The following is a 57,671-nucleotide window of genomic DNA, read 5'->3' as shown; positions in this document are numbered from 1 at the left end:
TCAATCATATGCTCCCCTAATACGCATAACCCCGCTCCACCTTCGCCCCATTGAGCACCACCCCAACGATATTGGCCTTGACCTGTTCGAGCAGGCGGCGCGCCTCACGGGCACGGTCGCGGCGGGTCTGCCCAGCATGGAGCACGAGCAACACCCCATCAACCCGGGGGGCCAGCGTCGCGGCATCGGTAACCGCCACGACCGGGGGCGTATCAAAGAGCACAATTTCGGCCTCAGAGCGCATCCGCTCGATCAGGGCACCCATACGGCGTGAGCCAAGCAGATCGGCGGGGCGCGGGGGCAACGGCCCACTGGTCAGCACATGGAGACCGGGGACACTCGTCGGCTGAATGGGCAAGGGGCCATCGTCCTGCGCAAGCACGGCACTGGTCAGACCACGCTCATTGGGCACCCCAAAGATCGTATGCAAACTGGGGCGGCGCAGGTCACAATCAACCATCAGCACCCGCTGTTCGGCCTGCGCCATCGTCACAGCCAGATTCGCCAGGGTCGTACTCTTGCCCTCATCAGGGGCCGTACTGGTGACCAGCAGCGTATGGAGCGGCCGGTCAAGGCTCGAAAAAAGCAGATTGGTACGCAGGGTACGAAACGCCTCAGCCGCAGGCGAGCCAGGGTCGCGCAGCGTAATCAACGTCGTCTCGGGCGAAGAACCATTGGCACCCACAGCTATCTCCTCGTTTTATGGCTCAACGGTAGGAATCGCGCCCAAGGTCGTCAAGCCAACAAAACGCTCAACATCGCTACTACTCTTGAGCGTATCATCAAGATACTCAAGCACATAGGCCAGCAACACCCCGAGCATCAGACCAAGCAGCGCCCCGGCAAGCACATTGATACGTGTATTGGGTTGAATAGCGGTCAGGCGGGCCTGCTGAATACGTTGCACATTGATCCGGGCGGTGCCCTCGAGCGTCGCGTTAATGCGGTTCACTTCCGCAACGAGGCGATTGCCCACGGCATCGGCCATTGCCATCGACTGATCGAGCGTTGGTGCGTCCACCTCAATAATAATCTTCTGCTCATCAGGGCGAGGCTGAATATTAACATCGCGCATCCAGCGTTCACCGCTAATATCGAGGCCAATCTCCTGGCTAATCTGGTCGAGCACATCGGGCTGCATCACCAATTCGCGGTAGCTATTCATCGAATTACGGAGCACAATATTCAGGCCATTATCAGCCTGATTCGCCAGGGCCAGATAGACCGCCTGCGAGCGAAACGTCTGAGGGATCAGCTTGCTGACCCCATACGCCGCCACTGCCGCAGCAACGAGGGTCAGCACAACCACCCACCAGCGTTTCGCGAGCACAAGCCCATAATCACGTAACTGCATCGCACCCTCACTTATTCTTCAGGAATCACGCCAAGCACAGGTGCGCCCGTCCAGCGTTCGGCCTGACGTGCATGATAGATTCGATCATCAAGATATGCAAGGCCAAGCGCAATGCCCACCGCGGCGACAAGCGCCAGGGCAACCCGCAGGCCCACTTCACGCACCAGTCCGGTGAGGCTCTGCGACGAAGCAGCGGCCCCCGGGGGATCAATCACTTGCACCTGCAACCCACCGGCGGGGAAGCGGCCCCAGTAGACCAACCCACCCTCATGGAGACTCGTCACAGCCGCCTGCGCCATCGCAACAGCCAGTTCGGGAGTTGCGGCCGTTGCGCTAAGCAGCACCGAGCGATGGGTCGTCTCGACACGCAAACCGCCCTGGATCGCAGGCACCTCAAGGGCATAGCCCTGTGCCGCCATCGCGGCCTGAACATCGGTAGCAAAGAGCGCGCTGGAGATCACAGCGGGCAAATCATCAAGGATATACGCTGTTGTGAGCCAGGTTGTACCGACATCAAGGGGCGGCAGCGGCAACTCCGGATCAGGTTCAGGAGCCTGGGTCACCATCAAGCGCACCGTTGTCTGGAAAACTGGAGTACGCCCGAGCAGCGTCAGCGTACTCAGACCAGCGGTCAGCAACGGCAAAACAACCAGCACTGGCCAATAACGCAACAGCAGCGCAATGTATTCACGAAGATGCATAGGCTTACGAACGAACGTGTGGGAGGCGCTGCTGTTGATGATCTTGCAGCGTCTCATCAATCAACGTGCGCATCCGACTAAGAAAGAGATCGCGCCGATACTGCTCGGCGTGACGACGGATCGCAGCTTGATCATACCAGTCTGCGTGAGAAGCCGCAACTGCTGCCGCAACCGCTGCCGCAGTCTGCTGATGAAAAAAGCGCCCGGTCACGCCATCAATCACTGTTTCGAGCGCACCACCGGCACCATAGGCAATCACCGGGCGGCCGGCCGCCATTGCTTCGAGCGGAGTAATACCAAAATCTTCTTCACCGGGGAAGATAAACGCACGGCAGCGAGCAAAGAGATCGCAGCGGGTTGCTTCATCCACCCAGCCAAGAAACTCGATATTTGGGCCAGCAAGTTGCTGGAGACGCTGGCGGTCGCGACCGTCACCAAAAACCTTGAGGGGTAGGCGCAATTTCGTGAACGCCTCGATAATCAACTCGATCCGCTTATACGGAATAAGTCGACCACCCGCCAGATAGAAATCACCCGTCGGCCGTGGCTCGTACGGAGGCAGATCCACCGGCGGGGCGATCACCTGCGAGGAACGACCGTAATAACGTGCAATGCGTCCGGCGACCTCGTATGAATTAGCGACAAACCGATCGACACGATTCGCCGTACTGACATCCCAGAGTCTAACATAGGTCAAACCGATCGGCAACAGCACCCGTTGCAACCCAGTAATCTCTTCACGCTCGATGTACTCACGTGTTCGCCACGCAAAACGCATCGGCGTATGGCAATAGCAGATATGCAAGGCCCCAGGCCGGGGCATGACCCCTTTGGCATAGGCGCTGCTGCTCGAGATCAGCAGGTCATACTCACTAAAGTCAAAGCTCTCGAAGGCGGTGGGATAGAGCAAGAAGTAGCGGCGAAAGTGCTTGCGCCAACCGGGAAGGCGTTGCATAAACGAGGTACGAATATCCCACGTACGATAGTGGCCTGGCATCGCCTCGGCATCATAAATCGAGGTATAGACAGGCGCATCAGGGAACAACTCGCAGAGGGCCTCGAGGACCCGCTCGGCACCACCGTACTGATTCAGATAATCGTGAATGATCGCGACGCGCATAATTCAGTATCACCAAGCCTGCCTACAGGCGAACGCGGCCCGCAGCCCGGCAGTTTGCACGCCGGTTAGTCTACCATAGGATAGCATAGATTTGAGATGCCGATGTCATCCTGCCCACAAGAAATGTGGTACGATACCTCAGGAAAGGTTCCTTTTGCAAATCGGGAGGTCTGGCGTGCTCTTTCAGAATGTCGCCATCGAGGCGCTGGGTTATGAGTTGGCCCCGCACCGGATCAGTTCGGCCTGGCTTGAAGATCAGATCAGTGAGACCATGGAGCGCCTTGGGGTACCAAAGGGCCGTCTAGAGCAACTCTCGGGGATTCAGGAACGTCGCTTCTGGGAAGCCGGTACCCGCCCCAGTGCCACAGCAACGCTGGCCGGGGCCAAAGTGCTGGCGGCGGCCGAGGTTGATCCAGGCCGGATCGGGCTTTTGCTCAATACCTCGGTCTGTCAGGATTTTCTCGAACCTTCAACGGCATGCTTTGTCCATCGTAGTCTCGGCCTGGCACCAAAGGCGATCAACTACGATCTGCGCAATGCCTGCCTGGGCTTCTTAAATGGGATGCATGTCGGGGCAATGATGATCGAGATGGGGGAGATCGAGTATGCCCTGATCGTCAATGGCGAAGGCTCGCAAGAGATTGTGACGGCAACGCTCGAGCGCTTGAAGCGCCCTGAGACCACCGCTATCGAGTTCCGCGATAACTTTGCCGCGTTGACCCTTGGCTCTGGCGCAGCAGCAATGTTGCTTGCACATAGTAGCGTCGCCCGCTCGCCACACCGGCTCAATGGCCTGGTCTCACTGGCAGCCACCGAACACAATGAGCTCTGCATTGGCAGTCCTGATTATATGAAGACCGATGCGAGCGCCCTACTGGTCGCCGGGGTCAAGCTTGCCACCGAGACGTGGGCAGGCGCCCAGGAGCGGTTGCCCAACTGGTCTGACGAGCAGATCGCGCTCTATGCCCCCCACCAGGTCAGCGGCCGACACATGGCGGCCATCAGCGAAGCCCTTGGCTTGACGCCGGCGAAGCTTGCCTTGAATTTCCAGGTACTCGGCAACATCGGGCCTGCGGCACTCCCGATCAGTCTGGCGCAAGCTGCCGAGGCCGGACGGATCAAAGCTGGCGATCACGTCGGTTTGCTCGGGATCGGCTCTGGAATTAATTGTTCGATGATGAGTGTTACCTGGTAAGCTTCGTGGCCTGCGGCCCGAAGCTCCGTCCCCGCGTAGGCGGGGACGGAGGCTTAACTGAACAGGTTGGTTCAAGAACCTATGATTGATGAAGCTTACTGGGAACCACGCTTTATCGCCTTTCTTGACTCACGCGAAGCACAGCCTGATGCGGCCCATGATCGTGAGCACATCAGGCGGGTGGTCGCCAATGCACGCCGCCTTGCCGTTGCCGAAAACGCTGATCTTACGGTCGTGTTGCCCGCAGCCTGGTTGCACGATTGTGTCAGTGTACCCAAAGATTCGCTCCAACGCCCCTTTGCTTCAACGATGGCCGCAACAGCGGCGAGTTCGTTCCTGACCTGGTCAGGCTATCCGCCTTTTCGTATTCCCGCGATTGCCCATGCGATCATGGCGCACAGCTTCAGCGCCAACATTGCCCCGCTGACCATTGAAGCCCGCGTCGTTCAGGATGCTGATCGCCTCGATGCCCTTGGTGCCATTGGTCTCGCCCGCTGTCTCATGCTCAACGGACAGCTTGGACGCCCACTCTACGATCCTGCCGAACCATTCCCTACCCAACGCCCTGCGGATGATACGCTTTCAGCTATTGATCATTTCTACACCAAGCTGCTCGGTCTCGCCGCAACAATGACCACGGCGGCCGGGAAAGCTGAAGCCGAACGCCGCACACTCTTCCTTACCCAGTTCCTCCAACAACTGAGTGAAGAATTGGGGGTTGCGTTGCCGCAACCTCAGGTTGATACTCGGTAGAGCCACAGCAGGCCTCTACGCCCACTTTGTATGCCCGGCAGAGGAATTTGTTCACCCTTTCTCCTGTGAGCGAAAGCGTCTCGCCCTCGTCATATGTTCGAGAGCGAGACACCCTCGCTCCCGGGGGCGCTTACCCAACGCTGAACTCTTCCCCCCATATAGGCATGGACATACGTTCCCTGTAAAGGCAAAGGAGACAAAGAGTGCCCCAGATGCATTATCCAGAGGATCGAACCGGTCGTCGTTCGCTGTGGGTGACGTTGATCACTGTGCTTGTCTTCGTGGTTGGCTTCATTGCTCATACCTCAAGCCGAGCCCAAGCCCCTTCGCTACAACATCAAGAGCCTGTCGGCAAGCCTAGCCAGGCTACAACAGTGATCGTGGTTGATACTAGTGAAGACCTCGATAGTAGCAGTACGCGCAAGACGTGTACCTACACCTCCGGGGCTATTTTTGTGCCCGCAACCGATGGATGTACCTTGCGCCGTGCGATCCTTGAGGCTGCGGCCCGCCCTCCGGCGGATCGCCCGATCGAAATTCGCTTCAATCTAGCTGATGATGATCCGAATAAAGATCGCGAGGTAAGTGGGACATGGACGCTACCAATTAATGCGGCGTTGCCTACGCTGAGAACCCAGTCAATTCTTGATAAGACCGGCGATGTAACGATTGATGGATCAACGCAACCAGGGGGTCGCACGGATGGGCCACCGATCATTCTTGCCACGAATGACCGCAGTCTAGAGATCGAAAGTACTGGCAATACGATCCGCCATCTGGCGTTTAAGGGTGGCGGGGCGATCTTTCTGAAAGAGGATGGCAATACGGTCGAGCAGATCTGGATGGGGCTGAGCGACGATGGTACCTCCATCGTTTTTCGGACACCGGCCCAACCGAATCGTATGGCCGGGGGAGGTATTTTCATTACCTCCAATGACAACCTCGTCCAGAATAACATCATTGCTGGAGCGTTTGCCCGTGCCATCAATATTGATGGGAGCCGCACAAACAATACGATTCAGAATAATTTGATTGGTACACGGGCAGATGGTACCGTACCTGAGGTGCCTGTAGCAGCGCAGTGTCTCCGTTCACTCAGCCTTGATCCGCAAAACTGGTACGGCGGCTGGGGCATTGCTTTGAGTGGCAGCAACAATCGGCTCATTGGCAATCGCATTGCGGGGTTGCATATCATCCAGTCACTCAACGATACGCCACCTATCGCGATTGAGATCTTTGGCAGCGGCCACGAAGTGCGCGACAATGTGATTGGCATTGACAGCGCCGATAATCCCGTAGGTGTCTGTGGGCAGGGCATCAAAGTTTCGGGAAGCAATACACAGATCGTTGACAACCTGATTACAGGCAGTCGCGCCGGGTTTGAAGATGATGAATCGTCGGCTATCCTTGCCAGCGACACCTCGCCGACCTTTGGACAAATCACCGTGCGACGCAATCTGATCGAACGCGGCCCCGGGCGAGTCTATGCCTTTGGGCCTGGGATACCCGCAGTGCTGCGCACCTTCCAGCCGGCCCGCGTTACGTCCGTTGCCGGAACCACAGTCCGGGGAACCAGTGGCCTCGATAGTCCCTGTCCCGGATGCTTGATCGATCTCTACAGCGATAATGGTGACGAGATTGCCGAAACGCTGAGCTATCTTGGTGAGGCGCTTGCGGATGAGACTGGAGCCTTTACGGTCACGCTGAGCGCACCTCTGCAAGCAGGGGTGGGCCTTCGTACGAGCAGTACCACGCAATCTGCCGGGGTGATTGGCAACTATCTGAGTGGCACGACAACGCAGGTCTCAAAGCTCTATCTGCCGTTGAGCGAGCTCAGCATCACCGGGCCGGTCACAGGCACCGCAGGGATGACCTATACGTTTGTTTTTGAGCTTGAGCCGCTCGGGGCGACAGCGCCCTATACCTATACGGCCACAGTCACTGATGTAGCTGAGCCCGTTACCCTCGTCACGGCAAGTTCAACGGTTACTGTTACGTATAGCTGGCCCACCAGTGGCACAAAGACGATTGGCGTCAATGTTGCCAACGAATTGAGTGAAGTCACTGCGACGCATACGATTGATATTACAGGCACGGTGATACCAGATGATGAGTGGAGGGTTTATCTTCCTCTAGTCAGCCGTTAGGTGCGCAGTCAACGTTGCAGCGAAGCTTCGTAGAGGCCGCGTATCCGCTGATACGCGGCCTCCCAGGTCAACTCGCGCATGACCCGCGCCTGGCCGGATGCGCCGAGTTGCCGGGCATATCCGGGATCGCTGATCAAGCGCTTGAGCGCCTCGGCGAGTGCGGCGCTGTCGCTAAACGGAACAAGCAACCCGTCAAGGCCGTCACGGATGACCGCGGGTACGCCGCCGGCCAGTGCGCCAATAACGGGTACACCGTAGGCCCACGCTTCGAGGTAGCTAATGCCAAAGCTGTCGGTGCGCGATGGTTGCGCATAGACCGTTGCGGCGGCCAGTGCGTCGCGGCGTGTTGCGTCGCTAACATAACCAAGCACATGGATCCGTGCCCTGGCCTCGGCGGGCAAGCGCTTGCAATAGTGCTCGAAGTGGGCAAGCAGTGGCCCGCATTGCACCCAGGTTGCCTCGACCCCACTGGCCCAGAGGCGCTGCATTGCTTCGAGCACATGAATGGTTCCTTTATCGTAGGCCGCAGCCCCCAGACTCAAGACCATCGGCCCACTGATCTGATGCCGCGCCCGGAACACCTGCCCATCACCACCAGCCACCTCGGCAGGATCAATGCCGGCACCAACAACATGCACCTGTGCAGCGGGCACCCCAGACGCAATCAGCGCGTCGCGTTCCAGCGTCGTCATCGTTGCCACCGCCGCACACTCTTGCAGCAACGCGATCTGGTGGGGCATCGTATAGTACTGCACAATCTGGCGCTTGCCCGGCTCGCCCAAATGCACAAACGGGGTACAGAGATGGCGAATGCCCCGCTGCCTGGCCCAGCGTGCAGCGGGAATAACGGCAAAATCGAGCGTAATATTTGTCGTATGCAACACGGTCACATCCGCGAGTTCGGGGGCCGTTGCCAGGAAATGTTCAAGCGCGGGGAGGCGCGGGGTCAGGGTCGCAAGGCGCATCAAGAGCGGGGCAACGGGCTGTCCCAGACGCCCCAGGTCAACCATCAGCCGACGGAGGATCTGATAGGCAAGCGAAGGGCCGGGCATCCGCTGCACAGGGAAGCGAATGATGCGCATCCCATCCTGCTCGGTGACACCAGGCTCGACGTGGCGGCAACGGGCATCCCAGAAATACTCAAGATCCAGAGCATCCGTGCTGAGCAGCGTCACCCGATGCCCTTCACGGACGAGGCGCGCCCCTATTTCACGAAAATAGCGCGAGGCACCCGAGGCAGGATTGTAGAGTTGATTGAGATGCAGAATATGCATACTGCTACTTGCCGGTCAGCACCACCGGCTGCGCAAGCAGCGCAACCCGGCGGGGTTGCACCAGGCCCACCGGAAAACTACAGACAATCATCTCGGCGACCTCACCGCGCTTTTTGCCATCACAGTTAATCTTGCGGCTCGCCATCACGATATCGTTGGTCGTCGCAGGCGCATAAAGCTCAGCCACGAGCGGCGTGTGCGAATTCGAAAGCATCACGGCACAGCCACGGTCGGCCAGCGCAAAGAAGGTATGAGCTAGTTCACGCTGCTCCACTTCAGTGAAACCACGATGCGTATAGGCCGTAAACGAGGAGGTAGGGCTCACAGGCACATACGGAGGATCGAAATAGATCAAATCATCGGGCCGGGCACGCTGCAATACTCCATCAAAGTGCTCAACCCGTAGCTCAACCTCACGCAAAGCGCGACTCACTTCACGCATATTATCAGGATCAACAATCAAAGGCTTTTTGTAGTGTCCAAAGGGAGCATTGAACTGACGCTTATTATTGAGCCGATAGAGACCGTTATAGCACGTGCGGTTGAGAAAGATGGTACGGGCGGCTCGTTCAACTTTGGGGCGGAGATGAAAGTGAGGCTGGCGATCCCACGACCGGACTTCGTAGAAGAAGTCACGATCAGCGAAATGAACCCGCATCGCAACAAGTAGCTCAATCAAGTCTTCAACGTGCTCGCGAACAACCTCATAACAATCGATCAACTCAGGATTCGAGTCGCTCAAAACCGCCCCATGGGCCAGCAGGCCTTGGTTCCAGAGATGAAAAAAGAAGGCCCCACCGCCAACAAAAGGCTCGTGGTAGCGCTCAAACGTCATTGGCAAGCGTGCCGTCAATTCGGCCAGCAACTGACCTTTACCACCGGCCCACTTGAGGAAAGGACGAGCTGGCACTTTTTACTCCGGGAAGGGGAGGCACAACCTCCTACAGGAATGCATGGCATACTGACAAAAGATGCCAGCCAGGCTGGCACATTACGTCAATCTCGCAGCGCGTTGCAGAGCGTTCCGAAGGTTGATTATAGCATATTTGACTTGACTCGGGGCCGGAATTATCATGAAGCACACCAGCAAGGAGCCAAAGGAGCCGCTATGCCAGAGATAATGATCTTTCCAAGCTATTTTCACCAGTGGATCATTCGACGGCTCGATGCACAACTTGGCATTCCGCTAGAGCATCAGGGACTGGCGTATGCAGCCACGGCCCCGATTGGCCTGCTTATGCCTGGTTGCGATCCGGTACAGCCTGATTTTGTGCTGGTGCATCGCGCCAGAGCCGACATTATCACCAATCGGCGCATCCGTGGCGTACCTGATCTGATCGCCGAAGTGCTGTCACCCCATAATGCCGAGCAAGAAACGCTCGTCAAACGCCATGCCTATGCACGAGCTGGTGTGCCCGAGTACTGGATCATCCGCCCCGAGACACGCGACGTGCTTGTTTGTCATACGCCCGATAGCGGGCTTGGCGACTATACGGCAACCCACCTGGTCGGGGTTGGAGAAGCCCTGACGCCTCTCCTTTTTCCGATCACGGTCGAGGTTGCGCAACTGTTTGCCGGTGCTCCAGATACGACTGTTTGAGCGATCCTTTTGGGAGCGCCCAGGTTGCTCAGGTCACTCTCAAAGGTGCCTGGGCAACATTGCGATAGCCTTGATGGCTATGTGGCGTATAATGGGTATGGTATGGCCCTGTTACGGGGCAACGCCTGCGCTTTGTTGGCAGGGTTCGTCTAGGCTGGTGATGCAGGAGCAATGAGATCGCTATGAGTGTTGTTTCTGGCCCGGTACGGGTGCGTTTTGCCCCGAGTCCGACTGGTTATCTGCATATTGGTGGTGTGCGTACGGCGCTTTTCAATTGGCTCTTTGCCCGCCATTACGGGGGCCAGTTTGTGCTACGCATCGAGGATACGGACGAGAAGCGTTTTGTTGATGATGCCGCCGCTGATATTATGGCGTCGCTGCGTTGGGCTGGCCTTGATTGGGATGAAGGCCCTGACGTAGGCGGACCCTTTGGCCCCTATGTGCAGTCGGAGCGTCACGCCGAGGGCATCTATGCGACATATAGCACGCAGTTGCTCGAGGCGGGCCTGGCCTATATGTCGTTTACAACTGAAGAAGAACTGGCGCAGATGCGCGCCGCTGCCGAAGCGCAGGGCATCAAGTCGTTTCGTTTTCGTGGTCCCGAGCGCGCTTGGCCCCTCGAACAGCAGCAAGAAATGGCGGCCCGTGGGCGGCCTTTTACCATTCGCCTGAAGACACCGCTTGAGGGCGAAACGCGGTTTCAGGATCTGGTGCGCGGCGGCGATCAGATTGTGGTACAACATACCCAGTTGCAGGATATTGTCTTGATCAAAGCCACTGGGATGCCCGTCTACCATTTTGCGCACCTCGTTGATGACCATCTGATGCAGATTACCCACGTGATGCGCGCTGAAGAGTGGGTGCCCTCGACGCCCTATCATGTGCTGCTCTACCATGCCTTTGGCTGGAATTTGCCCGTCTTTGCCCACCTGCCCGTTATTTTGCGCCAGGACGGCAAAGGCAAGCTCTCGAAACGCAAAGATGATGTCTCAACGAACCGTTTCTGGGAACGTGGCTATCTGCCCGAGGCGATGTTCAATTATCTGGCGTTGCAAGGGTGGAGCTACGACGACCATACCGAGTTGATGTCTCGGGACGAGATTGTTGAGCGCTTTACGATTGAGCGGGTGCAACCCTCGCCAGCACGCTGGAATCCCGACAAGCTCAAGGATCTGAATGGACTCTATGTCCGGCGCCTGACGACCGAGCAGGTTGCCGAACGGTTGTTGCCGTATCTGACCAAGGCTGGCCTAGTTACTGATCCGCCGACCGTCGACGAGCGTGCCTATGTGGTCAGCTTGACACCGTTGATCCACGAGCGGTTGGTCGAACTGAGCGAAGCGCCGGACTTGCTCGAATTCTTCTTCCGCGAACCAAGCCCTGGCCCCGAGGGGTATGATCCGGCCCTCCTGGTACCCAAAAAGATGGAGGCCGCCCAGACGGCCGAGCTTTTGCGGGCGGCCCATGAAGCGCTGAGTCAGGTTGAGATCTGGGGTATCGAGCAGGTGGAAGCGGCGTTACGTGCGCTCGTCGCACGCCTCGAAGTGAAACCTGGGCCGCTCTTTGGCGCGATCCGTGTCGCTGCCAGTGGACGTACGGTGGCCCCTCCCCTCTTTGAGATGCTCGTGGCCCTGGGCCGTGAACGCACCCTTGCCCGCCTTGAACGAGGCTATACAGCCCTGGGCTAACGGTTCTTGGAGCTATGCCGAAAGGCTTTGTATATGATCAATTGGACTGAGTCGGTGCATCACGATGGCTCACCACTCTATGTCGAGGTGGCTGAACAGCGTCTCGGGGCAACGGCAACGCTGCGTTTGCGTGTGGCGCTTGAGGCACCGCTCACCGCCGTCTATCTGCGCAGTTGCCCCGATGGCGAGCAGACGATTGTGCCAATGGAGCCAGCCGGGGCGGATAGCGTCTGTCGCTGGTGGCGGATCGAATTGCCGTTGCGCATGCTTTCGACCGGCTATCGTTTTTTGCTCCGGACGCTGCATAGTGGCAATCTCTGGTATAACGCGGCGGGAATTGTGCCGCATTATCCGACTGACACAAATGATTTCAAGCTGCTCGCCGATTATCATGCCCCGGCATGGTTAGAAGACGCTGTCTTTTACCAAATTTTTCCTGATCGGTTTGCCGACGGTGATCCGACGAATAATGTCCGTGATGGGCAGTATGTCTACATGGGCAAGCCAGTGGTCGCACGTCAATGGGGCGACATGCCGCACCGCGAACATGGCTCGGGTGAGTTTTTTGGCGGCGATCTGCAGGGGATTACGCAGCGGCTCGACTATCTCACCGACCTCGGGGTCAATGCCGTCTATCTAAACCCGATCTTTACGGCCCCCAGTAACCACAAATATGACGTCGCTGATTATGCAACGATTGACCCTCATCTTGGCGGCGAGGATGCGTTAGTTGCCTTGCGCGAGGCGCTGACGGCCCGCGGGATGCGCCTGATCCTCGATATTGTGCCGAATCACTGCGGCGCGACCCATCCCTGGTTTGTGGCAGCGCAGGCCGACCCCGCTGCACCCACAGCTGAGTTTTTTACCTTTCGCCGTCATCCTGATGAGTATGAGAGCTGGCTAGGCGTTGATACGCTGCCCAAGCTCGATTACCGGAGTGAACGGCTGCGTGAGTTGATGTATGCCGGTGAAAACGCCATTATGCGGCACTGGCTCCGCCCGCCTTATGCGATTGATGGCTGGCGCATTGATGTCGCCAACATGCTTGGGCGGCAGGGACCGCTCAATCTTGGGCATAAGATCGGGCGCGGCATCCGTCGGGCGATCAAAGCCGAGCAACCCGAGGCCTATCTGCTCGGGGAGCATTTTTTTGACGGGACACCGCATCTGCAAGGGCAAGAACTTGATGCCTCGATGAATTATCAGGGGTTTACCTTTCCTGTCTGGCGCTGGTTGGCAGGCTTCGAGCTTGCCTCGGTGCAAGATCGCCCCTGGGCCGATGTGTTGCCCATGTCAACCGAACACATGGTTGCCCAATGGCAAGCCTTTCGCGCCGCCATTCCATGGCAGATCGTGACCCAGCAATTCAATCTTTTGGGGAGCCACGATACGGCCCGGTTGCGGAGTCTGCTTGGGGGCGACCTGCGCCTCGTCAGGATTGCCGTCGCCCTGTTGCTGACCTATCCAGGGGTTCCGTGCATCTATTACGGCGATGAACTGGGGTTGGAAGGCCTGGTTGACCCCGATTGCCGTCGCTGTATGGAGTGGGATACAACAACCTGGAACCACGAATTGCGGGCTTTTTTTCAACAGCTTATTCGGCTGCGGCGCACGAGTCTGGCGTTGCGACGGGGCGGCTTTCAGGTGCTCTATGCTGGCGGGCATACAGTGGCGTATCAACGCGAGGTAGCCGAAGAGCGCTTGATTATTGTCGCCCGCCGCGCTGATGATGGGTTACAGAGCGTGCCAGTGCGCCATGCCGGGGTGCCTGATGGTGCCAGGGCTCACGATCTGCTTGGCGAAACGGAAACAACAGTTGAAGCCGGTGCGCTCCCGCTGACGGGACTGCCGGCGGTGGGAGTGATGGTGTGGAGCATAACATAGTAGCGTGGGTACGACGAAGGCTCGCACTGGTCGGGGTCTTGCTGGTTGCCCTGGCAAGTTTCGGCATCATTGGCGCACCACAGGTAGCGTATGCCTGTTCCTGTGCGCCGGTGCCATCACCACGACAGGCGTTTGAAGAAGCAACAGCGGTCTTTAGTGGGCGGGTCGTAAGCATTGTCGGCGACGAAGAGGAACTGCTGGTCACTGTGGCGCTCGAACGACGCTGGAAGAGCGAGTTAGAAGGGCAAGTGACCCTGACAACACCGGGGAGCAGTGCGGCATGTGGCTTTCCCTTTGAAGAGGGAGAGCAGTACCTGATCTATGCGCAGACAACGGATGGCCAGTTGACGACCGACCTGTGCAGTCGCACCGCACGCTTTGATGCGACCCGCGAAGATCGGCGCGCCCTCGGATCGGGCATCCCCATCTCTTCGGGGGCCGTCCCAGTTTCAGCGATGACGCTCGAAACGCCGTGGTTGCCAATTGGACTCAGTCTGCTCGCACTGGTGATCGGGGTTGTGATCGCCATCGGCCTCTGGCGAAAAAGGTGAGTTAGCGGTGAACGTTGCTTCGACGCGCCACGGGGCGCTTCATTATCTTGAAGTTGGCAGCGGATCGCCACTGGTACTGCTGCACGGCAACACCTATAGTGCGGCAACGCAGGAGCGGCTAGCGGCGCGGTTTGCCGACGAGCATCGGGTCATTAGTGTCGATCTGCTTGGGCATGGGCAATCGGCCCGTCCCGAGGGGCTCTTTAGCACGCGCTACTTTGCGATGCAGGGCGAAGCCTTAGCCGATCTGCTTGAACAACTTTTTGCCACACCGGTGCCGCTCTTTGGCATGAGCGCCGGGGGCATTACCGCGCTCAACGCAGTCTGCCACCGGCCCGACCTGGTCGCCGCACTGATCCTAGACGGCGTCTTTCATCAGGTGACGACCGCGACGGTTGATGCGCATCACCACAGCACCGCCAACATGTCGCCATCGTGGCACCGGTATATGGCGCGCCAGCATGGCGAGGCGTGGTGGCCGGTTTTGAATGACCGGATCGAGCGTGCGATTGAATTAATGGCGGCTTCGCGGACAATTGTCGCGCCATGCCTGCCCTCAATCAAGGTGCCGACCATCGTCTTCCAGGGGGGCAAGGATGCGTTTGTGCCCGACGCGCAGGCACGGGTGATTGTCACCGGCATCCGGGGCGCACGTCTCGTCTACGAAGCCGAAGCGGGGCATCTGATCGCCTGGCGCAACCCGTCCACCTTCCGCGAGCGGGTGAGGCGTTTTTTGCAGACGCATGACCTGGTGTAGGGCTTGCGCCCTACACCAGGTCATGCGTCTGCGGCAGGCCTACACTTCAGGCGTAGGGCGTACGTGACTGGTCACGTGCAACGCAGCCTCACACATGGCCTCGGCGGTAAGCCCGAGGCGGGTGAAGATTTCAGGATAGGGGGCCGAGGCCCCAAAACGATCAACCCCAATCACGACGCCCTCGGATCCAACGTAACGCTCCCAGCCCATCGTACGTCCGGCCTCCATCGCGACCCGTGCGCGCATCTGGGGCGGCAAAACCTCGTGGCGGTAGCTCTCGGGCTGCGCCTCGAATGCCTCCCAGCACGGCATGCTTACCACCCGTGCCGGAAGACCACGTTCGGCGAGCAAGTCAGCCGCCTGCACCGCGAGCGGCAACTCCGAGCCACTCGCAAGCAGAATGACTTTGGCCTCGGGGGTATCGCGGAGCACATAGGCCCCCCGCAGCGTTCTGTCGGCAGGGGCAAGACCATTGCTGCGGTCAAGCGTTGGCACATTCTGGCGCGACAAGATGATCGCCGTCGGGCCGGTACGCCGTTCCAGCGCGGCACGCCAGGCCTGCGCTGCTTCATTGGCGTCGCCAGGCCGGTAGACATGCAGGTTGGGAATGAGCCGCAGACTCATCACATGCTCGACCGGTTGATGCGTCGGGCCATCCTCCCCCAGACCAACACTATCGTGGGTAAAGACATAGATCACCTGGAGGCCCATCAGCGCAGCGAGGCGAATGGCGGGGCGCATATAGTCGCTAAAGACGAGAAACGTGCCGCCGTAGGGAATAAACCCGCCGTGGAGCGCCATACCGTTCAACGCCGCGCCCATCGCATGCTCGCGCACCCCAAAGTAAATATTGCGCCCAGCAAAACTGGCCCCTGACAACGGTGGCGAACCGGCCAGCAAGGTATTATTCGAGCTATGGAGATCAGCCGAGCCGCCCATGATCGAGGGAATCACCTCGGCGAGCGCATTGAGCGTCTTGCCCGCAGCGACGCGGGTGCCACCGGCTTTCTCGGTTGGTGCAAAGTGCGGCAATACTTCTTCCCAGACAGCAGGCAACGCTCGGGCTTGCATCTGCTCCCAGCGGGCATAGAGCTCGGGATGGCCAGTCTTATAACGAGCCACCATCGCCTCCCACTCACGTTGACGGGTAAGGCCGACTTCAACCGCGAGTTGCATATGCTCATAGACCTGCTCAGGCACAAAGAAGGCCGGCTCGGTCGGCCACCCCAGTTGCAGCTTGGTCAGTCGCACCTCGTCGACGCCAAGTGGCTCACCGTGGGCCTTGTGGGTTCCTGCTTTATTAGGGCTCCCAAAGCCAATCTGGGTTTCGACGATGAGCAACGAAGGGCGTCCGGTCTCTTCCTTCGCCTCAGCAAGTGCTTGCGCGATCTCACCCATATGATGCCCATCAACCTCAAGCACCTGCCAGCCATACGCCTCGAAGCGAAGCCGGACATCTTCAGAGAAGGAGAGGTCGAGGTCGCCGTCAAGCGAAATCTTATTGGCATCATAGAGCACAATCAGCTTGCCAAGCCTAAGATGACCGGCCAGGCTTGCCGCCTCGTGCGAGACACCCTCCATCAGATCGCCATCCGAACAGAGCACATAGGTCGCATGGTCAACCAGCGGAAGACCGGGACGATTGAACTGCTCGGCAAGCCAGCGCTCGGCAAGGGCCAGGCCAACGGCGGTCGCCAGACCCTGCCCAAGCGGACCGGTAGTGGTCTCGACCCCAGGCGTATCGTGATACTCAGGATGGCCGGGTGTACGGGTGCCCCACTGACGGAAATTGCGCAGTTCATCGAGCGAGAGATCGTAGCCAGTGAGGTGCAAAAGCGCATAGAGCAACATCGAGCCGTGCCCTGCTGAGAGCACAAACCGGTCACGGTCAACCCAGGTTGGATCTTCAGGATTATGCTTGAGAAAGCGCGTCCAGAGAATATAGGCCGCATCGGCCATTCCGAGCGGCAGCCCAGGGTGCCCACTATTCGCCTGTTGCACACCATCAATCGCAAGCGCACGAATAGCCGTAGCACAGAGCCGGTCAAGTTCAGCATCGGCGGGCTCAGGCATAGCATTGCCTTCATTCATGTCGATAACTCCTCGTCAGACGAACAGCGCACATTATGCTTGATTATAGCACTGGCGGCTACAGACCATGCTGACGGGCCCAGAGAGCAGCTTGAGTTCGGTCACGTACAGCGAGTTTGCTAAGGATGCTACTGATATGATTTTTGACGGTACCAATGCTAATCGTGAGTTGATCGCTGATCTCCTGATTCGTCAGGCCATGGGCAAGCATGCCAAGGATGCGTCGTTCGCGTTCGGTTAAGAGGGCCAGGCGATCGGGGCCGCTGGGGTCAAGTTCACGGGCAGGGTCAGGTTGTGCAGGAACCAGTTTGCCGAGGTAGGGCAAGAGTTGGGCTGTAATCTCGGGATGCAGCAGTGCGCCACCAGCCGCGACCGTACGCACCGCTTCGGCGAGCGAACGGTGATCCATATCTTTAAGCAGGTAGCCCCTAGCCCCGGCGGCAAGCCCTTGCAAGATATGCTCATCATCGCGAAAGGTCGTCAAAATCAGCACAACGGGGCGGCGAGCAACCGCCGTCAGACGACGGGTAGCCTCGATACCGTCCATCCCGGGCATTTGCAAATCCATCAAGACCACATCAGGATCAAGCGCATCAACCTGGGCAAGTGCCTCGGCCCCATTGCCGGCCTGTCCAACAACTTCAATATCGGGTTTACGAGCAAGCAACGTCGCAATCCCGGTACGGATCAAAGCCTGGTCATCAACGATCAGGACACGAATTTTCTCGGGCATTGCCGTTCCTCGTCCCTGCTACCCACAACTACGCGGGCAGCACCACCCGTACACGCCAACCTCCCTCGGCGCTTGGCCCAGCTTCAAGGCCACCACCAAGGGCTTCGACCCGCTCACGCAAACCCACCAGGCCAAAACCGCCACCCGTAGGCCAGGGCGAGAACGACAACGGTGCCGTATCTGCCGCCGCATTGGTCAGGGTCACGGTCACATATGCGTTAAGGCTAACGATAGAAACGCTCACGGCGGCGCCGGGTGCATACTTACGGGCATTCGTCAGGCCCTCTTGGACTGTGCGATAGATCGTCGTCAGCACAGCGAGCGGCAGCTCATCAAGCTCACCCTCGCACACCAACGCGATCGCATCATGTGAACATTGTACCAGTTCCATCAGGGCCGTATAGGGCGTGCCGGTTCCAGCGGCAAAAGGCAACTCGGCGTCGGCAACCCTGCGTACACTGGACCAAGCATTACGCAGATGCTCACGGCTGATCTGCAACTGTTCAAGGGCCGCCTGGGCATCTTCAGCGGCAAATGCCTCGGCGAGTTGCAACTGGAGACTAACGAGCATCAACCGTGAACCAAGCTCATCGTGAACTTCACGGGCCATCCGGGCGCGTTCGGCGGCCACGGCCAACGCACGCACCTCGGCCATCTGTTGTTCAACCTCGGCATTGAGCAACGAAAGACGCAACTCGGTCTGCTTGCGCCGATCAAGCTGAGAGCGAGCCAACAGCAGCGGCCCACCAACAGCGACCGTTGCCACCACCCCCATCATCAAGGCTTCGCTGCTCAGTTCCACGGGATCAAGGCGGGCGACCAGTAACGCCGCAATGATCGGCAAACCGATCAAATAGAGCAGCACCTGCACCAGCGCAAGGCGCAACGAAAGTTGCCAGAGCACCAGCAGAAGCCCGATCAAAAGTGGGACGGTATGGGTCAGGGTCGTCAGCGCAAGAATGACAAGCACCTGGACAAAGAGACCGACCTGAAACAAGAGCGTATGGCGGGTGCGCTGCGTCGCCACATAGACGAACAAAAGCAGCAGCGAGCCGATCAACAAGGTCAGCACGAGCACAAGGCTAAAGCCGTGGCGCATCAAGGTCAACCCGGCGGCCATCACCACAAAGACCGAAGGGAGGATCCACGTCAGCACGGTCGCAGGGCGGCCATTGAGCACCAGTTCATCATTGGCAAAGAGCATCGAGGGCAAAACCGGGACAGGTTGTTGCACAGGATCATCGCCACGTAGCGCAGCGACGGCCCCGCGCAGGCGTTCAACCGCCTGCGACGCCGACGTACGGGTCTGACCGACCATCATCTCCAAGCGAGAAAGATTCGCCTGGGCCAGATTCAGGGCACTATTGACATGCTGCTCGGTACGACTGAGGGCCACCTGAACTTCCTGGACAATCGTCTGAGTCAGGCGGCGTCGTTCTTCAAGCATCGTATACTGCTGCACATCGCGCAGGCTGCTTGTCAACTGATCATAGTGCTGCTGAACTTGTAGCAGCATCTGCTGCACCTGCTCGCTACGACGCTGCTGGCGCAGATAGAGGATAACGGCAATCATGGCACAGGTTACAGGAAAAGCGAGGGCCAGATTCCCTTGAAGCCAGGTCACAAAACTGGCGGTCGCCATCAGAAGCAAGCCGCTCCAGACGGCATAAATGCTGAGGGCAAAGGGAATCCAGAGCCAGAGGGGAAAGAGCACCATGGCCTGAAGCACAACGGCAAGGTAGACAAAGCCAGTGAGTCCAGCAGGGGCAAGCATCTGCGCCACGCTTGCCATCCCGACCTGAGCCAAGAGGTAGAGCACCTGGGCCCAGCGGGGTAAACGACGAGCGGGCACCAGCGCAAGCGCAAGACCGTGGGCAAGACAAACCCCTGCCAGGGCCCCAAGGCGAACAGGCGGCAGATCAAGACCCAGAGCAGCGATGATGATCGCCGCCAGCGCAAGTAGCGCCACACCCTGCACTGCCAGTGGGTATGACGCCTGGGTACGTGATATTCTGTGCTGAGATACCAGGCGATTCATGGCTATAGTGTAGCATATTCCGCCCGTCACCTGGTATCGATTCCAACGGATTTATATGGCATCGAGGACGTAACAGGGTCGCTCAAGCCTTACGGTCAAGGACAAACATCGCGAGTTCGACCAGACCACGATGGGCCACCGAGGGAGGAAACTCGGCCAGTTGCGCGACCGCCTGACTGATAAACCGCCGTGCCTCGGCAATCGCCGCATCGACTCCGCCGGAGGCGAGCACCTCGCTGATCACCGTCTCGACCTGTGCATCAGAAGGTTGCGCGTGCTCAAGAAACATGCGGAGCGTCGGACTCTTGGTACGGGAGAGCGCCAGAATCAGCGGGAGGGTAATCGTACCCTGACGCAAATCATTGCCAGCCGGCTTGCCCAGCGTCTGCTCATCGCCAGTGAAATCGAGCACATCATCAATAATCTGAAAAGCGACCCCGAGGTCAAAGCCATACCGGCCAAGCGCAGCGATCTGCTGCTCACTTCCCCCACCAGCAGCCATCCCAGACTTACAGGCAGCCTCAAAGAGCGAGGCTGTCTTGGCCCCGGTCTTATAATAGTATTGCTCAAGTGCAAGCTCGGTTGGCTCAACCACGGTAACGGGGCTCAGTTCACCTTCAACAATCGTCTGCACCGCGTGGGCATAATAGCCAATAATGCGCGAGTCGGGGCTGCGCCCCATTTCGGCAGCAGCAAGCGCAAAAAAATAGTCGCCGACCATCAAAGCCACGTCATTATCCCAACGGGCATGCACCGTGATGCGCCCGCGCCGCCGTGCCGCCTGGTCAACCAGATCATCGTGGACAAGCGAAGCGGCCTGGATCAACTCAACGGCGGCAGCCGCATGGATCACATTGGGCAGCGAGTACTGGCCGAGGCGAGCGGCAAGCAGCGCCAGCGCCGCCCGCAGACGTTTCCCGCCTGAGCGAATCGTATGGGCACTAGCCGACGCGATCAACAACGAACGTGAAGCGGTATGCTCAAGCAGCAACTGCTCAACAGCAGAGAGATCAGCCGTGAGTTGCACACGCTCAAAGAGTTCAACAATAGTATTCACCGAGTTGGAACGTGACAACTGCGCATAGCCGTCACCATTGCTGGTACGTGGCCCAACTGTCACACTGACGTCCGCTCCGCTCGAAGTTGATTGATACATTGCCATCAGGCAGTTCCTCTCTCGGGCCTGCAGGCGTCCGGAACGGTCGTCTGTCAGGGCCTGTACTGCGGGGCCAGGTCGTGTGTCTGGTACAGCACATTGCCTGATTGTGTATTATATCACAATCAGAAGTATAACATGAACAAACCAACTGTCAAGTTGGTAGCTTTGTCTTTATATTATGCACTGTGTACGTATTTTGCACAAGCTTTGTCCATTATTCTACCAGAATTGAGTCTCTATGATCCAGGAAGATCGTGCCTTCGTGTATAATACGCGCACTTTGAAAAAAATCTACCGTCCTGGGATACATCCAGTGCAAGAGCATGGTACGTAAAGAGAGTAGAGATCACGGAGTGATCGTGACTGGCACGTCGGAACAAAGAACTGAACAGGCCCATATCAGCGATGAAATGTTGATTGTCAAGGTAGCAGCAGGTGACAATCAGGCCCTCGAAGTACTCTATCATCGCTACAGTCGTGTTGTCTATGGGCTGGCAGTGCGCATTGTCAATAATGCCGAACAGGCCGAAGATATTGTCCAGGAGACCTTCTGGCGTGTGTGGCGGCGCGCCAGCACATTTCGACAGGGAAGTAGCCAGTTTTTGCCCTGGCTCTTTGGCATTGCACGTAACCTGTGCATTGATGAGTTGCGCCGTCGCCAAGCACGCCCCGCAACCGGGGGCGACGACGACCAGATCCTGCTGAGTATCCCTGATCTTCAACCCGCAGTGGATGATGTGACCTGGGATGCTGAACGGCGACGTTTGATCATCCATGCGCTCGGTGAATTGCCTTCTGACCAGCGTCAGGTGATTGAAATGGCCTATTTCGGTGGTCTCTCACAACGTGAGATTGCCGATCACCTTGAACATCCGCTTGGCACGGTGAAAACCAGGATCAGGCTGGCCCTGCAGAAACTCAAAGGAGCCTTGCAAAATCAAGGCATAAGCCTCGACGACCGCTAGAATGTGTAGCCATCCATGAACAAACATGACCAGATAAACGATGCGTCCGCAGAGGGTCATGAAGCTGATAGTTTGCTCGCTGCATTTGCCCTGGGGTCACTCGACCTTGATGAGCAGGCGGAACTCGAGGCTTTACTGGCAACCTCACCAGCCCATCAGAAGGAGTTGCGGCAGTTGCGCGAGGTGACAGCGCTATTACCCTATGCAACTCTTGCCGCTGAACCGCCAGCCCACGTCAAAGCACAACTCTTTGCCCGTGTCGAGGCGGATCGCGCCACCCGGCTACAGGCCCCCGCACCATCGGCGGCGGCCCCACGGGTACGGCGGCCCCTGCGCAACTGGATCATGCCAGGCTTTGCAGTCGCCCTGGCCGTGCTCGTCTTTGCCCTGGGGAACCTGACGCTCACGTTGGGGAGCACTGTACGGCGTCTCGATGAGGCCAACCGTGAGTTGACAACCGCCATCGCCGAGTTGCAACAGAGCCTGTCCGAAACGCAGGGCCGGCAGGAAACCCTGTCGGGCCAGCTTGCCGATAGCCAGGAACAGTGGCTCGCGATCAGCAACCAGTTGCTCGCCAGTGAAGACCGGATCGGGCAACTCAATGCACGCCTGGCCCACGACGAGCAGATCGTCACCTTTGTGAGTGCGCCCGGAGTGGCAACCCGCCAACTAGCCCCTGCACGCCCCGACCAGAGCGCACGTGGTGAAATGTATATGTATCCTGGCGAACCGAATGCCGTCGTGCTCTTCAGTGGGCTCCCCATCCTTGAGACGGGCCAGGTCTATCAATTCTGGCTCGCTGATGGCTCAAGTGAAGTAGCCGCAGGAACCTTCCAGGTTGACAGCACCGGGATCACGCGCCTGGTTGTGCAGGCACCGCGTGAGGTGAATGCGTTCCAACGGGTTATGGTCACGGTCGAACCAGATGGCGGCAGTATCACGCCGGGGACAACAGTAGTGCTTACTGGTTCGTTGTAAAGCCCTCACAGCATGCGGGCTAGGGCGATTGCATCATTCGAAACCGGAGACAAACATACGCGCTCTTTGGCAGCATGTGCATGCAACCAGCGGCGCAAACGGCAGCACCCGGCAACAACGGGGCACCCGCAAGGGCACCCGCAAGGGGCACCCGCAAGGGCACCCGCAAGGGCACCCGCAAGGGCACCCGCAAGGGGTGCCCGCAAGGGCACCCGCAAGGGCACCCGCAAGGGGTGCCCCTACGGGGGCGGGGCCCGGTGTACGGGCGCCCCTTGCGGGTGCCCTGGTGGGATGCATACACGGAAAATGCAATCGCCCTGCCAGGCGGCGCGCGACCCAAAGCTAGCAAGGCTGGGTTTGCGCCTCACCGAAACCACCCTGATTAGTGTGTAACGTACGTTACAGCCTACTGAATGACAGAACAATGAGACGCGTCTGACACACTGTTGTGTTGGGCGCGTTTGTCATCATTTGATCATCGCACGATCTTCTCAGCCTTTCTGCAAGCCTCTAGAATCGGAAGCAGAACGACAATGGTGCCACTCTAGGCACCCCTTGCATAGAGCCGATGGAGCTGGCGCATAGCCCTGCGGTTACGGCCAGCCACAGCGCAAGAGTTGAGGAGATCATGATTACGCAGACGATCGAGAGGTGCGCTCACCCAAAAGCTACTAGTGCCATCCCCCGCCCCCCATCAAAGCAGCGTCACCCGCACGACACCCCATCGGTGGTTGATGCAACCTTGCTAGCCGAGATGGACTTGATGACGCTCGTTCGCTGCTGTGCAACCGAAAGCGAACGTTTCTATCGGGGTCAAACCCACAATACATGGTACAGCTACGAACTCTTCCGGCGAGCGTTGGTTGAGCGTGACGAACAAGCCTGGGCACAGTTATATCAGCACTATAGCGCGCTTGTTGAAGGATGGATTCGACGGAGTGGAGCCTTTGTCAGCAGTGGCGAGAGCAGCGAATATTTTGTCGTCGGTGCCTTTACCAAATTCTGGCGGGCAATTGGGCCCGAGCGCTTTCCCTCATTTCCCACCCTGGCCGCCCTGCTGCAATACCTGCAACTCTGTGCGACGAGCGTCGTCATTGATAGCGTGCGCGCTCAATCCTGGTCAGAGATGCTGCCCGAAGAGACCCTGATCTACCATCACGAAAACCGGACGGCACCTGATGAAGAGGCCGTCAATCGCGTTGACCGACAGGAATTCTGGCGTTTCATTGACGAGCAACTGCAGAGCAACGTCGAACGCATTGTCATCTATAGCTCCTTCGTGCTCGGTCTTACCCCACGAGCAATCTACGGACAACACGGTGAGCTCTTCAACTCGGTCAACGACGTCTACAACGTCAAGCGCAATGTGCTAGGTCGCTTGAGTCGCAACCAGCAACTACGTCAACTCATCAGCGAGTGAAAATCGGTAAAATCCAGGTTCAAGTTACGTTTCATACCATGCAGGACAGATGGCAAGACCGGCCATGAATGCCAGGAGCGCAGAGGTATGAGCATTGAGGAGTATGGGAACGAAAGCTGCATCGACTCGCCAGCGCTGAGCGGGATCGACCTGCTTGCGGTAGCTGACGGGGAAGCAGACGAAGCGACGCTCGCCCACGTACGCACATGTCCGCACTGTAGCCAGTGGGTCACACGCTTGCGCAGGATGCAAACCCTCTTACGCCAGCGGCTCTACCGACTCGAGTGCCCTTCAACCGAGATGCTTGTTGACTACTGTCAAGGGTTGCTTGAGCCAGAAGAAGCGAGTGTCATCAGACAGCATCTCGAGTACTGTCCACACTGTCGCGCCGAAGTCACCCTGTTAGAGGCATCGCTCATGCCCAATGAACTAGCGGGGCACCCATCATTTTACCGCTGGACACTGCTGCCTTAAACAACAAAAACTGCCAGCCTTGCTGGCAGTTTTCGCTATGCCGACAAAGCTCGTTTAGGCGAAGTGATCGGCAATATAGGCCGTCAGGTTGGCAATGCGCACCGAGTAGCCCCACTCGTTATCATACCAGCAGATGACCTTGAAGAAATCATCGCCCATATTATGGGTAAGGGGCAAGTCAACCACGGTACTGAAGGTCGTACCGATAAAGTCGCTACTGACAAGCTCTTGATCGCTGACGCCAAGAATGCCTTCGAGCTCTTCGCTCTCGGCGGCCTCACGGAAGGCGGCATTGATCTCTTCAACGCTCGTCGGGCGATTGAGCATCACGGCAAAGTCGACCACCGAAACGGTCGCCGTAGGCACACGGATCGCATAGCCGTGGAACTTGCCCTTGAGCTCGGGGATGACCAGCGCAACAGCCTTGGCGGCACCAGTGGTGGTGGGCACCATATTAACGGCGGCAGCACGGGCACGGCGCAGATCCTTATGGACATTATCCTGCAGGTTCTGATCCATCGTATAGGCATGGATCGTGGTCATCAAACCACGCTGAATGCCAAACCGATCATTGAGTACCTTGGCTACCGGGGCAAGACAGTTGGTCGTACAAGAAGCATTAGAAATGATATGATGGTTGTCGTGGTCGTATGATGTTTCATTGACGCCCAGACAGATCGTAATATCCTCACCCTTGGCAGGCGCGGTGATAATCACCTTTTTGGCCCCTGCGTCGAGGTGGGCTTTGGCCTTTTCGGCTTCGGTAAAGCGCCCAGTTGACTCGATGACAATATCAACACCCATCTTGGCCCAGGGGAGGGCAGCAGGGTCACGCTCGGCGAGCGTTGCAATCTCATAGCGAGTATCGTCATACTCCACGATGAGTTGATCTTCGGTCACTGTCACCTCGCCATCAAACGGGCCATAGGTCGAGTCGTAACGAAGCAGATGTGCAAGGGTCTCGTTGTCGGTCAAATCATTGATCGCGACGATCTCGAACTCGTCGGGATGATTTTCCAGCATTGCTTTGAAGCTCTGCCGACCGATCCGGCCGAAGCCATTGATCGCGATACGCACCATGGAGAGAGCCTCCTTCCCATTCGCGGTTATTCAGTGCCTTTCCTCCAACTGATGCCACTCTTTTTGTAGCTGTCTACCTTGACAATCAGTGATGGATCAGGCATAGGGGCTATTATAGCATGCTTTATGGGCTGAGATCAGGGAGTTTTGGTTTTTCCTATGTGAACCCGGCCCGGTGTGCAGGCCGGGTTCACATACGCATGAAGTGAAGCCGCTGGTGCGCGATTTGGGGGCCTACGGCCCCTGGATAGGAGCGCATCCGTGTTTATCTCTAGCGTAAAAAATATGCTATAATTGGTAGTAATTATCAGGTTAAGGAGCACCCCATGGCTCTGAGCATAACAGTTTTGGTGTTGTTGGCTCTGACCGGGATCATTGGTGGGTTGCAGGGAATCCGGCGAACGATGCCCACTCTGGTGGGGACATTGCTGGCCGCAATTGTCTTTGACCTGTGGCATGTGCAACTCGGTGAATGGTTTAGCGCAACCTTTCAAGCCACCCAGACTGAATGGCCCCTCTTTTTGCTGATTACGCTGGGGTTTCTCACCATTACGGGGGTGATTGGCTATGGAGGCAGCAACTTGCTGCGTCCCAGGCGGACACGGGTGCAATCAGTGAGCCTGTTCAGCCGTCTCTTTGGGGTCGTACTCGGCGTTGTGAATGGTGGGTTGCTGCTTGGCTACCTGCTGCGCTATGCCGAACAGATCTGGGGGGCCAGCGCGACCCAACTGATTGCTGACGCGGCTCCGGCTGATTTTCTGGTCCGCGGGTTGCCCTGGTTTGTGCTGGGCTTGGTCGCGAGCACAATCCTCTTCATTCTCGTGCAACTGATCCGCAATGGGCTTGAGCATCAGGCGGCACGCAAGACGTCGGTCGCCGAGGCACCAAGCCTCTCGGAGGCTGATCGCCGGTTGAGTGAGAAGATCGAGCGCACGATTGGCAAGCGTTAGCGTGTGCGTAGAGGCGCGGGGGTTTTAACGCAGAGGCGCAGAGGCGCAGAGACGCAGAGGGAGCAAGAAGTATTTTTACTTTATGCGCTCTGCGCCTTTGTGTTAGAACATATTTAGAATTAAAAAGAGATCGCTTTATCACCAAGGATGGTACCAGGCCAGATGCGAATGCCGCGCTCGAGGCGATTTTCGGCCCCAAACGAGCAATCGTCACCTATGATGGCCCCATCGGTGAGGTAGGTTTTGGCCCCAATAGTATTGTTGGCCCCCAGCACACTATTGCGAATCGTGACCCCCTCTTCGAGGATGTTCTTCTCCCAGAGAATCGCCCCTTCGAGCGAGACATCAGTGCCTAATTGGCAGCCAGGCCCGATAACGGTCGGGCCAATAATGCGTGCGCCGCGCCCGATCACCGTGCCATTGCCGATGACCACGGGGCCAACCATCTGCGCGGACGGATGGATCGTCGCATCACCTTCGACCCAGACACGATCGGCAATCTGCTCGCCACGAAAATCATACTTGACTTTGCCAATGAGAATATCATGGTGAACATCAATATAGGTCTGCGGTTTGCCAATATCCGTCCAGTAGGCGCGCGTTGAATAGCCATACATTGGATCGCCGATCTGCATGATGACGGGGAAGAGGCCACGCTCAAACATATAGAACTGATTGGGTGGCACATAGCGCAGCACCTCGGGATCGATCACATAGGTACCGGCATTGATCAAATTGGTGGTAATATCTTCAACCCGCGGCTTCTCGAGAAAACGCTTGACCCGATCATCGCGCTCGGTCTCCACCAGGCCAAACTGGGTCGGATCTTCAACTGGTGTCAGTGCAATTGTCACCTTGCTCTGCTTTTCTTGATGGTAGGCGAGCATCGCCCGCAGATCAAGATCGGTCATCACATCACCATTGAAGATAAAAGTTGGCCCATCGAGCAGATGTTCAACATTTTTCACGGCCCCTGCCGTACCACGGGGTTCGGGTTCCTCGACAATATGCAGTTTCATCTCAAGACGCGAGCCATCACCAAAGGCATGCCGAAAGCGTTCGGCCAGATACTGCACGGCCAGAACGACTTCAGAAATGCCCTGGTCACGCAGACGCAGGAGCATCCACTCAATAAAGGGCTGATTCACGAGCGGGATCATCGGTTTAGGCGTATTGCAGGTCAAGGGTCGCAGACGAGTGCCAAGACCACCAACGAGGATGACGGCTTTCATATGTGCTCCTTAGCGTCATTGCAGACTAATGCGGGCTGAGAGAACCGACGTACATAACAATAAAACGAAGTAAAGGTACGATTATGCCAAGGGTACACCTTGTTGAGGCATATCTGAGGGTAGCCATGGGTCATAATGACGCCACGACCTGAGCACGCCAGAAGTCAAGAATATCACCGAGGGTCTGGCGCAAAGGGATCTGAGGTTGCCAACCTGTCGCCTCGTGCAAACGGGAGGCATCACCAACGACCAGAGGAATATCGATCGGGCGCATTAGCTCGGAATTTTGACACACTTCGATCTCAATGCCACTGGCTTCGAGCAACATATCGAGCAGGTCGCGGATCATGACGGCCTGACCCGAAGCCACATTATAAACGGCCCCGGCCTCACCATTTTCAGCAGCGAGCGCATACGCACGGACAACGTCACGGACATCAGTGAAATCACGACGGGCGCTGAGATTGCCCACCTGGAGCGTCGCAGGTTGAAGGCCGTGCTCAATGCGGGCAATCTGGCGCGCAAAGGCAGCCGTGACAAAACGCTCGTTCTGGCGCGGGCCGATATGGGTAAACGGACGCAGCCTGATTGTATCGAGGCCGTGACTCAGATGATACTGATAAGCCAGCAGGCCCTGGGCTGCTTTGCTGACGCCATACGGATTGGTCGGGCGCAGAGGTGTCTGCTCGGTCAGAGGCAGATCAGCCTGAGTAATGAAGCCATATTCTTCATTGGTACCGACCACCAGTACACGGGGCGAAGCTTGGAGCGCGATCAGGGCCAGAAAGATATGCAACGCACCAAGGGTATTGGTCTGAAGGGTCGCGGCAGGATCGCGGAACGACTCAGGCACAAAAGGCTGGCCGGCGAGATGATAGATCACCGCAGGCGCGGCCTGTTCAACGGCCCGAAGGGTCGCCGCAGCATCAGTGAGGTCGGCATGGATCTCGTGGACCTGCCCAGCGAGAAAGGGCGGCAGGCGACCGGGCGCACGGGTCACCCCCCAGATCTGCACCTTGCCCTGGGCGAGCAAGTATTCAGCCAGATAGCTGCCTACAAAGCCATTGATGCCAGTAATAAGCACATTCATGACACTACTATAGCCGATTTTTGGCAGTTGACAAGCGGTGCTATACTGCGGGCTTGAGCAAGCACACATGAAGGAGTACGCAGATGCTTGGTATTCTCGGCGTCATCATTGCACTTGGGTTGTTGATTGCCCTGGCCTATCGTGGCTTTAGCATTTTGATCATTTCACCCCTTACAGCGCTGATTGCGGTCATCTTTGCGGGCGACATGCCGTTGATGGCGAGCTATACGCAGATCTTTATGCCCGCGCTTGGCTCGTTTATCATCCAGTATTTCCCCCTCTTTATGCTGGGGGCGATCTTTGGCAAACTAATGGAGGATAGCGGGGCGGCCCAGGCCCTCTCACGCAAAATCGTCGCACGGCTTGGGAGTCAACGCGCGGTACTGGCCGTCATTCTGGCGTGTGCCATTCTGACCTATGGTGGTGTTTCACTCTTTGTCGTCGCATTTGCAGTCTATCCACTGGCGGTGCAACTCTTTCGCGAGGGCAACATTCCCAAGCGGCTGATCCCGGCCACGATTGCGGTCGGGGCCTTCACCTTCACGATGACGGCCCTCCCTGGCACACCTTCGATCCAGAATGCGATCCCGATGCCCTTTTTTGGTACGACCCTCTTTGCCGCACCAGGACTGGGGATCATTACCGGAGCGATCATGCTTGGGCTGAGTCTCGTATGGCTCAACTGGCGGGTAGCCCAGGCTCATGCGGCCAACGAGGGGTATGGCGAAGCGCCTGAGGTTGCGTTGCAGCGCACCCCGGAGTTGCGCGAACAGGCGCTTGGGCGCGGATTTGACATTAATGAGCTTGGCGAGGGACGCGCTGACGAGAAGGAGGAACGATTGCCTTCCTTTGCCATCGCGCTTGCGCCACTCGTCGTGGTGATCGTGGTCAACCTCGTCCTGGTGAGTCTCGTCTTGCCGCGCCTGGATACCAGTTACCTGGAACTGCCCCTATTTGGGAGCACCAGCCTTGCTGCTGTGGGCGGGCTCTGGGCAGTCATCATCGCCCTGACGGTCGCGATCCTACTATTGATCGGGCTCAACTACCGTCGCTTTACCAACCTGAATGGAAGCCTGGATCAGGGTGCCGCCGCTTCAGTCTTGCCCATCTTCAACACCGCCTCGCAAGTTGGCTTTGGAGCAGTCATCGCCGCCTTGCCGGCCTTTCTCTTGATCCGCGATGCCGTTTTGCAACTGGGAGGCGACAATCCCCTCGTTTCACTCGCCCTCTCCGTCGGGCTACTGGCTGGCCTAACCGGCTCGGCCTCGGGCGGGATGAGCATTGTGCTGGAGACACTGGGCAGCACCTTCATTGAACAAGCGGAAGCGGCGAACATCTCGCTTGACCTGATGCACCGCGTCACCGTTGTGGCCGCGGGGAGCATCGACTCGTTACCGCACAGCGGGGCGGTGATCACGCTGCTCGCGATCAGTGGCCTGACCCACCGTGAAGCCTATTTTGATCTCTTTATGGCTGCGATTGTCATGCCGTTGATCGCGCTGCTGGTCTTATTAGTACTTGGCAGCATGTTTGGCTCATTTTAAGGCAGCCTTTGCCAACGAAAAAAAGAAAGAGGCACGAGCCAGGCGGCCTCAGACAAACACCATCGCGAGCAAAAAGACAAACAAGCCGAGCGAGCCACTGAGATAGAGGCCGCGCATAGCCTGACGGCCCTCGGCGGGGGTTTGACTGCGGAGGAGTCTGACGACAAAAAAGATGATCAGCAGATTCGTGACAAGGATCGTCAGGACTTGCTGAAGCAACAGATTACCGAGCACCACGACGAGCAAGGTCACCACCACGACAACACCGAAGAGCATCGCCGCAACGCGCAGCGCAGTGGCGCGGCCATAGACGAGGGCGATCGAGCGGGAACCGAGGGACTGATCGCCCTCGGCATCCATCGCATCACCGGCGATCTCTTCGGCGAGATCAAAGCAAAACGTAATGCCCGCGAGCACCCAGATCGCTGGATGCCACATCTGACCGACGCTGATCCCGCCGAGGAGAAACGTGCTGCCCACTGATGTACTAACCATCAGATTGCCCCACAGCCCGGTCGCCTTAAACTTTGCGTTATACGCAAAGCCAAGCAACCAGATCAAGACACTTACGCCAAACGCCACCGCGCCCAAGATCCACGCTGCGCCAAGGCCCAGCAGAGCCGTCGCAAGGCCAAGCGCCATCACCTCAAACGGGGTAAGTAGACCAGACGGCAGCGGACGCTGGGGCGCATTGATGCGATCAACTTCGAGATCAAAGTAGTCATTGGTGATCAACGCCGAAGCTGAGAGCAAGAAACCACACCCAAAGCCGAGGCCAACAAGCGACAGAGCAGGCAGACTGCCCAACGCAACGACCTGCCCAATGACCACACACAGCCCTGCCGCCAGCGGAAGCTCAGGGCGAAACAATTGCAGGGCGCCCTTCATTTTTTGCCCAAGTGTTACCGACGATCGCATAGGCCCTCCTTGACGGGTATGATACCAAATTCACACGTTCACTATATAGCGTCCGCAGATTACGCAGATTACGCAGATTATAGTTTCCGCATCTGCGTAATCTGCGGACAATCAGGATGACGTTGCAATCAGCCCTATATGTGCCGGGATGGGCGAACAGGAGCCATCTCACACGGCGGTGTGTCACCCTGAGTACGAAATGGCCCGCAGGCCAGTGATGCCGTGAGCAACAGCCGCCCATGGTAGCGCGGGCTTCCAGCCCGCAACCCCACGCGGGCTGGAAGCCCGCGCTACTATGGCGCACGGAGCGTCTGTTGCTTAGGAGCGCACGCGAAGGGTCTTTCCCGGGCGCGGGGGAGATGCTTCGCTCTGCTCAGCATGACACGGGTGGGCGCGGGGATATTCCTCCGGTACCTCTTGGATCGTGGCGGCGCACTCCTGGCAGATCGAAGGGATCGATGCCTTGCCCGTAGGCGCAGCGGCGAGGGAAGGCTGGGGGGTACTATCTGAAAAGAGGACTTTGGTACTAGAAGATAGCAGCAAATTGGCAAGAGTCAAACGATCACTTCTGGCACTTATCAAAGTAGAAATAGATAGTAGCGAGGATTCCAGGCTACTTGATCGTTCAGGGCTATGCATTGCGTTTAAGACCCACTTGACCCGCTTCACCCGCCCCTGAAACCTTGGCTTTGGCTCTTTTTTGTTTCAATATGACATTCATTAATAAAATATTAAGTAAGATTCTTCTTTTGATTCTTAAATGAGTAGTTTTTTCCTAACCCTACACAAACGTCTTTTAACGAATTTTTAGATTGACAAAAACGGAGCAGTCCTTATACTAGAAATGGCGAGCGTCGCTGAGTGCTACGTATGTCGCAATGGCGGAGCGTGCCCAGAGGTGTGAGGCTAGATGATATCGCTTCGGGATACACGTTCTGTTTCAACACAGGCTATGCAATCATGTTTGATTTGCACCATCAAAATCTGCATCGACGCGCAAGACCATGGCAGTTGAAGTTTGTCTATGGCGTTGTTATGCTGCTGGTGGTTGCCCTGGCCTGGGTGGGGTTCAAGCTCTGGCGGGTCAATGGGTTGGCTCAGGCGCTTTCGGGTGATCTTGAGGCTGTTATTGTGGCGAGTCAGCCGCAGACGGTCGATCTGCCAACCCTGCAGGTGAGTCTGACCCGTATGCAGGCAGATCTTCAGGCGCTGCGTAACGAGGTTGCACTCGTCTTGCCGCTGACAGCGTATCTGGGCTGGGTTCCGGGGGTTGGCCCCGATCTCGTTGCGGCTCCTGCGTTGCTTGCGCTGGCCGAAGATCTGGCCCTGGCGGGCAATGAGGTGACAACTGTTGTTCTTGCGCTGGTTGCGCCTGATGCCGTCCCACTGCCCGAGCGCATCGTAGCCGAGTTCAAGGATCAACAGCACCATTTGCGCGCTGCCGAGGCTGCGCTCGGGCGAGCGCGTCAGCACTATGCGTCACTAGAACCGGCGAGCCTCAGGCCAGACATTGCGGCAGCACTGGCCCGCATCGAGCCGCTGCTGGCACCGGCTGGCGATCTGATCCAGGCGGCATTGCTGCTCCCTGATCTGTTGGGGGCTGAGCAAGCGCAACATTATCTGATCTTGATCCAGAACCCTGACGAGTTGCGCCCTACCGGCGGCTTTATCACGGCAGTTGGCTCGCTTACGGTGGAATCTGGTCGCCTGCAGGCATTACATATATACGACTCGGCCATGGTTGATCATTTTGATGTGGTCGCGTATCCACCAGCACCAATGCCCTTGAGCCGTTACATGGGCCTGGCCCCCTGGGTGTTGCGGGATAGCAACTGGTCACCTGACTTTCCTGCTGCTGCCGCGCAGGCTTCCCAGCTCTGGATGCTGGCAGGCTATGAAGCGCCGGATGGGGTGCTGGCAATTACGCCCCAGATGGTGCGGGTGTTGATTGAGACAACTGGTTCATTGTCGCTAGCCGATCATGATCCGGCCCTTGATGCCGATGAGGTGTTTGAGTATCTACGCTCTACCTGGGATCCTGCTACGACGCTCAATGCGTCGTGGGCCGAGCGCAAGGCGGCAGCGCTCAATGATCTGGCGGCAAGCCTCAAGGCGGGCTTGTTTAACCTCGATCTGGCGAGCGCAGAACGCCTTGGCCCGCTTGTGCTGCAGGCGCTGCACACACGCGATCTTCAGCTAAGCCTGGTGCATCCTGTGGGGGCAGCACTGCTGGCACAGTATCACTGGAACGGGGCAGTTCAGCCAGGTCGATCCGATTTTCTTATGGTGGTTGATGCCAATGTCGGCTACAACAAGGCAAGTTTGCATATTGAGCGGACTGGTACCTATGTGGTTGATCTGCGTGACCCGGCGCAACCCGATGCCTTCCTAGAGCTCGTGCATCACCATACGCTGACCGAAACGCTCCCCTGTGTAAGCCAGGTGGTTTTTCTGACCGGCGATTATGCCGATATGACCCGGGCCTGTTATTGGAATTATCTCCGGGTGCTCGTACCAAGGGCCAGCAGGCTGCTTGATTATGCGACAACACCTACCCCTGGAGAGTGGATGTGGGCTGGACGCTTTGAGGACGGAGAGGTAACGGTTGATCACGGGCCAAACGGCAGTCGTGAATTTGCGACGATGGTGGTTGTGCCGACCAATGGGCAGCGCACCACTCAATTGCACTATGCATTGCCTGCTCAGGTTGTAACCAATGCAAACGACCACTGGCAGTATCAGTTGCACCTGCAGCGGCAGGCTGGGGCAAGCCCGTTGACCTTGCGCGTACACCTGATCTTGCCACCTGCGGCTCAGCTTGAATATCTGCCCAGCCAGGCCACCTTTGCCGATGATACCGTGTCAATCCTGATTGAATTAGAGCGCGATACAACCATCGCGGTGCATTTTCATCATTCTTCTTGAGACCAATGACACTTGCAAGCTCCGCTTCTGTCAGAACAGCAACATGATCCATCATCCCACTGCGAAAGGGGAGAGCGATGCGCCAGTTAGTACCCGTTGCGAATTACGACGAGAGGCCGAATAATTCCGAAGAGCAACCCGTCATTGCGCTCATTCCTGCCTACAACGAGGCCCGCTTCATCGGAAGCCTTGTGCTTGCGGTGCTACCTCTGGTTGACATGGTCATCGTTGTTGATGATGGCTCGACTGATCGAACAGCCGAACTCGCACGCCGTGCTGGTGCAGTCGTGGTCAAGCATGAATTCAATCAGGGCAAAACCACCGCAGTGAATACAGGCTTTACGCACGCCCTACAGTATGATCCTGCTGCGCTGGTTATGCTGGATGGCGACGGTCAACATTGTGCAACCGATATTCCGGCTGTGCTGGCACCAGTCCTGGAAGATCAGGCTGATGTGGTTGTTGGCTCGCGCTTTCTGGAAGTCAAAAACGACATTCCCATCTATCGACAGTTCGGCCAGCATGGGCTGAACGTCGTCACGAACCTGACCTCTGGTGTCTCGCTCAGTGATACCCAGAGCGGGTTTCGGGCGTTTTCGCGCACAGCCATCGAGCAACTCTCTTTCCGGCAGAGTGGGTTTGCGATTGAGTCTGAGATGCAATTCCTGTTGCGTGACCATCAACTACGGGTCGTCGAAGTACCCATCAATGTCACGTACGCCGAGCCTCCCAAGCGCAACCCTGTGAGCCACGGCATGCAGGTCATCAACTGCATCCTGCAACTCGTCGGCCAGAGTCGCCCCTTGCTCTTCTTTACCTCTGCTGGCCTGCTAGTACTGTTGGTAGGGTTCGTCCTGGGCTCTTATATCATCCACATTTATGTTGACACCAACGAGCTTGCGATTGGGTACGGGCTGATCACGGTCATCTGTTGTGTCGTTGGCGTACTGCTTATTTTTGCCGGGATCATCCTGCACTCGACGCGTGGCATGCTGCTCGATATGCAACAGTCACTGCTCAACCGCATGCTTCGCGAAGGCAAGAAACGATGAGCACCAGCGTGATCGTGGTGAGCTACAACAGCCGCCCCTATCTAGCGGCATGCCTAGAGGCGATCTGCGCCCAGCTTGGCCCCGAAGATGAGTTGATCGTTGTGGACAATGGCTCATCTGATGGCAGTGTGGCCCTGGTTGCGGCCCAATTCCCCTCGGCACGGTTGATCTGCGGCCCTAACACGGGCTATGCAGGGGGCAATAATCGAGGAGCCAACGCCGCCAACGGCACCTATCTGGTCTTTCTTAATCCTGATACAGTGGTGCGATCAGGCGCGCTTGCCGCACTGCTTGCACCGCTAAAGCATGAACCAGACGTGGGGCTAACCACCGCATGCCTGTTGCTCGGCGACCAACCCGAGACAATCAATGCCTGTGGCAATACGATGCATTACACCGGATTAACCTATTGCCGTGGGGCGGGGCAAGCGAGAACCGCATACACCAGGCCTGCCGATGTTGACGCCATCTCGGGCGCAGCTTTTGCCATACGGCGCGAACTCTTTTGCGCGTTGGGCGGCCTGGATGAGCGCTTCTTTATGTATGTTGAAGACAGCGACCTCTCATTGAGGGCACGGATCGCAGGGTACCGCATTCGTTATGTGCCCGAAGCCTTGGTCGAACATCACTACACCATGAAGTACAGCCCATCCAAGGCTTTTTACCTAGAGCGCAACCGGCACCTGATGCTGCTGAAGAATCTCCACTGGCCGACCTACATCCGGCTCCTCCCTGGGCTTCTGCTGAGTGAACTGGTCACAGGTGGCTACCTGCTCATGCGCGGGCCAGCGTACTGGACGGTCAAACCACGGGTTTATGCCTGGCTCTGGCGCAACCGCTGGGCAATCACGCGATCGCGCAAACACGTAGCGACCCTACGCCGACAGTCGGACGAGACTGTCCTTGCTTCGATGAGCGATCACCTGGAGTTTGAGCAAGTCGCATCGCACTGGCTCGCCAGCCTATCGAGCCGCATCTTCAATCCGATCTATCGTCTGATGCGCCCCATCCCGAGAAACAGGAGCACAGCGTAACAACATGGCTCTACGCATCGCCCACGTCACCGCCACCTTTCCACCCTACCGGGGCGGCACAGGCAACGTCTGCCTGCACAACGCCCGCGAGCTTGCGCGACGCGGCCACCAGGTTACGGTGCTCACCGCTGCGGCAGCAAATGCGGCTGCCTATGAAGAACGCGACGGGTTTGTAGTGCGGCGCTTACGGCCCCTGGTGCGCATTGGCAATGCCCCATTGCTGCCAGGGCTGTTTGCGGCGCTGCGCGGGTTTGACATCGTGCATTTGCACTATCCGTTCTTTGGCGGCGAGATGGCTGCGCTGTCCGCTCTGGCTACACGTACGCCACTGGTAGTAACCTATCAGCACGACGTCCTGTTGAATGGTTCGTTAGGCGTTCTAGCCTATGTGTTGAACCATAGCTTTGGGCGCCTGACTCTGCGCTCAGCAGCACGGGTACTCTTTTCCTCAGACGATTACGGCCGCGCTTCACATATACGCCCACTGCTGCACGGGCGCGAGGCATACATCGGCGCGTTGCCGAACGGTGTCGATGTAAAGATGTTCCAACCCGGTGATGGCGGTGAGCTACGTGAGCACCTGGGGCTGACGCCTGACGAGAAGATGATCCTGCTCGTAGCTGGACTTGACCGTGCGCACTACTTCAAGGGAGTGGAAGTTTTGCTGACAGCCCTTGCGTCGCTGCCACCCAATGTACGGGCTGTGATTGTCGGCGACGGCGACCTGAGGCCCGTGTATGAGACATCGGCAGCAGATCTGGGCCTTGCAGAGCGCGTACATTTTGCAGGACGAGTAAGCGACGCCGAGTTGCCAGGCTATTATCGGGCAGCCGATCTGGCTGTGCTGCCTTCAACCACCATGGGCGAAGCCTTTGGTCTCGTCCTCGTTGAAGCGTTAGCCTGTGGCACCCCGGTGATCGCCAGCGATCTGCCAGGTGTGCGCACCGTCGTCACCCACGGCGACGATGGGTTGCTGGTTCCCCCAGGTGATGCCACCACCCTGGCAAAAGCGCTTGACGCACTGTTGTGTGACACAAAACGCCGCCAGGCGATGGGCGTGCAGGGCCGAGCCAAGGTGATTGCCAACTATGCCTGGCCGATGATTGGGACACGGCTCGAGCAGATCTATGCCGAGGTGCTGGGAGGCTACAGATCCATAGTCAAAAACACGGCTGGAGATAGATCTTGATCAGCTCTCTACCCGTCAGCCAACTTGCACCACTCGACTACCGCTATGCCATTGATGGAGCGCTGGCGCTGCTGGGTAATGTGAGGCCCCTGGTTCGTTGTGAACAGCCGGAATTGGACGCCGAGTTGGCTCAACGTTTGCCGGTCTCGGATTATATGCAACACACCATCTATCCTTCGGCAGCACTCTGGATCGAGCCACAGCAAGTAAACTGGCAGCAGGTGCTCAATACGTTAGCCACGACCCTTCCACCGGGGACACAGCTGGCAATCATTGCCTCGCAACCTCTCGCTCGCCTGCTTCCCGATCGTCAAACCTGGCGAGGCGTCCCAATCGGAATCAAGCCTGGAGGCATCACCCGACTGGGTAACGGCCTCCGACGTGCAGGGTTCTATGTTCAGGCGAAATACGGTATCCACAGCGTATACGCCATTGGCCTGAACAGCCTGGGCGGGCTTATGACGCGAATTGGACGTGCAGATCTGCGTGATCGCCTGGAGTTCGCTGCGCGACTCGGTTATATGACGCACGGCGTCGCAATGCCTCTGGCCACCGTGGCACTCGTACTAGCATGCAAAAAAGCAACAGTAGTATGATCAGCACACCCGTCAAACCCGATGTCACAATTGCACACGCTGTAGCCAAATTGGACGCGTGGTTTGAAACGATGCGCGGACCTGGGGGCTATGGAGGCCCGGTCGCACACTGGTGGCAACAGAGCTTGCTCTACACTGGAGCAGGCCTGGACTGGCGCTATGAGGGCATTATCTCTGGATACCTGACCCTCTGGGAACGGACAGGGGCTGAGCAGTGGTTGGCAAAAGCCAGGCGGGCTGGTGACGATCTGGTGGCAGGCCAACTTCCCAACGGGCACTTTGTCGCCTCAGCCTTCGAGATTAACCCGGCCAGCGCTGGCACCCCCCACGAGGCCGCATGCGCTGGCGCATTGCTGCTGCTGGCCCTCGCACTACGCCAGGCCAAACGGGAGGGATGGCACGTATATGCCACGGCTGCCCAACATAACCTGGAGCAATTTTACCTTGGCCAACTCTGGGACAAGGCAGCACGCAGCTTCCGCGACAGCCCGCTTGTCCCTTCCTTCGTACCCAACAAGGCGGCTACTGCCTGCGAGACGCTCTTCCTGCAGGCCGAACTGAGCGGTGAAGCGCACTGGATTGAGCAGTACGCCCTGCCAAACCTTGATCGCATCCTGGCGCACCAGGTACGCGGCGGTTCGTACGATGGCGCGATTGCCCAGAATAGCTTTGGGGAACGGGTCGTCGACAAATATTTCCCAGTCTACATTGTGCGCTGTGTACCGGCGCTGTTACGCGGCTTCACCTACACGCGCCAGGAGCGCTACCTGGATGCAGCAATCCGGGCTTTGCTCTTTGTTCTGCGCCAGGTCGATGTCACCGGAGCTTTGCCCACCGCAATCTACGCCAACGGACACAAATCACACCACCCAAGCTGGATAGCACCATTGGGCGATGTGCTCTATGTCATCACGTTGCTGCGCCCCCATGGACTAATACTTGCCACCACCGCCATCGAAGCACGTCTGCTCGCTGGTCAATCACCGACAGGTGGCATTGCAACTGCGACTGGCTTTGCCGGCCAGGCGAACAAACGCCCAAGCCAGATCCCCGACTTCCGCGATCTGCTGCCGGTAGCAGGTTGGTGCCACAAAGCCTTCCGCTACCTGGCAAGCTGCGTGACCGGCGAACTTCCAGTGGTGACAAGCGCCACCTATGAAACCGAATGCACCTTTGGCGGGCGATGCCTCCACTACCGTGAGACCCCGGATCTCATTGAAGCCTGCAACGGACAAGAGCCTCGCTATCGCTGGTTCAAAAGCGCATCCCGACCCGAGGTTGCCCGTGAAGAATTCTGGGTAAGGTAACTCGCAACGCTGAAATCAGCATAAACGAAGATAAGAAGATTCAGATCATGCAAAGAATTACCCATTTCGTGACCAACATTCATGTAAAAATATTAAAATTCGATTTTGATAAAATAGCACTTTTGATTATTATAATAGCTTCACTTATACCAATATGGTCGGTTCGATTTTTGCCTTTTTATGACTATCATCAGTGGGTGTTCCAAGCACACGTATTACAAAATTATGATCAATACAAAAATTTTTATTCCGTATCCTTTGCGCCAACCCCAAATCTTGGAAGCACTCTTTTTTCGCTGGCAACAACAAGTTTTTTCAATGCAGAAATAGGATCTAAAATTGTAATATCCATGTATATCATAGCAATGATTCTGGTTTTTGCCAAAACAAATGTTGATTTTGTTAAAAAATCAACGCCTGCTTCATGGTTAGGTGTGTTTTTTGCTTATAACTATTTTCTTTATAATGGATTTTTAAGCTTCACAATCGGAATTCCATTACTAGTTTACGGAATATATGTTGTAAATAAATTTGGAAGTTTTTTACATACTACACATTTAGCCGCATTAACTATTATCTCGATGCTGTGTTATTTGTGTCACTTATTTATTTATATTCCTCTGATTATCTTTGTCGCTATTACCTTATGGACAAGAAGAATACAGCCATGGCATGTAGCTATGACACAAATTCCTGTGATAGCGATGTTATTGTGGTATACTATATCTCGAATCGCAGGTCATCATGGTTCATCTGGGATAGTATATTACGAATCGGTTTTAAATAAATTAGCATCTTTAATACTTCCTTTACTGTCTTTTCAACGCATTGATCCCTTCCCAAGTCCTCTCCCTATCTCTATTCTTAATATATTGTATGCGATTATCTTGATTATCATGTTGATTTACTCCTTTTATAATAAATCCATTATTAAAAATAAAGAGTTGGTTTTGACATCGATAATTCTTTTTGTAATTGCAATCGCAATGCCTTTCACATTTTTCATGGGCATGGGTGCGGTTGACCAGCGTTTCGGCTTCATAGCCATGATAGTGTTAGCTCTGGGATTTAAAACAACGACTGTTTCACGTACTGTAAATTATACTGTTTTGGCAATTATCATGGCCTTCATTAGCGCACATGGGGTAATATTTCAAGCATCTGACAGACAACTCTCTGCAATGTACGAATCTATCCAGGCTGTGCCTTCCGGGGAAAGTGTCTATTCCCTGTCGATACGGCAACCACCCATCTATGGTAACTGCTCACAACAGGACTACTTGAATATAGGTAATGGTATATTTCCGTTGCAATGGTTTTCTGTCTATAGTGTTATTTATGGAAAACCGATGCCTGTACATACGTTTAGTACAGCAGCTTTAACTTTGCAAAAAGAAATTGAACCAGCACTAAAATTTGAAGAAATTGACCCCACACTAAAATTTAATTTGCTGCAAAAATTTACTCGAGAAAACCTGATTCAAATTCAAAATCACCCCCCTAGATCAAATTATATATTTCTCTTTGGATGCAGTAGCAATATCTATGATGCGGCATCAATCCTTTCAGATTCCTATGACACAATGCAAGCTGAAAAATATCTGATCGTGATGAAAGCTAAACCTCTTGATAATTAGTGGATATTGAATGTGCCGTAAGGTCATTCAGGTCAATCAAAGTACTAAGTTGACAAGCAGATACGTGTCGAGTTTGCGCAATCCTCGGTAAGATCGAGTGAGTTCCACAAAACACATGTTTAATAAACTAAAGCCCAACCTCTCCAATATGCATGCTGCGTTGCTCCTGATGGGCTTGACAGGCGTTGTTATTCATAACTGGCGGCTCTGGCAACAAGATCGGGCGCTGGCCGACCGGTTGCGCGCCGAGCACCCACCTGTACCGACACTAATCCGCACGCCAAAGGTTAGTACACTCGTAGCGGCCTGGAACGAGGGTTCACAGATCGAGGCTCACCTGCGTTCGTTTCTGGAACTGACGTACCCCGACATTGAACTGATCCTCTGCGCTGGTGGCACTGATGAGACCTATGTACGGGCGCTGCGCTACGCCGGGCCACATGTGACCGTCATCGAGCAGCAACCTGGTGAGGGCAAACAGCGCGCCCTGGCCCGTTGCCTCGAATATGCAACTGGCGAGATTGTTTACCTGACTGATGCTGACTGCCTGTTTGATGATGAGGCGCTGACTCGCCTGTTGGCCCCGCTGGTGAACGAGGGCGAGCAGGTTGCAACCGGTAGTTCACGCCTGCTTGATGAGCAGATGGAACAGATCTTGCCGCGCCATCTATGGGCTGCAGAAATGGTCAGCGATGCGCACCGCTCGACGATCAGCGACGGACTACTGGGCAGGAATGCAGCCCTGACACGGAACGCCATCGCACACATTGGAGGACTGAACTATCAAGCTCCAACCGGCACCGACTACCAACTTGCCAAGCGATTGTTGCAGATAGGTTTGACGATCCGGTTTGTCCGTGAGAGTGTTGTGTCTACCGGGTACCCAGAAACCTTCATCACCTACCAGCGCAAGCAATCGCGATGGTTGCGCAACCTGCTGATCTATGGTCCAGTCTACGAGGCATGGAAAGATGTAGCCGCTACACGACGTACGCTTGCGATCGGGCTCGGGATGCTGCTACTGCCAGTGGTTGGGTTACGCCTGAGACCAGTGCTGCTGCTCTGGTTCCTACTGCTTTCTCACGGTATGTTGGCTCGGCTCCGCTACGCTAGCTTTAGTACACGACTAAGTGGGCACCCGGTACCAGCCATGTTGTTTGCGGCAATACCAGCCCTAACCATGGCTGATGTTGTCGTCTGGTCGATGCCTTTACTTGATCTCATTGATAGTGCGAGAAGAAGCCGGTGGTAATGCCATTGAAGCAGCGGCATGGCACCGTTGCTCTGATCGCCAAGCCTGGTGGCCCGCATACTGGCGTAGGGCGCTATGTGCAGATGCTGCAGAGTGGCCTGGAGGCCGAGGAATATATGTGGCCCGTGTGGCCCCTGCGTCACCACCGCTGCCGACAATGGCGGACTTTGCCCTACAGCGTCTAGGTATGGATGTTTGCACATTCTTCATGCATTGTTGTAAAGGGAGTATTATCAATGATAACTTTGGATTATCTGATGAAGCGTCTATCTGGACTCTACTCATACTTAGAAAATCGCAGTCTTTCGATGTATTGGCAAGCCAGAGCCAAACAAGTAATTGAAGGGGTACAAATCTCATCTCGTGATCATGTTCTTGAGATCGGGTGTGGAGTTGGTCTTTGGACGTCATTTTTTACACCCCGATCGAGATCCTTTGTTGCAATTGATTTAGACAAAGGATTTACGAAATATATCAAGTCATGGAAGGCTCCATGTGGTTTATTACATCCAACACACTCAGCTCACATTGGTGTAGCGAATGCCGAGCAACTTCCGTTCTTGAGAGATACCTTCTCACGTATTATTGCCATTGACGTCATTGAGCATGTACCTGATGACCGCGCTATGGTAGAAGAGATGTACCGCGTGCTTGCTCCAAATAGCAGATTAGTTTTAACGACTTTGCTGGCTGATCGTCCTTCGTATTTTCAAAGGATGAACTTTGAGGATCATAAACGTGAATATTCTCAAGATGGTTTATGTGAATTAGTAAAAAGCGTTGGTTTTGATATTGAAAAATACTTTTATTTCTACTTTACACCAACTCTTTTTGCAAGAGAAATACAGGTTTTCATTGAAAGCAAAGCCATAGGCCGCTTTATAGGAGTGTCACTAATGGTTGGGTTAATACTTCGGATGATTTCTAGTATAGAAAAGTTTTTTTGCTTTGGTAGACCTGGTGGTATAGGCGTTGTTGCTGTAAAATCTTAGCACCGTCATCATGAAACAGCCTACTAGTCATAGTCAGTGGCACGGCACCATTGCACTGATCGCCAAGCCTGGTGGCCCGCAGACTGGCGTAGGACGCTATGTGCAGATGCTGCAGCATGGCCTGGAGGCGGAAGGGCTTCGCGTAAGCCGTGTGGCACCAATTGCACCGCCGTTGCCCTCCATGGTCTACTTTGCCTTACGGCGACTTGGGGCAGATGTGCGAACTTTCCTGATGAATTACCCGGTCTGGGCAGATTATCCGTCCGCTGATGTGTATCACCTGACCAGCCAGAATCTGGCCACACTGCTGCTCTTTCGTCGACCCCCTGGACGAGTGATCGTGACCGTTCACGACATCATCCCTTACATGCTGCGCAACAACCCGCAACTCAGTACCTACCGCACCTTTGCCGACCGGCTTTTTGATTGGTTGGCAATGCGAGGTTTGCACCGCGCCGACCACCTTGTGGCTGACTCGCACTATACAAAGCAGACTCTCATTGAACACCTGGGCCTGGCACCGGAGCGGATCAGCGTGGTTCACCTGGGGATTGACCATGAGCGCTTTCAGCCCCGGGTCGTAACAGAAGAACTACGGATACACTATGGCCTACCGTCAGGACAACGGTATCTAATCTATGTTGGCTCGGAAGATCCTCGCAAGAATCTTGGCACCCTGCTCCAGGCCCTGTCCATTGTGCGGAGGCAACACCCCGAAGTGGAGTTGATCAAGGTGGGACGCGCCCACTTCATGGCTGAACGCCAACGATTGGTTACACTCGCCGAGGAGCTAGGCATCAGCACCGCCATCCACTGGCTCGACGAGGTGCCAGAGGAGGATCTGCCGGCCCTCTACAGCCTGGCCGATCTCTGTGTGATGCCCTCACTCTACGAGGGCTTTGGCTTTCCAGTGCTGGAGGCCATGGCATGTGGAACGCCGGTGGTGGCAGCCAACGCTGCCTCGCTGCCGGAATTGGTGGGGGATGCGGGGGTGTTGATCGATCCGACCGACGTAAAGGGACTTGCCGATGCGCTTGGTTCCGTCCTTGATGGCGCTCTGCTCCGAGAATGGGTCTGCCTTGCTGGACCGAAGCGAGCCGCCATGTATACCTGGGAGCGCACCGTTGCTGAAACCACCGCGTTGTATCAGAAAGAACTGTATGAGCGACCAGCAACACACGTTCAAGCGGTCTAGAGATCAATCCCACATGCAAGTTGAACTTGTAGCTCACAATCCGATTCATTCCGTGAGTGGGATAGGACGCTATGTGCGAGAATTATACGCTCATCTTCAGCAATGTATAGCCGTGAGAATCGTCCACCCTGTAAATCTACCGTTAGCAGATCGATTCGAAGTACTTCGTCACTTTCCGGTTGGTCTTTCACAACACCAGCCGGGCAGTATTGTACATTTCACGCAAATCATGGGCTGTGCCCAGATGCTTTGGCGTCCTTTTCGGCCAGCGATTGCAACTGTCCATGATCTTGGTGTGCTTGTGTGTCCTGAGGACAGCCCTTTACACAACCCTATCAGTCGTCGTGTCTTATCAGTTCAACTTGCTGGTCTTCGCAAGATGAATTACTACGCGGTTAATTCAATTCAAACCCGCGATGATCTTATTGAGCGACTTGGCATTGACGAGAGGCGCATCCATCATGTGCAACTTGGTGTGGATATTGAACACTTTCGTGTTATCCCTGATGCACATAGCCGTCTCGCCGCAACCTACGGACTACATTCCCTTGATGAACGATTCAATCTTCTCTACGTAGGTAGTGAGTTACCACGAAAGAATGTCGGCATGATTATCGAGTCCCTTGCTATCTTGCGAGCTAGGGGCTATCCCGTCCGCTTGCTTAAAGTAGGCTCCCCAGGAGGGCAACGCTGGCGAGATCTTCTGATCGAACAGATTGTGCGCCTCAAACTTGAGGATGCGGTTATCTTTTTCGATGTGGTACCAGAGGAAGATTTACCTCTTTTTTACAACATCGCCGATTTGTGTGTGACTGCTACACTTTTGGAAGGTGGCTTCGCGTGGATGGTCATGGAGGCACTCGCTTGTGAGAGGCCCGTTGTAGCAACAACGGCTGCAGCAATACCCGACGATGCGCGACCTGCGGTAAGCGTAGTACCAACACGTAATCGAGAAGCGCTTACCGATGCGATTGCCACATGCCTTGATAACAGTGAGTTGCGTCGGCAGATGGGTCAGCATGGGTTAAACGTCATCGGCAATTACGACTGGTCTCGCACAATCCGTGAATTACTGCAACTGTACGCTATCATCGCCAAAGAGTCGTTATGAGCAACACAAGACCACTATATATTTTTGGCTCATCTGGACACGCTCGTGAAGTTGCTGCCTATGCACAAATCTCCGACCCTACACGACGGATTGTGTATGTAGATCCACACAACCAGGGAGAGGATATTATCAGCCTCGAAGCATACTACGAAGCGAACAAGATATCGCCAGGAGAAACTGTCATCGGTGCTGGAAGTGGTGCTATTCGCCGAAGAATGATGCATGAGATCCGTCCCCCATTCGCCACCATTATCCACCCTAGTGCGGTGGTGCTTGGGTCAATCGGACCGGGATGTGTGATTGCGCCTGGGGCTGTGGTTGCACCGAATGCACGGCTCAGCGCAATGGTGCTTGTCAACTACAACGCGACCATTGGTCATGACACCTTGGTTGAGACTCTCGCAGTAATTGGACCAGGGGCTGCCGTGGGTGGGTGGTGTCGGGTTGGGTCGGCTGCCTACGTCGGCGCTGGCGCACTTATTCGAGAGCGCCTTCAGATAGGTGATGATGCCGTTATTGGTATGGGTGCGGTAGTCGTCAAAAATGTACCAGATAACGCTATCGCAACAGGGGTTCCGGCTGTATGGCGAAGCTAAATACACTGAACTGTGAGGATCATGATGACTAGAGATCCGAAGTTATTCCAGAGTACATCGTCTGCATTTCATACCGAAGACAGCACGCTTGCATCACGCCGCTTCTTGCCAGTCGCCGAACCTGCACTCGTAGGCAATGAAATCGCCTATGTCAATGAAGCCCTTTCCTCAACTTGGATCTCTTCATCTGGAAAGTACATCGAGCAGTTTGAACAAAAGTTTGCAGATTTCTGTGGAACAAGTCATGCTATCTCCTGTTGTAATGGCACCGCAGCACTTCATATCGCGCTATTGGCACTTGACGTAGGCTCCGGTGATGAGGTAATCGTACCAACCCTGACCTTTGTTGCTACGGCAAATGCTGTCTCTTACTGTGGCGCAACACCAATTTTTGTCGACTCCGAACCAACGACATGGAATATGGATCCAGCAGCAATCGAGGCGCTGATTACGCCTCGCACAAAGGGAATCATTGCGGTTCACCTCTTTGGGCATCCCGCTGATATGGATCCGATCATGGAGATCGCAGCGCGATACAACCTGTTTGTCGTAGAGGATGCTGCTGAAGCGCATGGAGCCGAATATAAGGGGCGTCGAGTGGGCAGTATTGGTCATATCGGAACTTTCAGCTTTTTCGGCAACAAAATCATCACATCTGGCGAGGGTGGTATGACTGTGACTAATGATGCAAATCTTGCCTCACGTATGCGTCAACTCAAAGGCCAGGGGCAGGACTTCAAGCGTCGTTATTGGTTTCCTATCATCGGCTATAACTATCGCATGACAAATATTCAGGCTGCAATTGGACTTGCACAGATGGAGCGAGTTGATTGGCATATTGCACAGCGCTGTGCGAATGCCCAATTATACCGGGATAATCTGGGCAATCATCTGAGCTTTGTCCTGCAACCGGAATTGCCAGGTTGTAAAAATGTATACTGGATGAATAGTATTGTTTTTAATGAGAACTTTCCATATAATCGTGATACAGCAATGGAAAAACTGTCTCAGCAGGGCATTGAAACACGTCCCTTTTTCTATCCGATGCATATATTGCCGCCTTATCAGCATTTATCCAACAAACGTGTCTTCCCAGTTGCCGAAACAGTAGCAGCACGAGGTATAAACATACCTTCTTCAGCTTTATTGACTGAGAGAGAGATCAAGTACGTTGCTGAAACACTCAGTTGTTTGGCGAACGGGGATGAATAGTGAAAAGGTTAAAGTTGCACAAGCCCCCTGCTGATAGTCAGCGGCGTTAACACTCGATTTCTGCCACTGCGCCGTCATGATCTAAAACACAACAATCGAAACTAGTACATGATGATCACATTGATTGCCGATATTCAATGACAACACAAAAGCACATCTTTGTGGCTATGCTTGGTCTGATAGCCCAAATTGTCACCGTTACCATTGGATTTTTGCTAACTCCACTGCTACTACGACAACTTGGCGTTGATCAGTTTGGGATTTGGGCAACGCTTAACGTAATCATTGCATATGAGAGCTTGAGCGATCTAGGTATTACTACGGCGATTGTTATGTTTGTCAATCAGAGTAGTGACGACGATGAGCGTCTTCGCTTGATCAATACTGGTATTTTGATAAATACCGGACTTACACTTTGCTTTATCCTAGTACTTGTCTGGCAACAAGAGTGGTTGTTAGGTCAATTGTTCAAGGTTCCCTATGAACTTCTACCTCTAGCCAACCAAGCCTTTGATCTTACCCTATTTACTTTGTTGGTTATGGTTATCGCCCGAACCCTAGCTGCCGCACTTGATGCATTACAATACGTTGATTTGCGTTATCTGATTGACATAGTAGGAATGTTTGTGTGGGGGTTGACACTCTGGATTGTCATTGATGATGAAGCTAGTGTAGTTGGCGTTGCAACTGTTAGCCTTGGCGTAGGATTCCTGCGAGTTGTGATGATGGCAATAGGTCTTTATCTTATATATCCTGCCTGGAGATTCCGTTTTGGGATATCAAGACAGAAGATTCGTCCGATCATTCGCTATAGTTTAAATTCACAGGGTGCAAGCCTGGGCCAGAGTATCTCAGAGCCACTGCTCCGCAGTTTCATTGGTGCTGGGCTTGGATCAGCTAGTGTTGGAACAGTGCAAATTAGCAGTTCCCTGGCAGCTATACCAAACTCGTTGGCCCAATCAATGGTAGCTGCGCTCTTTCCGGCAATAGCCAGGCTCCACAGTCAAAACCGTCATGACGAGATTGCGAGTCTAGCTGCACAGTATCTGCGTTACGTTATCTATCTCATCGTCCCACCGAGTTTGATGCTATGCCTTGTTGCACACGATCTGGTTGAAGTCTGGCTTGGTCAGCCCTACCCAGAAGTCGTGCTTTCTATACAGATCTTAGTCATTGCGTTCACAACCCGAGCACTGACCATGATCCCATGGCGTATTTGTTGGGGCACTGGTTATAGCAACCACAACTCTGTTGCGATGGCTTTACATATTATCGGTCTATTCATAGGAAGCATGGCCCTGCTCACCTCCAACGTGGTATCACTTGCTGGTCTACTGCTTATTTACGTAGGCAGTCTTATGATGAGCGCCATATACCTGTTCTGGCGCACCGGCCAGATTTTGCCCCAATTGTTGTCTAAACATAGTCAAGAGTTACTGAGCACAATTATTCGGACACTAGCTGTAGGTAGTGTGGGGTTAATAATCTTTATTATCATTGTTTCCTTACTAAAGTTGAGTTCACTGTCAATCATCATCGTGTCGGCACTGATTACGATTGGGATCTATGGAGGTATTATTGGACTAGTGCTTCCACGCACCGAACTTAACCAAATACTTGCTATGGCGCAACATGCGCTTGTTTCTTTTCAAGGTCGTTCATAATTTAGCACAAGGCCCATTATAATATCTCCGGAGAAATACATGGAATCGATAATCGTCGTGATTAAAACATCTCCGAATTGTACAATGGAAACAGAAAAATCAATTTTAGCTAGTATCAATAAAGCATCAGGGCATATTTGCAGTGATTTTTTTACCACCCCCTACGCGTCAATTGCGTTGTATCGACGACCAAATACCAGTGATATTGCAATTATGGAGTTTGAGGATCATATTTTTTGCATTGACGGCTACGTAGAACCTCTACATAGAACCCCCTCAGACATAGAACTAGCACCCGACAAAGTTATACCTGCACTCACTAGCAACATCTCTACTCTCATGCGCAATCTCTCAGGTTCATTTATCCTATTGGCGCTGGACAATGCTGAACAACGCTTGATCGCTGCAACCGATCGATTGGCTTCACGCCCGCTCTACTTGGCGGAACTGCCCGGCCTTTTGTTGATCGCCACTGATATTTGTGCACTGCTATCGCTACCAGGTGTTCGTTATCACCTTGACCCTGTTGGCATCGCACAATTTATTCGGCTGCAGATGATCATTGATGATCGTACCATTTACCAGGAAATTCGAACCCTCGATCCTGCCAGCCTGCTGAGTATCGATCTTCGCACCGGTAAGTATGCGAAGTATTGCTACTGGCATATGCAACCCGGATCGGCATACGAATCAGATGATGAAGCAACTGCGGCTATAGTGACGGCGTTTAGAAATGCTGGTCAACGAATTACCCGCGATGCTGGTCGGAGTGCGCTTTTGCTCAGCGGTGGAGTTGACTCACGGATGGTTCTGGCTAGTATCACACCTTATCTCAACGACTGTACCTGTATGACCTTTGGGCCAGACTTAACTGATGAAGGTGAAGTAGCGCAGGCCCTGGCTAGACAGACGCAACTACCCTGGAAGCTTATCAAGCAATCGGCATCTGATTACTGGGAGCAACTTGAGGTAGTTCTACCTTCTTTGCAGGGCATGTTTTCCTTGGCTCATACCCACACATGGAAAACCGTAAGCTATAGCAGCGCGATAGGCTTTACGACCATTTTTGATGGCTGGGGGATAGACGCATTCTTAGCAGGAAGCTATATGCCAAAGCATCATTTCACCATCTGGGGACATAAGTTTTATAGTTATAACTTTCCTAAGATTGCGAATCAGACCGAGGCGCAACACTACTTACTAATGACCCTTGACTGTCATATGGGTGATTTTGCCAATAGCTATCTCTCTCCAGGCTACTACACAGCCTGGGACATGGCGTCTCAGTTGATCGAAAACCAGGTGAGCCAAGTGTCAATACACTGGAAAGATCCTCTCGAACAAATGGAGAAGGTTTTGACAGGTTTAATGGGACGCTTTCGATCGCAACCTATGCTCCGGTCTATTCGGACTCATGCGCGACAACGCTCCCCACTCTTCGATGCCGAGATCCTTGATACATATCTACGCCTTACGCCACGCCAGCGCTTTCTTGGGCCAGTTTACCGTGCGGCACTGCAACAACTTTCTCCAGCTATGGCTCGGATGCGTTATGCCAACACAGGTGCATCGCTCTTTGCTCCGCCACTAATCCAAGCGTTTCACCTTCAAGTGCGACAGTTCTGGCGTGCAAACCGTGAACGTATACGTCTGACTCTTAATCACATGGGCATCAAACATTTGATTCGACAGCGAAGTTATGGAAGTTATGCTCATTTATCTGAATTACTTAATGAATTGAGTAACGGCGTCAGTGAAGGAGCGCAACGAGCCCGTAGTGTGCTGATTGATGGACCGTTGGTGGAACTAGGCTGCATTGATCGTCAGCGTGTGATTGATAAACTCAATTCCTCAAAGCACTCCGATCTAGAAACGCAGACACTGATCTCCCTCACAACACTAGCAACTTGGCTTGATCGGTATCCTGCGCAGAGCTAACTTCTAGCTTTCGGTAGCCTAGTGAACCTGAAGCGAACTCTGACACGTCCTTGTATCTCCAAATTCTTTGTTTGAGCCGACAGAATTTAGAACTATGCTTAGCAAATTCCTCTTTCCGCTAATCATGCTTGGGTTTCTGATCGCCACCAGCCTTGCTGAGACGAGAATTGTATTAGCAAGCCAGGAAACAGCTTGTATCGTGCAACAGCGCACACATAGCACCCTTACAGCCCTATGTCAGCCGGGATGGTTCTCTGCGACTGACCGCATTCAGATCGTTGGATCGGGAGTTATGCAGTATGGGGAGAACCCCGGTGACGTTCTGCAACGAGCCAAGAGTATTCCTAATACTACTGTCCTGTTTGATACAGGCAATGATCAGCACATTGAACTGGCAATCAGTTTCAGCCTTGTCGAGAACTATCTCGCTGCAGCAATTTTTGATGATCAAAATGGAGATCGAAAAGTTGCTTATCAGATTGAGGGAGAACAAGTGCAAATCCTGGAGCCAGGACCTACGATGACAATCTATGGTCATGATGGTTGGTTAGAAGACCAAGATCTATTTAACTGGAATCTAGATATCGAGATCGATGGGCAAGTCTCCTCTACAATGCTTGACGAAATTTATATGGATCGTATAGCTCTAGATAGTACGATACATACTCGTATCTACGTTCGTGATAATAATCGTAATGGATTGCCTGAAATAGAGTGGCGAAAGTCTAGGCCCAACGTACCATCAAGTTGGAACGTCATTCGTACTACCGTGATTGTTAACACCGAAGATGACGAGTTTCCTTTAGAACCAGGTAGACCCTGGTATTTGATCTCGCCTGAACGCTGGCAGCTTACCAAGAATTATGGTACTAGCAAACCACCACTTATTGTTGATTGGGCAGAAGCACGAATAGAATTGCTGAATGAGTTTGTCGCCTCACGTACCAATCCCGGCAACTTCTTCGTTTACACATTCCATCCACTTGAGGAAGGAGTGGTATCGAAATCTAACTGGGAAGATCCGTTTGCCTTTTACAATTTCTCTGGGATCAATGATGAAGAGAGCCGTACCTACCCAAACGTACTAATTCGCATAGCTCATTTCCATCAAGGAGAATTTTCAGATGATATTAACGACCATCTACCTACTTCGGTGCAACAAATTGACTACACATGGCGCTTCACGCCAGTGACTGCATCTGCACCAATCTGGGACTATCGACTCAGTATTGCCGGACGGGTATCAATAACAGAGACGTACCCACTAGGCCCATTTACCACCAATACGATCCCCTTCTCGAAACTACCAGCCTGGGTTATGCAACAGCCCTGGGATTACACCACATTTGTCGCACGGGAAGGGCCAGGTATCCAGAATACAGAAGGCATTGGTGCAATCTGGACAATTCTGGAGTCTGCACGACCAACTGGCACGCAATTCCTGACAGGAAGAATAGATGAGTTCACATCTGGGCATTTTGACGAAATTCCAGTCGGCTGGCGTGGAGAGTTTGGTATGCTCGGGGGAGTTATCCCTGAGTTATGCGTTAGCCTAATCGATCAGCGTGTCCATCTGCTTCAGGCTGAGTTTGGCCTATGGGCTGTCGATGACGGATATACGATAAGTTACTACCGTGATCCCAATTCCTCATGTATTAATCGCTGGCAAGTAATCGGTGATCAGAGCAAAAAAGAGCAATTATTTCATATAGAAAATCATTTAGTGTATAGCACTTCTGACCAAATCTTCGTCAAGCAACTCGTCCCTGGCACTAATACGATTACATTTCTACCGCCACACAACATTGCTTCCTGGCAAGAAGCCAGGGCATCTGCGCCAACCCCATCCCAAAGCGAGAACTGCGTCACACGGGGGTCCACCTCTGATGACCAGTCTTTACTACCCTGCACACTTAAGTCAATGTTCGATCTTGCCGATGGACGCCTAATCTCAGCAATGTATGCAAAGATGAGTAATTACCGAGCGGATCAAGCCGGGCGTGCGAGTTTCACACTCGAGATTACTCCTGGATCACACCATAGAGGTCTTGAAGTTATGGGTATATCCAAAATCGATCCATCTGGCTCATACCGCATAACGTTTCAAGACGGTATCTTCAAAGCACAGAAGATCACTCCACCCAATCCATCAGTTACCCTCAGCACAACTGAGTTGACGCAGTACGAGGCCGGGGCAATGACCTTACATCTGCACAATGATGGGCTCACAGATCTACCAGCGGCAACAATCGAGATCTGGGGCACCCCAGAATCTGGCTCTGCAATGCTGGTAATGACGCGCACCCTCGCACTACTGTCCCAGCAGAGCCAGGATCTCTTGCTGAGTTGGACACCTCCAATGGCCGGCGATTGGACATTGATGCCTATCCTGCGATCAAGCGGGAATGAAGTCTGGGAGTTGCCATCAACTCGTGTATCAGTTCAGCCAACCGAGGCAAGTGACCCGTTAACCCTTCTCAAGGCGAGCAGCACGGCAGCCATGCTGGGTTTCACGCTAGTAGGATTGCTTGGATTGACCATTCTCGCAGTGTTCGCTTTTGCTAGTCAGTGGTCACGTCGTGGACTGGAGCAATGCGATGATCCAGACTAATCGCGCTTCTCATCAAAATCCCTGGCTCTGGTTTGGCCCGCTCCTCTTTATGATCGTCGTTGGGGCCTATTTTGTCTTCCGCTATCAGGGACATTGGGCTGAGACCGACTCAGCAGTTTTCACACGTGTGATTCGTGATGTTAGCCAGGCAGGGCGTCTCATTCCAACGGAAGAGGGCAGCCTGGTCTATCCGAATGGCTACTCGTTTCAGGCTATCTCCGCTTTCATTGTCGCAATCACTGGCCTCGAAGTCAGGGCGCTTCAACAACTCGTCTACCCAATCCTGAGCGCCCTCGTCATCCTTCCAGCGTGGATCCTCTATCGTGAAGTGACAGGTAGTGGGCGCGGGGCCGTGATTGCGACGATCCTGCTCTTTATGCAACCAGAGTTTCTCTTTGTGATTCTACGCAGCTCCCACGAAAAATTTACACGCATTCTCATGTTCCTCTGTCTCTTCTTTCTCGTGCGTAGTTTTCGTCTAACCCACCGGCCAGGTTTGTTCGCTACAATGATCGCGTTGTTTTATCTCGCTACTTATGCTTTCATTGCGAGCAATTCACTGCTGGCGCACTCTTTTCTCTTTGCTATTGCCTCTACGCTTGGCTTCGTGGCCTTACTCAACCGCTTTTCTTCATTCAAGCTTCAGCAAAGCCATATCACTGCACGCCTCGCGTATGTGCTGATCATTTCAATCGTCTTGAACTATCTTTTTATGTTCTACCTCTACCCACCAGTGCAACATCAATTCGGCGTCTTCACAGACACATGGTCACGTCTTGCGGCACTGCTGTTTGATGTGCAGGCGGACAGTGTCAACCCCTATACATATGTTGGTGGCGCCTGGATCAATCTGTGGGTCTATTTTCTCGTGAGCATCGCCAACTGGATCATTTTAGGGGCATCTTTCATGATCTGGGCAGTCCAGGGATGGCGCTGGCTGCGTTATGGCCGCCCGCCGCAGGGCCTCACCCGTCAGTTCATCTGGTTGCTCTATGCAGCCTTTGCCCTACAGGGAGGGTTGTCAATCATTGTTGATCTCAGCGGATCACTAGCAAGCAACATACAGCACCGTATCTTTCCTTCGTTTTCGATCCTTGCTGTCGCCATTGTTGCATCGGCCCTGGCTGATTGGAGACCTCAACGGCATCAACGCCTTGTGCAGTGGTCATCTGCGGCAGTCATCAGTATTGTGGTTTGCTTATCAGTGTTGAAAGCCACCGTAGAGCCTGCTGTTGGCAATAAGTGGATGTTCTATCAACCAGAAGAGATCATTGCGCTGACCTGGAGTGAAAACCATTTACAGCAAACGCAACTCTGGATCGAGTATGATGAACGTTTATCAGTTGCTTGGGCTACTAGCATCGATCGGTCTGTGCAGCAGAACAGGATGCGAGTCGGTGTAACTGAACCAACGTTGCCTATACGAAGCTTCCTGCTCACCGATATAACCCGCCTGCGCAGCAGTCGCCTCGAACAACCGCTACCTATCCCCTATGACGCCCAGCGTGTCTACGACAATGGCAGTGCTGAGCTCTATCGGCTGCGGCCACGCACACCCTTCCAGAAATGACCCACCCTATGCGCATTGGCTACCTCACCTACGGCCTTGACCGCGCACCGACGGGGATCGGGCGCTATGCGGTGCAATTGCTTGAGGCGTTGACGGCGCTGCCGGATGGGCCTGATCTGGTGCTGCTGACGACCGAGCAAGCCGATCACCACGGGCTCTGGGGGCGCTTCGAGCGGTACGCCTTGCCTGGTTGCCGACTCCTGCCTGCCCTGATGACCGCAGGCAACGCCGCCGTCAGCGTCGCTGCCGCTCGTCTCGGGCTCGACGTGATCCACGATCCCAACGGGGTTGCGCCGTTTCTCGGGCCTGCGCTGGGGGTGCGTCGGGTGGTGACGATCCACGATGCGGTGCCTTTTCGCTTTCCGGCGCAGCATAATCGCCTCGACAATTGGCGCTTTCGTATGATGTTGCCCCTGGCGGCGCGGTGCGCCGATGCGGTGATTACAGTGAGTGCGAGCGCACGACAGGATCTAGCCCACTTTCTCAGGTTGCACGAACATAAGATATATCTCACTGGTGAGGCCGCCGGATCCGAATTTGCGCCGGCGTCGCCTGAGGCAGTGGCGGCAGTGCTTACGCGACTGGGCGTGCAACAGCCCTATCTGCTCTATCTGGGTGGCCTCAATGGGCGCAAGAATGTCGAGCGGCTGCTGGCGGCTTTTGCCGAGGTACGCCGCGCCCATCCTGCGCTGACGCTGGTGATCGTCGGCAAACGGCAGTGGCGCGCCGAGGGCATTGAAGTGGCGCTGGCGCAGTATGAACTGGAGCCGTATGTGCGCTTTACGGGCTATCTGCCTGACGCTGATGTGCCGCTGCTCTATAGTGGCGCAACGGCGTTTGTCTTTCCTTCGCTCTACGAGGGCTTTGGCCTGCCCGTGCTCGAAGCAATGGCCTGCGGCGCACCGGTGGTGACGTCGAATGTGTCGTCGTTGCCCGAGGTAGCCGGTGATGCGGCGTTGCTGGTTGATCCATGCGATACGGCGGCCATTGCAGCCGCAATCAGGCGTATAATAGAGGAGCCAGGTCTGGCCGAGCGGTTGCGGACACGCGGCCTGGCGCGTGCAGCTCAGTTTAGCTGGGAACGCACAGCCGAAGAGACCCTGGCCGTCTATCACCGTCTCAATGAAAAGCAACCATCAGGAACATTCCGCCCATGAGCACGGTAAGCTATGAGACCAACGAAGCCCCACCAGAATTGCGCAGTACGATCTGGCCCTGGCAGGTCGCTGATCTGATTCTTGTGGCGGAACTAATGATCCTGTTGCCAGGGTTGCTCTTTTTGCCATGGCCCTGGCTACGCATTCCGCTTGGCATCTTTGCGGTCCTGCTGGCACCGGGCTACGCGCTCACGGCTGCACTTTTTGTTGGGCGCGAGGATCTCGATGGCATCGAGCGGGCGGGCCTGAGCATAGGGCTAAGTGTCGCGCTGATCCCCCCGCTGGCGCTGGTGCTCGACTGGCTACCCTGGGGCATCCGGCCAATGCCGATTGCGATCGGGCTTGCGGTGATGACCTGTACCTTTTGCGTGATTGCCGGGGTACGCCGTCATCTGCATCGCGACCCCTATAAAATGGTGCCCTATGAAGAACTGCGGCTGCGAACCTGGCGCATGACGCCAGCGGGCATGGCCGCTGTGGGGGCGCTCATCGTCGTGGTAGTGTGGGCAACGATCGTCTATACCGTCATTCTGACGACGCCAACCCGCTTCACCGAGTTTTATGCGCTTGGGGCTGGCGGGTTGGCCGAAGACTATCCGCGGGTAGCGGTGGTGGGCGAACCAGTGACGGTCACCCTTGGCATCAACAATGAAGAGGGGGCCACCCGTACCTACCGCATCGAAGTGCAAAGCAGCGAAGAGAGTTTGGCAAGCGTTGGCCCATTTGAAATCGCTGATGGCATGGCATGGACCGAAGCCATCACTTTTGCGGTACCTACCCCTGGCAATGATCAAGCGATTGATATCCTGCTCTTTACGCATGAAGATCCAGAGCCATATCGCCAATTGCGGCTCTGGCTAGATGTACGAGGCCAGCCATGACAGCAGCGCTCACGCTTCGGCGTTTTGTTGCCAGCCCACAGCACATCTTCTGGCTC

49 protein-coding genes (1 of these 49 running past the window's edge) are annotated in these 57,671 nt (G+C 55.1%); 34 read left to right on the top strand and 15 right to left on the bottom strand.

The window, feature by feature from the left end; translation table 11 throughout:
• The 5 genes in view from A9Q02_RS09865 to A9Q02_RS09845 are tightly spaced (at most 15 nt apart) and all read right to left on the bottom strand, a layout consistent with a single transcriptional unit that may run on beyond the window.
• On the bottom strand, positions 1-8 hold the 5' portion of the coding sequence (locus tag A9Q02_RS09865; RefSeq protein ID WP_097652460.1) for a tyrosine-protein phosphatase. 772 nt of this gene lie to the left of the window's left edge; the window shows 8 of its 780 coding nt (coding positions 1-8); it begins with the start codon at positions 6-8; its stop codon lies off the left edge, out of view.
• An 8-nt stretch (positions 9-16) separates the two neighbouring features.
• A complete protein-coding gene (locus tag A9Q02_RS09860) occupies positions 17-685 on the bottom strand; it encodes a CpsD/CapB family tyrosine-protein kinase (RefSeq protein WP_097652458.1) in 669 nt (222 codons plus the stop codon).
• 15 nt (positions 686-700) lie between these two features.
• The gene (locus tag A9Q02_RS09855; RefSeq protein ID WP_097652456.1) at positions 701-1,354 is read right to left on the bottom strand and encodes a YveK family protein; all 654 of its coding nucleotides are present in this window, start codon (positions 1,352-1,354) and stop codon (positions 701-703) included.
• 11 nt (positions 1,355-1,365) lie between these two features.
• The gene (locus tag A9Q02_RS09850) at positions 1,366-2,055 is read right to left on the bottom strand and encodes a YveK family protein (protein ID WP_097652454.1); all 690 of its coding nucleotides are present in this window, start codon (positions 2,053-2,055) and stop codon (positions 1,366-1,368) included.
• 4 nt (positions 2,056-2,059) lie between these two features.
• Complete coding sequence (locus A9Q02_RS09845; RefSeq protein ID WP_097652452.1) at positions 2,060-3,175, bottom strand: glycosyltransferase; 1,116 nt, start codon at positions 3,173-3,175, stop codon at positions 2,060-2,062.
• A 175-nt stretch (positions 3,176-3,350) separates the two neighbouring features.
• On the opposite strand from A9Q02_RS09845, the gene A9Q02_RS09840 reads away from it, so the two are divergent.
• From A9Q02_RS09840 to A9Q02_RS09830, 3 genes are all read left to right on the top strand, one after another.
• Complete coding sequence (locus A9Q02_RS09840) at positions 3,351-4,370, top strand: 3-oxoacyl-ACP synthase III (protein ID WP_097652450.1); 1,020 nt, start codon at positions 3,351-3,353, stop codon at positions 4,368-4,370.
• A gap of 81 nt (positions 4,371-4,451) precedes the next feature.
• Entirely contained in the window at positions 4,452-5,123 is a 672-nt protein-coding gene (locus tag A9Q02_RS09835) for an HD domain-containing protein (protein WP_097652448.1), read from the top strand.
• Between the two features lie 212 nt (positions 5,124-5,335).
• A complete protein-coding gene (locus A9Q02_RS09830) occupies positions 5,336-7,270 on the top strand; it encodes a YLP-box putative sorting motif-containing protein (protein ID WP_141508819.1) in 1,935 nt (644 codons plus the stop codon).
• An 8-nt stretch (positions 7,271-7,278) separates the two neighbouring features.
• Here the strand turns inward: A9Q02_RS09830 and A9Q02_RS09825 are convergent, their stop codons facing one another.
• On the bottom strand, positions 7,279-8,544 hold the full coding sequence (locus tag A9Q02_RS09825) for a glycosyltransferase family 4 protein (RefSeq protein WP_097652444.1): 1,266 nt from the start codon (positions 8,542-8,544) through the stop codon (positions 7,279-7,281).
• Between the two features lie 4 nt (positions 8,545-8,548).
• Complete coding sequence (locus A9Q02_RS09820; protein WP_097652442.1) at positions 8,549-9,454, bottom strand: DNA adenine methylase; 906 nt, start codon at positions 9,452-9,454, stop codon at positions 8,549-8,551.
• Positions 9,455-9,652: 198 nt separating this feature from the next.
• On the opposite strand from A9Q02_RS09820, the gene A9Q02_RS09815 reads away from it, so the two are divergent.
• From A9Q02_RS09815 to A9Q02_RS09795, 5 genes are all read left to right on the top strand, one after another.
• Positions 9,653-10,144 (top strand): Uma2 family endonuclease, encoded by a 492-nt coding sequence (locus A9Q02_RS09815; RefSeq protein ID WP_097652440.1) that lies wholly within the window; start codon positions 9,653-9,655, stop codon positions 10,142-10,144.
• Between the two features lie 182 nt (positions 10,145-10,326).
• On the top strand, positions 10,327-11,832 hold the full coding sequence (gene gltX, locus A9Q02_RS09810) for a glutamate--tRNA ligase (RefSeq protein WP_097652439.1): 1,506 nt from the start codon (positions 10,327-10,329) through the stop codon (positions 11,830-11,832).
• A gap of 33 nt (positions 11,833-11,865) precedes the next feature.
• The gene (gene malZ / locus A9Q02_RS09805) at positions 11,866-13,716 is read left to right on the top strand and encodes a maltodextrin glucosidase (protein WP_245860489.1); all 1,851 of its coding nucleotides are present in this window, start codon (positions 11,866-11,868) and stop codon (positions 13,714-13,716) included.
• Positions 13,701-14,267, top strand: coding sequence for a hypothetical protein (locus A9Q02_RS09800; RefSeq protein WP_097652437.1), 567 nt, complete (start codon positions 13,701-13,703; stop codon positions 14,265-14,267). Before malZ ends, A9Q02_RS09800 begins: the two co-directional genes overlap by 16 nt.
• 7 nt (positions 14,268-14,274) lie before the next feature.
• The gene (locus tag A9Q02_RS09795; protein WP_097652436.1) at positions 14,275-15,024 is read left to right on the top strand and encodes an alpha/beta fold hydrolase; all 750 of its coding nucleotides are present in this window, start codon (positions 14,275-14,277) and stop codon (positions 15,022-15,024) included.
• A gap of 39 nt (positions 15,025-15,063) precedes the next feature.
• Here A9Q02_RS09795 and tkt read toward each other — a convergent pair whose 3' ends face one another.
• The 4 genes from tkt to A9Q02_RS09775 all read right to left on the bottom strand — a co-directional run bounded on the left by tkt (position 15,064) and on the right by A9Q02_RS09775 (position 21,048).
• Positions 15,064-17,115, bottom strand: a complete 2,052-nt coding sequence (gene tkt, locus A9Q02_RS09790) for a transketolase (protein ID WP_245860488.1) — start codon at positions 17,113-17,115, stop codon at positions 15,064-15,066.
• Positions 17,116-17,173: 58 nt separating this feature from the next.
• Positions 17,174-17,848, bottom strand: a complete 675-nt coding sequence (locus A9Q02_RS09785) for a response regulator (protein WP_097652435.1) — start codon at positions 17,846-17,848, stop codon at positions 17,174-17,176.
• Between the two features lie 28 nt (positions 17,849-17,876).
• Complete coding sequence (locus tag A9Q02_RS09780) at positions 17,877-19,817, bottom strand: sensor histidine kinase (protein WP_172450846.1); 1,941 nt, start codon at positions 19,815-19,817, stop codon at positions 17,877-17,879.
• 151 nt (positions 19,818-19,968) lie between these two features.
• Positions 19,969-21,048 (bottom strand): polyprenyl synthetase family protein, encoded by a 1,080-nt coding sequence (locus tag A9Q02_RS09775; RefSeq protein ID WP_245860487.1) that lies wholly within the window; start codon positions 21,046-21,048, stop codon positions 19,969-19,971.
• A 356-nt stretch (positions 21,049-21,404) separates the two neighbouring features.
• Here A9Q02_RS09775 and A9Q02_RS09770 point away from each other — a divergent pair, with 356 nt between their 5' ends.
• From A9Q02_RS09770 to A9Q02_RS09755, 4 genes are all read left to right on the top strand, one after another.
• A complete protein-coding gene (locus tag A9Q02_RS09770) occupies positions 21,405-22,010 on the top strand; it encodes an RNA polymerase sigma factor (protein ID WP_245860486.1) in 606 nt (201 codons plus the stop codon).
• 15 nt (positions 22,011-22,025) lie between these two features.
• Positions 22,026-22,988: an anti-sigma factor domain-containing protein gene (locus A9Q02_RS09765; RefSeq protein ID WP_245860485.1), complete on the top strand. Its 963-nt coding sequence runs from the start codon at positions 22,026-22,028 to the stop codon at positions 22,986-22,988.
• A gap of 628 nt (positions 22,989-23,616) precedes the next feature.
• The gene (locus A9Q02_RS09760) at positions 23,617-24,408 is read left to right on the top strand and encodes an RNA polymerase sigma factor (protein WP_245860484.1); all 792 of its coding nucleotides are present in this window, start codon (positions 23,617-23,619) and stop codon (positions 24,406-24,408) included.
• Positions 24,409-24,495: 87 nt separating this feature from the next.
• Positions 24,496-24,882 (top strand): zf-HC2 domain-containing protein, encoded by a 387-nt coding sequence (locus tag A9Q02_RS09755; protein ID WP_097652429.1) that lies wholly within the window; start codon positions 24,496-24,498, stop codon positions 24,880-24,882.
• Positions 24,883-24,936: 54 nt separating this feature from the next.
• Here A9Q02_RS09755 and gap read toward each other — a convergent pair whose 3' ends face one another.
• Positions 24,937-25,962 (bottom strand): type I glyceraldehyde-3-phosphate dehydrogenase, encoded by a 1,026-nt coding sequence (gene gap / locus A9Q02_RS09750; protein ID WP_097652427.1) that lies wholly within the window; start codon positions 25,960-25,962, stop codon positions 24,937-24,939.
• Between the two features lie 326 nt (positions 25,963-26,288).
• Between gap and A9Q02_RS09745 the strand changes: the two genes are divergently transcribed.
• On the top strand, positions 26,289-26,912 hold the full coding sequence (locus tag A9Q02_RS09745) for a CvpA family protein (RefSeq protein ID WP_097652425.1): 624 nt from the start codon (positions 26,289-26,291) through the stop codon (positions 26,910-26,912).
• A gap of 119 nt (positions 26,913-27,031) precedes the next feature.
• Here the strand turns inward: A9Q02_RS09745 and A9Q02_RS09740 are convergent, their stop codons facing one another.
• Positions 27,032-28,144, bottom strand: a complete 1,113-nt coding sequence (locus A9Q02_RS09740) for a nucleotidyltransferase family protein (RefSeq protein ID WP_097652423.1) — start codon at positions 28,142-28,144, stop codon at positions 27,032-27,034.
• 130 nt (positions 28,145-28,274) lie between these two features.
• Complete coding sequence (locus A9Q02_RS09735) at positions 28,275-29,234, bottom strand: GDP-mannose 4,6-dehydratase (protein ID WP_097652421.1); 960 nt, start codon at positions 29,232-29,234, stop codon at positions 28,275-28,277.
• 83 nt (positions 29,235-29,317) lie between these two features.
• Here A9Q02_RS09735 and A9Q02_RS09730 point away from each other — a divergent pair, with 83 nt between their 5' ends.
• Entirely contained in the window at positions 29,318-30,778 is a 1,461-nt protein-coding gene (locus A9Q02_RS09730; protein WP_097652419.1) for a GntP family permease, read from the top strand.
• Positions 30,779-30,826: 48 nt separating this feature from the next.
• Here A9Q02_RS09730 and A9Q02_RS09725 read toward each other — a convergent pair whose 3' ends face one another.
• Positions 30,827-31,696, bottom strand: a complete 870-nt coding sequence (locus tag A9Q02_RS09725; protein ID WP_097652417.1) for a UbiA family prenyltransferase — start codon at positions 31,694-31,696, stop codon at positions 30,827-30,829.
• 960 nt (positions 31,697-32,656) lie between these two features.
• Between A9Q02_RS09725 and A9Q02_RS09720 the strand changes: the two genes are divergently transcribed.
• The 20 genes from A9Q02_RS09720 (at position 32,657) to A9Q02_RS09625 (ending at position 57,615) form a co-directional block, all read left to right on the top strand.
• Positions 32,657-34,621 (top strand): DUF4012 domain-containing protein, encoded by a 1,965-nt coding sequence (locus A9Q02_RS09720; RefSeq protein WP_172450844.1) that lies wholly within the window; start codon positions 32,657-32,659, stop codon positions 34,619-34,621.
• A gap of 77 nt (positions 34,622-34,698) precedes the next feature.
• Positions 34,699-35,673: a glycosyltransferase family 2 protein gene (locus tag A9Q02_RS09715; RefSeq protein ID WP_097652413.1), complete on the top strand. Its 975-nt coding sequence runs from the start codon at positions 34,699-34,701 to the stop codon at positions 35,671-35,673.
• Positions 35,670-36,707, top strand: a complete 1,038-nt coding sequence (locus A9Q02_RS09710) for a glycosyltransferase family 2 protein (RefSeq protein WP_097652411.1) — start codon at positions 35,670-35,672, stop codon at positions 36,705-36,707. The genes A9Q02_RS09715 and A9Q02_RS09710 overlap by 4 nt, the downstream gene beginning before the upstream one ends.
• 4 nt (positions 36,708-36,711) lie before the next feature.
• On the top strand, positions 36,712-37,896 hold the full coding sequence (locus tag A9Q02_RS09705; RefSeq protein ID WP_097652410.1) for a glycosyltransferase family 4 protein: 1,185 nt from the start codon (positions 36,712-36,714) through the stop codon (positions 37,894-37,896).
• The gene (locus tag A9Q02_RS09700) at positions 37,893-38,492 is read left to right on the top strand and encodes a hypothetical protein (protein WP_097652408.1); all 600 of its coding nucleotides are present in this window, start codon (positions 37,893-37,895) and stop codon (positions 38,490-38,492) included. Before A9Q02_RS09705 ends, A9Q02_RS09700 begins: the two co-directional genes overlap by 4 nt.
• Positions 38,489-39,799 carry a hypothetical protein gene (locus A9Q02_RS09695; protein ID WP_097652406.1) on the top strand — a complete coding sequence of 437 codons (1,311 nt, stop codon included), beginning with the start codon at positions 38,489-38,491 and terminating at the stop codon, positions 39,797-39,799. The genes A9Q02_RS09700 and A9Q02_RS09695 overlap by 4 nt, the downstream gene beginning before the upstream one ends.
• Positions 39,800-39,846: 47 nt before the next feature.
• Positions 39,847-41,436, top strand: coding sequence for a hypothetical protein (locus A9Q02_RS23685; protein ID WP_141508817.1), 1,590 nt, complete (start codon positions 39,847-39,849; stop codon positions 41,434-41,436).
• A 115-nt stretch (positions 41,437-41,551) separates the two neighbouring features.
• Entirely contained in the window at positions 41,552-42,688 is a 1,137-nt protein-coding gene (locus A9Q02_RS09685; protein WP_097652403.1) for a glycosyltransferase family 2 protein, read from the top strand.
• Positions 42,688-42,873 (top strand): hypothetical protein, encoded by a 186-nt coding sequence (locus A9Q02_RS09680; RefSeq protein WP_097652401.1) that lies wholly within the window; start codon positions 42,688-42,690, stop codon positions 42,871-42,873. The genes A9Q02_RS09685 and A9Q02_RS09680 overlap by 1 nt, the downstream gene beginning before the upstream one ends.
• 51 nt (positions 42,874-42,924) lie before the next feature.
• Positions 42,925-43,680: a class I SAM-dependent methyltransferase gene (locus tag A9Q02_RS09675; RefSeq protein WP_172450842.1), complete on the top strand. Its 756-nt coding sequence runs from the start codon at positions 42,925-42,927 to the stop codon at positions 43,678-43,680.
• Between the two features lie 10 nt (positions 43,681-43,690).
• Complete coding sequence (locus A9Q02_RS09670; RefSeq protein ID WP_097652397.1) at positions 43,691-44,875, top strand: glycosyltransferase family 4 protein; 1,185 nt, start codon at positions 43,691-43,693, stop codon at positions 44,873-44,875.
• The gene (locus A9Q02_RS09665) at positions 44,841-45,986 is read left to right on the top strand and encodes a glycosyltransferase family 4 protein (protein ID WP_172450840.1); all 1,146 of its coding nucleotides are present in this window, start codon (positions 44,841-44,843) and stop codon (positions 45,984-45,986) included. Before A9Q02_RS09670 ends, A9Q02_RS09665 begins: the two co-directional genes overlap by 35 nt.
• Positions 45,983-46,582, top strand: coding sequence for an acetyltransferase (locus A9Q02_RS23680; RefSeq protein ID WP_141508815.1), 600 nt, complete (start codon positions 45,983-45,985; stop codon positions 46,580-46,582). Before A9Q02_RS09665 ends, A9Q02_RS23680 begins: the two co-directional genes overlap by 4 nt.
• 21 nt (positions 46,583-46,603) lie before the next feature.
• Entirely contained in the window at positions 46,604-47,794 is a 1,191-nt protein-coding gene (locus A9Q02_RS09655; RefSeq protein WP_245860483.1) for a DegT/DnrJ/EryC1/StrS family aminotransferase, read from the top strand.
• A gap of 137 nt (positions 47,795-47,931) precedes the next feature.
• A complete protein-coding gene (locus A9Q02_RS09650) occupies positions 47,932-49,458 on the top strand; it encodes an oligosaccharide flippase family protein (RefSeq protein WP_097652389.1) in 1,527 nt (508 codons plus the stop codon).
• Between the two features lie 39 nt (positions 49,459-49,497).
• The gene (locus A9Q02_RS09645; protein WP_097652387.1) at positions 49,498-51,396 is read left to right on the top strand and encodes an asparagine synthase-related protein; all 1,899 of its coding nucleotides are present in this window, start codon (positions 49,498-49,500) and stop codon (positions 51,394-51,396) included.
• Positions 51,397-51,490: 94 nt separating this feature from the next.
• A complete protein-coding gene (locus tag A9Q02_RS09640) occupies positions 51,491-54,007 on the top strand; it encodes a hypothetical protein (RefSeq protein ID WP_097652385.1) in 2,517 nt (838 codons plus the stop codon).
• On the top strand, positions 53,994-55,577 hold the full coding sequence (locus A9Q02_RS09635; RefSeq protein ID WP_097652383.1) for a hypothetical protein: 1,584 nt from the start codon (positions 53,994-53,996) through the stop codon (positions 55,575-55,577). Before A9Q02_RS09640 ends, A9Q02_RS09635 begins: the two co-directional genes overlap by 14 nt.
• A gap of 8 nt (positions 55,578-55,585) precedes the next feature.
• Positions 55,586-56,734, top strand: coding sequence for a glycosyltransferase family 4 protein (locus A9Q02_RS09630; RefSeq protein WP_172450838.1), 1,149 nt, complete (start codon positions 55,586-55,588; stop codon positions 56,732-56,734).
• Positions 56,731-57,615: a DUF1616 domain-containing protein gene (locus A9Q02_RS09625; RefSeq protein WP_097652379.1), complete on the top strand. Its 885-nt coding sequence runs from the start codon at positions 56,731-56,733 to the stop codon at positions 57,613-57,615. Before A9Q02_RS09630 ends, A9Q02_RS09625 begins: the two co-directional genes overlap by 4 nt.
• Positions 57,616-57,671 lie beyond the last annotated feature (56 nt).

The sequence above is a fragment of the Candidatus Chloroploca asiatica genome (assembly GCF_002532075.1).
Lineage (GTDB): Bacteria > Chloroflexota > Chloroflexia > Chloroflexales > Chloroflexaceae > Chloroploca > Chloroploca asiatica.
Note: the sequence above shows the minus strand (reverse complement) of the source record. Positions and strands in the feature narration are given on the sequence as shown.

Excerpts from the sequence above, each read along its gene's own strand:
- A9Q02_RS09670 (WP_097652397.1), top strand. The coding sequence starts at position 43,691 with ATGAAACAGCCTACTAGTCATAGTCAGTGGCACGGCACCATTGCACTG.
- A9Q02_RS09695 (WP_097652406.1), top strand. The coding sequence starts at position 38,489 with ATGATCAGCACACCCGTCAAACCCGATGTCACAATTGCACACGCTGTA.
- A9Q02_RS09665 (WP_172450840.1), top strand. The coding sequence starts at position 44,841 with ATGAGCGACCAGCAACACACGTTCAAGCGGTCTAGAGATCAATCCCAC.
- A9Q02_RS09765 (WP_245860485.1), top strand. The coding sequence starts at position 22,026 with ATGAACAAACATGACCAGATAAACGATGCGTCCGCAGAGGGTCATGAA.
- A9Q02_RS09775 (WP_245860487.1), bottom strand. The coding sequence starts at position 21,048 with ATGGCAATGTATCAATCAACTTCGAGCGGAGCGGACGTCAGTGTGACA.
- A9Q02_RS09630 (WP_172450838.1), top strand. The coding sequence starts at position 55,586 with ATGCGCATTGGCTACCTCACCTACGGCCTTGACCGCGCACCGACGGGG.
- A9Q02_RS09825 (WP_097652444.1), bottom strand. The coding sequence starts at position 8,544 with ATGCATATTCTGCATCTCAATCAACTCTACAATCCTGCCTCGGGTGCC.
- A9Q02_RS09745 (WP_097652425.1), top strand. The coding sequence starts at position 26,289 with ATGGCTCTGAGCATAACAGTTTTGGTGTTGTTGGCTCTGACCGGGATC.
- A9Q02_RS09845 (WP_097652452.1), bottom strand. The coding sequence starts at position 3,175 with ATGCGCGTCGCGATCATTCACGATTATCTGAATCAGTACGGTGGTGCC.
- A9Q02_RS09645 (WP_097652387.1), top strand. The coding sequence starts at position 49,498 with ATGGAATCGATAATCGTCGTGATTAAAACATCTCCGAATTGTACAATG.
- A9Q02_RS09730 (WP_097652419.1), top strand. The coding sequence starts at position 29,318 with ATGCTTGGTATTCTCGGCGTCATCATTGCACTTGGGTTGTTGATTGCC.
- A9Q02_RS09680 (WP_097652401.1), top strand. The coding sequence starts at position 42,688 with ATGCCATTGAAGCAGCGGCATGGCACCGTTGCTCTGATCGCCAAGCCT.
- A9Q02_RS09760 (WP_245860484.1), top strand. The coding sequence starts at position 23,617 with ATGATTACGCAGACGATCGAGAGGTGCGCTCACCCAAAAGCTACTAGT.
- A9Q02_RS09850 (WP_097652454.1), bottom strand. The coding sequence starts at position 2,055 with ATGCATCTTCGTGAATACATTGCGCTGCTGTTGCGTTATTGGCCAGTG.
- A9Q02_RS09710 (WP_097652411.1), top strand. The coding sequence starts at position 35,670 with ATGAGCACCAGCGTGATCGTGGTGAGCTACAACAGCCGCCCCTATCTA.
- A9Q02_RS09715 (WP_097652413.1), top strand. The coding sequence starts at position 34,699 with ATGCGCCAGTTAGTACCCGTTGCGAATTACGACGAGAGGCCGAATAAT.
- A9Q02_RS09830 (WP_141508819.1), top strand. The coding sequence starts at position 5,336 with ATGCATTATCCAGAGGATCGAACCGGTCGTCGTTCGCTGTGGGTGACG.
- A9Q02_RS09650 (WP_097652389.1), top strand. The coding sequence starts at position 47,932 with ATGACAACACAAAAGCACATCTTTGTGGCTATGCTTGGTCTGATAGCC.
- gap (WP_097652427.1), bottom strand. The coding sequence starts at position 25,962 with ATGGTGCGTATCGCGATCAATGGCTTCGGCCGGATCGGTCGGCAGAGC.
- A9Q02_RS09735 (WP_097652421.1), bottom strand. The coding sequence starts at position 29,234 with ATGAATGTGCTTATTACTGGCATCAATGGCTTTGTAGGCAGCTATCTG.
- gltX (WP_097652439.1), top strand. The coding sequence starts at position 10,327 with ATGAGTGTTGTTTCTGGCCCGGTACGGGTGCGTTTTGCCCCGAGTCCG.
- A9Q02_RS09740 (WP_097652423.1), bottom strand. The coding sequence starts at position 28,144 with ATGAAAGCCGTCATCCTCGTTGGTGGTCTTGGCACTCGTCTGCGACCC.
- malZ (WP_245860489.1), top strand. The coding sequence starts at position 11,866 with ATGATCAATTGGACTGAGTCGGTGCATCACGATGGCTCACCACTCTAT.
- tkt (WP_245860488.1), bottom strand. The coding sequence starts at position 17,115 with ATGAATGAAGGCAATGCTATGCCTGAGCCCGCCGATGCTGAACTTGAC.
- A9Q02_RS23685 (WP_141508817.1), top strand. The coding sequence starts at position 39,847 with ATGCAAAGAATTACCCATTTCGTGACCAACATTCATGTAAAAATATTA.
- A9Q02_RS09685 (WP_097652403.1), top strand. The coding sequence starts at position 41,552 with ATGTTTAATAAACTAAAGCCCAACCTCTCCAATATGCATGCTGCGTTG.
- A9Q02_RS09640 (WP_097652385.1), top strand. The coding sequence starts at position 51,491 with ATGCTTAGCAAATTCCTCTTTCCGCTAATCATGCTTGGGTTTCTGATC.
- A9Q02_RS09755 (WP_097652429.1), top strand. The coding sequence starts at position 24,496 with ATGAGCATTGAGGAGTATGGGAACGAAAGCTGCATCGACTCGCCAGCG.
- A9Q02_RS09725 (WP_097652417.1), bottom strand. The coding sequence starts at position 31,696 with ATGCGATCGTCGGTAACACTTGGGCAAAAAATGAAGGGCGCCCTGCAA.
- A9Q02_RS09705 (WP_097652410.1), top strand. The coding sequence starts at position 36,712 with ATGGCTCTACGCATCGCCCACGTCACCGCCACCTTTCCACCCTACCGG.
- A9Q02_RS09855 (WP_097652456.1), bottom strand. The coding sequence starts at position 1,354 with ATGCAGTTACGTGATTATGGGCTTGTGCTCGCGAAACGCTGGTGGGTG.
- A9Q02_RS09655 (WP_245860483.1), top strand. The coding sequence starts at position 46,604 with ATGATGACTAGAGATCCGAAGTTATTCCAGAGTACATCGTCTGCATTT.
- A9Q02_RS09625 (WP_097652379.1), top strand. The coding sequence starts at position 56,731 with ATGAGCACGGTAAGCTATGAGACCAACGAAGCCCCACCAGAATTGCGC.
- A9Q02_RS09835 (WP_097652448.1), top strand. The coding sequence starts at position 4,452 with ATGATTGATGAAGCTTACTGGGAACCACGCTTTATCGCCTTTCTTGAC.
- A9Q02_RS09815 (WP_097652440.1), top strand. The coding sequence starts at position 9,653 with ATGCCAGAGATAATGATCTTTCCAAGCTATTTTCACCAGTGGATCATT.
- A9Q02_RS09635 (WP_097652383.1), top strand. The coding sequence starts at position 53,994 with ATGATCCAGACTAATCGCGCTTCTCATCAAAATCCCTGGCTCTGGTTT.
- A9Q02_RS23680 (WP_141508815.1), top strand. The coding sequence starts at position 45,983 with ATGAGCAACACAAGACCACTATATATTTTTGGCTCATCTGGACACGCT.
- A9Q02_RS09675 (WP_172450842.1), top strand. The coding sequence starts at position 42,925 with ATGATAACTTTGGATTATCTGATGAAGCGTCTATCTGGACTCTACTCA.
- A9Q02_RS09720 (WP_172450844.1), top strand. The coding sequence starts at position 32,657 with ATGTTTGATTTGCACCATCAAAATCTGCATCGACGCGCAAGACCATGG.
- A9Q02_RS09785 (WP_097652435.1), bottom strand. The coding sequence starts at position 17,848 with ATGCCCGAGAAAATTCGTGTCCTGATCGTTGATGACCAGGCTTTGATC.